The organism is Sphaerisporangium melleum, assembly GCF_014646695.1.
Lineage (GTDB): Bacteria > Actinomycetota > Actinomycetes > Streptosporangiales > Streptosporangiaceae > Sphaerisporangium > Sphaerisporangium melleum.
The window spans coordinates 124,208-175,547 of sequence record NZ_BMNT01000008.1 but is presented as its reverse complement, the minus strand read 5'-3'; the positions used below and the strand labels follow the sequence as shown (position 1 = coordinate 175,547).

Genomic DNA, 51,340 nt, shown 5'->3' with positions numbered 1-51,340 from the left:
GGGGAGTTGTCCAAGCGGGTCATCACCCAGGCCAAGCAGACCCCTGAGCGGGCGTGGCTGGGTGAGGTCTCAGCGGTGGTCCTCCAGCAGGCTCTGGCCGATCTGAACACCGCCTACCGCGGCTTCTTCGCCTCGATCACCGGTGAGCGGAAGGGGCCGGGGGTGGCCGCGCCGCGGTTCCGCTCAAAGAAGGACAACCGGCAGGCCGTCCGGTTCACCAGGAACGCCCGGTTTTCGATCACGGCGGGCGGGAGGCTGCGCCTGCCGAAGATCGGGGACGTGCCGGTGCGCTGGTCCCGGGACCTGCCCGCCGAACCGTCCTCGGTCACGGTGGTCAAGGATGCGGCGGACCGGTACTTCGCCTCCTTCGTCGTCGAGACCGGTCAGGTGTCCTTGCCTGAGACGGCCGCCGAGGTGGGCATCGATCTGGGGTTGACGCACGTGGTGGTCACCTCCGACGGCCGGAAGATCGGCAACCCCCGGTTGGTGCGCCGGGCGGCCAAGAAGCTCCGCAAAGCCCAAAAGGCCCTGTCCCGCAAGGCGAAGGGGTCGGCGAACCGGAACATGGCCGTTGTGAAGGTCGCGCGGGCGCATGCCCGGGTGGCCGACGCGCGCCGCGACTTCGCCCACAAGCTCTCCACGCGGCTCATTCGCGACAACCAAGCGGTGTACGTGGAGAACCTGTCGGTGAGGGGGCTGGCGCGCACGAGAGTTGCGAAGAGTGTCCATGACGCGGGCTGGTCGCAGTTCGTCGGGATGCTGGAGTACAAGGCCGCCCGGTACCGGCGGACCTTCGTCAAGATCGATCGGTGGTTCCCGTCGTCGAAGCTGTGCTCGGCGTGCGGGGCCGTCGCCGGGTCGATGCCGTTGAACGTCCGGTCGTGGACCTGCCTGTGCGGGGCGGCCCATGACCGGGACGTCAACGCGGCGATCAACATCCTGGCCGCCGGGCGGGCGGACAGGCTGAACGCCTGTGGAGACCAGGTAAGACCACCGCTCGCGGTGGCACAGGTCGACGAAGCAGGAAGCCACAGAGGTGCCGCATGACGCGGCACGGGCTGAATCCCCGGCCTTCACTTCAGGCCGGGGAGCGCGTCAATACCTGGAGATCCACGACAGGGACGGCAGGCCGATCATCGTCGGCAACCGGACCCGGGGATGGCACGACGGGCAGTACGACGAGCACCGCTACCACGGTCACGGGCTGTTCCACCGCGGGATGATGTCCCACGCGATCGCCCACGCCGATCCGGCGTTCTTCACACCGGTCCGCCGCGGCGGATAGCCGATCCGGGAGCCGGACTCTCACAAACCGGCTCCCGGGCCGCGGCTCAGTGGCCGGGGGCCTCGCCCGGCAGGCCGGGGCGGGCGACGGGGCGGGTCAGCTCGTGGCAGGCGATGGCCGCGGCGGCGACCACGTTGAGGGAGTCGACGCCGAGGGCCATCGCCGCCGGGCTCATCGGGATGCGCACGGCCTGGTCGGCCTCACGCAGCCAGCGAGAGGACAGCCCGTCGCCCTCGGAGCCGAGCAACAGGGCCACCCGGTCGCCCTCACCCAGCGCGGCGGCGTCGAGGGGCACGGCCGAGGCGTCCGGGGTGAGCGCCAGCGTCCGGAACCCCGCCTCGCCCAGCTCGGCCAGGCCGGCGTGCCAGTTGGTCATCCGCGCGTACGGCACGGCGAACACCGCGCCCATGGAGACCTTGACCGAGCGACGGTACAGCGGGTCGGCGCAGCGCGGGGACAGCACGACGGCCTCGACGCCGAGTGCGGCCGCGCAGCGGAAGATCGCGCCGACGTTCCCGTGGTCGACCAGATCCTCCAGGACGAGCACCCGCCGGGGCGGCAGCGCCCCACCGGGCGGGACGGGGAAGCGGGGGTCGCCGGCGACGGCGTACTCACCGGCGAGCAGCCCCTTCACGGCCGGAAGCGGAAGGCGCGCCATGGCCGCCAGGGCGCCGCGGTGGACGGTAAAGCCCGCGATGCCGCTCATGACCTCCTCGGAGACCAGGTAGACCCGCGCGTCGCCCAGCACGTCGGCCAGGGCCGGCAGCCAGCGGGACGTGGTGAGCACCGAGCGCACCGGGTATCCGGCCGCGACGGCGCGCCGCACGACCTTCTCCCCCTCGGCGATGAACAGGCCGCGCCCGGCCTCCAGGCTCTTGCGCAGCTCGACGTCGCGCAGGCGCACGTAGTCGGCCAGCCGGGGGTCGGCGGGGTCCTCGACCGTGATGAGCTCAGGCACGGGACAAGCGTATGACCCGGGCGAGCTGCCACAGCAGGGCGTACACGGTGAGCACCGCGCCCAGCCCGATCAGCAGGCCGACACCGATCCTGGTGACCACGCCGGCCCAGCCGTAGACGGGGTTGGGCGGATCGACCAGGGGCCAGACCGCCGCCGAGCAGCACGCGGCGGCCACCGTACCCGCGAGCACTCCCCACCGGACCCGCTCCGGCAGCCGCGTCCCGCGCGCAGGAGCCGCCACGGGTGCCCGCGGCACGGAAGCGGGGGGCGCGGTGGGGGCGGTACGGGAGGCGGAAGCCGGGACGGTACCGGCGGCGGAGGCGGAGGCCGAAGGGGGAGCGGTACCGGCGCCGGGCGTAGCGGCCGGAGCGGGGACGGGGGCCGGGGTGCGGAGGGCGCGCAGCAGCCACCAGGCGGTCAGGGCCAGGCCGAACGCCGACGATCCGTACTGCGCCAGCCGGTAGCCGTTCAGCCAGCCGAGCACCGGAGCGGTCATCCAGCCCCAGCCCCAGAAGGCGGCGCCCCAGTCGTGGGTGAAGGAGTCCCACAGGACGTGGGTGGCGGCCCCGGCCGCGGCGCCGAGCGCGATGGCCCAGAACCTGCGCCAGTCGGGTCCGGGCAGGGCGGCGACCCGTGCGGCGAGCGTGCCGGGCAGCAGCGCGGTCAGCGGGTCGCGCAGGACGAACTGCAGCACCGCGAGCAGGACGAAGACCGCCGCGACGTCGTCGGTGACCACCCCGGCCGGGGAGTGCCAGCGGCTGTAGTCCTGCAGGTAGGGCAGGAACATCGGCAGGTCGGGCACCATCGCGCCCACCCCGAGCGCCCACGGGTCGAAGACCTTGCGCGCCCGCGGCGAGCCGATCAGCGGGATCACCGCGGCGACGTGACTGGGGGTGAAGGGCAACAGGTCTCCTCGGGGATGGCGCGAACGCGGTGCGCGGCCACCCCGGACGGCGGCCCGGAGCCCGGCGTGAGCGCTGTACTGCGTGCCGCTGACAGGGGGCTGCTACGCGATCGAGGGCATGCTGCCAGATCAGGCCCACACCTGCGAACCGCCATGGCCGCCGTGCGGTTCGGGCCTCCGCGGCCTGCGGCCTGGCGCGGAAAGGCGCACCGGATCCCGCCGCAGGGTGGCGCCGGCACCCGCCGCGCACCATTCCGCCGACGCGGCGCCGACAGGTAGGGACCCAACAGAAGAGATTCGGCGAAGGTCGAGCGGTCAGACCACCAGCGCGGAGCACCCCACCGGCCAGGGGTGGCCCGACCTGGCGGCAGCCGTGGCGCTCGCAGGGGCCGCCTCCTGTGTGGGGGACGTGGTGGGGAGGTGGCGCCATTGGACGATCACCACGGCCAGTCGCAGCCCCTGGGCGCGCAGCGCGGCCGCGACGAGGGGCGCGGTGCCGGGGGCGGCGAGCACGCGGCAGGCGCCCGCCTGGACGGCGACCTCGCGCACGCAGTCGGACTCGCGTAGCACGCGCCGTACCTCGTCCGGGCAGCCCGGGCGGCCGGCCTTGATCAGCAGCAGGTCGGGCCGGGTCCTACCCGCGCGCCGCACGGACCCGGCGGCCTGGTGCTCTCTGGCGTCCGGCACCCGCCCGGCGTTCGCTTCCGCCGTCCGAGCCGGGCCGACGCCCGGCACTGCCGTCCCGCCCGGTCCGATGTCCACCTCAATGCTGCGGGCCGGCCCGGCGCTCACCCCTGCCGTCACGGCCGGCCCGACGTCCGGCTCTGGCGTTCCGGCCGGGCCGATGGCCGCTTCGCGTGTCTCGATCAGCGCCGGCATGAGCGCCACCCCCCTGCTCCGGGACGCCGCGACCCCCGTACGGCCCCCGCTGTCAAGCGCAAAATATCCCGATATGCCGAACACGATACATCGCGTCTGTCAGACGTCAAGATGTATCGCGAACTCCGTCCGACGACGGGCGGATTGTCGCGCACCAGAGGCCATCACCGCAGCAAAAGATCGGTTTTGCCGGTATAACGCTTGACGCTATGGTTCCGTAAGCATTACCCGACATCTCCCTATATGGTCGCTGCCAAGCACGCCACGTTCCCCGGAAGATCTACAGGTAAGAGGACATCGTGGGCGGACGCCACCGCACAGACGAGCCCGAGGGCGGCTACAGCCCTTATCACGAGCCGTCCGGCCGGCGTCGCGCCGGCAGGGGCAAGGTGCTGGTGCCCCTGGCGGGCGCCGTCGCACTGGCCGTGCTGCTCGGTGTCGCCGCGTACGTGATCATGAACCGCGACAAGGCGTGCGCGGAGGGCACCACCGCGATCAAGGTGGTCGCCGCCCCCGATATCGAGCCCGCGATCCGCGAGATCGCCGCCAACCACACCAAGACGTCCGGCGCCCCGGGCGGCTCGTGCGTCGCGGTCACGGTGGCCGAGGGCGACCCGGCGGAGGTCACCAACGCGCTGGCCGGCACCGGCGCCACCACCGGCAGATTCGACGGCGACGTGTGGATCCCCGACTCCAGCCTGTGGATCGCCAAGCTGCGCTCCAGCCCGAAGGGCGAGGGGATCTCCCCGAAGGTCGGCTCGATCGCCCGCTCGCCCGTCGTGCTGGCCGCCCCCAAGCCGGTGGTGGACAAGCTGCGCAGCGCCTTCGGCGAGCCGAGCTGGAGCGGCCTGATGTCGGCCGCGAACGCCGCCACCCCCGACGGGCTCGGCCGCAAGATCCGTGTACTGCCGCTGGACCCCACGCTCAACGCCGCCGGCCTCAGCGCGCTGCTGGCCGGCGCCGGAGTGCTGCGGCAGGCGGGCGCGGGCGAGGACCAGCTCGTGGGCGTGCTCAGGCAGCTGTCGGAGAACGCCGTGAACAGCCCGGGCAACATGTTCGCCAGCATGGCCAAGCAGTCGTCCCGCGCCCCGATCGGCATCGCCTCCGAGCGGGAGATCTGGGCCTTCAACGCCAAGAACAAGCCCGGCGAGGTCGTCGCGCTCTACCCGGCCGAGGGAACGATCAGCCTCGACTACCCGGTGGTCGTGACCGCCGAGGAGCAGGCCAAGCAGAAGGCCGCCCAGGACTTCGTGGCCGCGCTGTCGACCGCCGAGGCCAAGAAGACCATCCGCGACCAGGGCTTCCGTACGCCGGACGGCAAGGCCGGCGGTGTGATCACCCAGGCCAACGGGCTGAACCCGGCCGCGCCCCGGGTCATCAAGATCCCGGACGCCGCGTCGGTGACCCGGCTGTCGCAGGCGTGGTCGCGCCTGAAGCTCGGCGGGCGGCTGCTCGCGCTGCTCGACATCTCCGGCACGATGGCGCTGCCGGCCGTCGGCGCGCCGGTCGACCGCATGCGGCTGATCGGGCAGACCGCCATCGAGGGCCTGAAGCTCTTCCCGGACAAGACCGAGATCGGCACCTGGATCTTCTCCACCAACCTGAACGGCAAGGGCGTGGACTACCGCGAGACCGTGCCGATCGGCCCGCTGGGCGGCAAGCTGAACGGCAGCACCCGGCGCGAGGTGATCGGGCGGTCGCTGGCGCAGATCAAGGCCAAGCCCACCGGCGACACCGGGCTCAACGACACCCTGTCCGCGGCCTACGACAAGATGAAGGCCGAGTACGAGGCCGACAAGATCAATACGATCCTGGTGTTCACCGACGGTGTCGGCAACGACGACCCCGAGGGCGGCATCAGCAACGCGACGATCCTGCGCAAGCTGCGCGATGAGTTCGACGAGACCCAGCCGATCAGCGTCATCATCGTCGCCCTGGGCGCCGACGACGCGGCCGGGCGGCGCCAGATGCAGGCGATCGCCAAGGCCACCCAGGGACAGGCGTTCTTCCCGAACAACGCCCTGGAGATCCGCAAGGTCTTCCTCGAAGGCATCTCCCGCCGCCTGTGCGCGCCGAACTGCAATGGCAGCGCACAGCAGTAGCGGCGGACGCGCGAGACGCGCCAGGTCCCGGTCCCGCGGCGGTCCGGGGCCGGGCGCGTCTCGCTCATCCGGGCCCTCCGGCTTATCGCGCCCGGCACTTGGCCCCGAGGACCCCGGCGGGCCGGGCCGTCACCCACCCCTCGCGCTTCCGGCCCGGCATCGGGCACCCGTCCCGGACGGGGTCGCGAGCGGCCCGCCCGCCTCCTCCGTCATCGCCTGCCCTCCGCTCGGCTCCGGCGCCGTGGAGGGTGCCGTTCCAGGCGCCGCCGCCCCATGTCCGTCCGAGCCGGGCGTCGTCGCGCCGCGCTCCTGCGGGATCCGTCACGCCGCGTCACCGTCGCAGGCTCCTGCCGCGACCCGCCGCCGCCTCTCTTCACTCTCCCGTCACACCGGTTCCACCAGCATCAGTCATCCCTGTTTTCGCAGGTCATACCGGATGATTATTCGTCATTTCCGGGTGAACCACTATCAACGAACATGCGTCCTACGCGTGTGGGGCCTGGCGCGGGCAGGGGAAAATCTCGCGATCGTGCGTGACCGGAAGCCAGGTACCCGTCCCGCGGGGAGGAAGATTCGTGCCCGGATGGCCGACCGTCGGCCGTGCCGACGACCAACGACTGGTAGAGGCTCTGCGCCGGGCGGACAGCCGCGCGGCGGACGGCCTCTACGACGCCTATGCCGACCGGCTGAGCGACTACGCCCACTCGCTGCTGCGCGACACCGACGCCGCGGCCGACTCCGTGCACGACGCGATCGTCACCGCGCACGGCCGCATCGACGTGTTGCGGGAGCCCGCCCGGCTGCGCGCCTGGCTGTACGCGCTCACCCGCTACCAGTGCGCCACCCGCCGCGGTCGGACCCCGCCGCACGGCACCGCCCCCGAGCCGTACCTGGAGGGCGACGAGGAGGACCCGGAGCTCGCCGCCATCGTGCGCGAGTCCCTGGACGAGATGGGCGCCAAGGACCGCGACACCCTGCTGCTGGGCGTGCGCCACGGGCTCACCGCCGCCGAGATCGCCGTGGTGCTGGGTTTGAGCTCCCGCCAGGCCGGCACCCGGCAGGAGCGGGCCCGCGACCACCTGGAGAACGCCGCCGCCGCGGTGATCCTCGCCAGGAGCGGGCGGGCGCACTGCCCGGACCTGTCGGCGCTGCTGGACTCCATCGAGGGTCCGCTGCCGCAGCCGCTGCGGCGGCGCATCACCCGCCACGTCGCCGGCTGCAAGGAGTGCACGGAGGGGCGCCGCCGCCGGGTGTCGGCCGAGCGGCTGCTGGACACGCTCCCGGTGGGTTTCCCTCCGCTGTCGCTGCGGCGGCGGGTCGCCGAGTCGTGCGCCCGCCCAGCGCGTGACGAGGCCCGGTCGGCGATCTTGGCGGTCGCCGACGGGTTCGGCAAGAACGGCTTCCCACCGGCCGCCGCGGAACGCCGGACCCGCCCCCGCCGCGCCGCCACCGAGCCGGCCGACACCCCGTTCCACGGCATCGACCTGACCGGGGCGGCCGCGCCGCCGGACCGGACGGACGCCGGGCGGGCGCGGCGCGGGCGGGCCCGCGGGCGCGGCGCCGCCGTGGCACGCCGTGCCTCCCGGCGGTCCGCGCCGATCTTCGCCGCCGTCGCCTGCGTGCTGATCGCCACGGGCGCGATGGTCGTGGCGACCGGTCAGGACTCCGCCGGCCCGGGCGGGCAGGCCGAGTTACGCTTCCCGGCGCGCACTCCCGGGGATCTGCGGATCACCTACGGTCCCGAGCCGTCCGACGACACCTCCACCGGCGGCGCCCCGCCCTCCCCCGCCCGCACCGCGACGCCCCGGCCGGCGCCCACGCCGTCGGACCCGCCTTCCGCCGACGCCCCCGCCGCTACCTCACCGCGCACGTCCCCGCCCACCCCGACCCGCCGGCCGCCGGCCCCGGTGGCGCGGCTCGTGGTCTCCTGTCCCAAGCCGTGGGGCACGGACCAGGCCGGTGTGATCCTCATCTCGGCGCGGGGCGGGAGTGTCTCCTGGACCGCCGCCGTGACCGGCGGGCTCTCGCTCTCCCCCGCACAGGGCACGCTCCAGCCCGGGGCCAAGCAGCGGCTCTCGGTCGCCGTTTCCGCGCCTGAGCAGGCAGGACACGGCTCGGTTGCGCTGCGTTCGGCGGCCGGTGGCACCACGTGCGCGATCTCCTGGGAGGCTCAGGACCCGCCCCCCACCTCCGATCCACCCCCCGATGAGGAGCCCACGCCGGAGCCGTCCCCCTCGGAAACGCCGAGCGGTCAGGCCTCCACCGACGCGGTCGATTCCGTCACCGAGTCCACACTTGGGGCGAACGGATAGTACCTTGTGAATACCCCCCAGTCCCCGCTGTCTCATGGGCCTCGGGGGCAACAGCCATTGCCATGTCCAAAACCGGGCACGGTTAACGGTTCTTGCCCTCGGCGCTGTAAACCTTTGACGGGGTTGGGGCGTCGGCATTGACGTTCACGTCACGTGGTTGGTCCTATGAGTACAGCGATCAACCATGCCTTGACCAGCGGAGCCAGGAGAGAATGCACAGGAACCGGACGGTGCTCATGTGGGCGCTCGCGCTCGCGTGTGCCGCGGGGGCGGTCATCGCCCTCGCCGACATCCGTACCCCGGCTCGCGTCGTCCTCGTCCCGCTCTTCCTCGTCGTGGTGCCCGGCGCGTCGGTCGTCGGACTGTTGCGTGATCGTGACCCTCTTGCCGCTCTAACGGTGGGCGCCGCGGCAAGTCTCGTTATAAACGTCTTGTTAGCCGAGGCCATGCTCATGTTCGACGCCTGGTCTCCCCGCGCTGGTGTGGCGACCATCGCGGTGCTCGGTGGATTCATGTGGGTGCTTCGGTCTCTGTACCGGGGGAACGGCAGCGTACGCACCGAACAGGGGGCCGGGTCAAGGTGAGAGTCACGGTCGTCCGGCCGGGGGAACTGGGAGAGCCCGAGCTCGCCCGCTGGCGCGAGTTGCAGCGCGCCACCCCGTCACTCGACAATCCCTTCCTTTCCGTGGAGTTCGCGCTGGCCATCGGCCGGCTGCGCTCCTACGTCCGGGTCGCCGTCATCGAGGACGGCGGCAAGGTGGTGGGCTTCCTGCCGTTCGAGCGGCACGCCTTCGGCATCGGCAAGCCGCTCGGCACCTGGCTGACCACCTGTCACGGGCTGATCTCCGTCCCGGATCTCGCCATCCCGGCGCGGGAGATCCTGCGCGCCTGCCGCCTGTCGGTGTTCGACTTCGACCACATGGTCGCGGGGCAGCCGACCTGGGAGCCGCACGAGTCGGCGGTGCGGCCGGTGCCGATGATGAACCTCACCGGCGGCTTCGACGCCTACATCGAGCACGTCCGGGCCGGCTCGCCGAAGAACTACAAGACGGTCCGCTACAAGGAGCGCAAGCTCGCCCGCGAGCACGGCGAGATCCGCCTGTCGTGGTGCGCCACCGATCCCGAGGTGATGCGCACGCTGACCGGGTGGAAGTCCGACCAGTACCGCCGGACCGGCCGGGTCGACCGGTTCGCCCAGCCGTGGATCGTCGAGTTGATCGACGAGATGCACGCCTGCGACACCCCGTCGTTCGGCGGGGTGCTCACCATGCTCTATGCCGGGGACACCCCGGTGGCCGGGCATTTCGGCCTGCGCACCCATAACACTCTGGTCGGCTGGTTCCCCGCCTACGACCCCGAGTTCGCCCGGTACTCCCCCGGGATAATGCACCACTTGCACATGGCCGAGCAGGCCGCCTCACACGGCCTGGGCCAGGTCGACATGGGCAAGGGGGGCCGGGAGTACAAGGCCTGGCTGAAGAACGACGTCACCCACGTCGCCGAGGGCCGGGTCTCCCGTCCGTCGGCGGCCGCGGCCGTCCACTGGATCGGCCGGGCACCGGTGAACAAGGCCCGCGACATCGTCGTGGACCGCCCGTCGCTCTACCGGGTCTACGACAAGGTGCTGAAGGGCTTCGGCCGCGTACGCACATCGCTTCAGCCGGAGCCCGTCGAGAAGGAACCCTCGGGGGCGCGCTGAAGGCTCCCCCGTCCGTCAACGCACACCCTCTACTGCTCTGACCGGGACGGAGAAACCCCTCTCCGTCCAGTCGCGCCGGTCCCTGTTGGCAGTCGCCGCCGATGTCAGACCGCCCGGAAGGACATCCCTCACAAATGAGTCCCGAGATCACCAAGCACAACGGGAAGCCTCAGCTTCACACGCTGCGGCCACTGCCGTCCGTGGATCGTTTCACCCCTCTCACCCCGCACCTCGCCATCTCGCCGACCGTCAGCGTGGTCGTTCCGGCCATGAACGAAGCGGAGAACCTCCCCCACGTCTTCGCCACGCTGCCGCACTGGATCCACGAGGTCATCCTGGTGGACGGCAACTCCACCGACGACACCGTGGCGGTCGCCCGCCGGCTGCGGCCGAACCTGCGCGTCGTGCAGCAGCGCGGCAAGGGCAAGGGAGACGCCCTGCGCACCGGGTTCGCCGAGGCCACCGGCGACATCATCGTCATGATCGACGCCGACGGCTCGACCGACGGCCGCGAGATCATCCACTTCGTCGGCGCGCTGGTCACCGGCGCCGACTTCGTCAAGGGCTCGCGCTACGCCAGCGGTGGCGGCAGCGACGACCTCACCTTCAGCCGCCGCCTGGGCAACAGCGTCCTGCGCACGCTGGTGAACTGGATCTACGGCACCAAGTACACCGACCTGTGCTACGGCTACAACGCCTTCTGGGCCCGCCACCTTGACGTCCTCGACCTCGACTGCGAGGGGTTCGAGGTCGAGACCCTGCTGAACATCCGCGCGGCCAGGGCCGGCCTGCGCGTCCACGAGGTGCCGAGCCACGAGCGCTGCCGCATCCACGGCGACAGCAACCTGCGCGTCGTACGGGACGGCACGCGCGTGCTCAAGACCATCATCCGCGAGTGGCGCCGGCCCCCGATCGAGGTGCCGCCCGCCGCGACCGCCCAGCAGCACGCCGCGGACCAGGGCGCCGCGTAGACCGGCATGGACATCTCCGTCGTCATCTGCGTCTACACCGAGGAGCGGTGGGACGACATCAGGGCCGCCGTGCAGTCGGTGCGCGGCCAGACACGCATGCCCCACGAGCTGCTCCTCGTCGTCGACTACAACCCTGAGCTGCACCTGCGACTCAAGCGGGAGTACGCCGACGCGATCGTCGTGGAGAACACCCACGCGCGTGGCCTGTCCGGTGGCAAGAACACCGGCGTGGCCACCGCGACCGGTGACGTCGTGGCCTTCCTTGACGACGACGCGGTCGCCGACCCCGGGTGGCTCGCGGCCTTCGAGGACGCGCTGTCCGCGGAGCCGCCCGGCTCCGCGGGCACGGTCGTCGGGGTCGGGGGCCTCACCCGGCCGCTGTGGGACGCCGGAAGCCGGCCCCGGTGGTTCCCCGAGGAGTTCGACTGGACCGTCGGCTGCACCTACCGCGGGCTGCCTGCCGAGCGTAAGCGCATCCGCAACGTGATGGGAGGCAACGCCGCCTTCGTCCGCGAGGCCGTGAGCGGCGTCGGCGGCTTCCACTCCGGCATCGGCCGTAGCGTGCAGGGCCGCAAGAGCCTGCCGCTGGGCTGCGAGGAGACCGAGTTCTGCATCAGGCTCTCCCAGCGCCGGCCCGGTTCGATCATGATGTTCGAGCCGAAGGCGATCATCGGCCACCGCGTGCCCCCCGCGCGGGCCACCTTCCGCTACTTCCGGACCCGCTGCTACGCCGAGGGGCTGTCCAAGGCGCTGGTCGCGCAGAGCGTCGGCGCCGGCGACGGCCTGTCGAGCGAGCGGGCCCACGTCATGAAGACGCTGCCGCTCGGCGTCCTGCGCGGCGTGGCCGACACCCTGCGCGGCGACCCGGCCGGCCTGGCCAGGGCCGGGGCGATCATCGCCGGCCTGGCCTGGACGACCTGGGGGTACGCCGTCGGCGCCGCCCGGCTGCGGCTGCGCGGGAAGCGGGCCGGACGCTCTATCGACCACGAACGGTGACACCATGCGCGTGCCGATCCTGATGTACCACTCGGTGACCGACCGCCCCAACAGCGCCACCCGGCCGCTGGCGGTCCGCCCCTCGGTGTTCGAGTCCCAGATGACCTATCTGAAGGACCGCGGTTTCACCGCGCTCACCCTGGGCGACCTGGTCGCCACGCTGTACGGCACCGGGGGCGCCCCGGTGCCCGACCGGCCGGTGGTCATCACCTTCGACGACGGGTACGCCGACTTCCACGGCGAGGCGCTGCCCGTCCTCGAACGGCTCGACTTCCCCGCGACGGTGTTCCTGACCAGCGGGTGGGTGAGCGACGCCGGTCGCGACGCCGCCGGCCGGCCGCTGGACAAGATGCTGAGCTGGAGCCAGGCCCGCGAGGCCGTCTCGTGCGGCGTCGAGATCGCCGGGCACAGCCACAGCCACCCGCAGCTCGACCAGTTACCCGACGCGGCGCTGCGCCAGGAGCTCCGCCGCAACAAGGCCCTGCTGGAGGACAAGGTCGGCCGGCCGGTCGCCACGATGGCCTACCCGTACGGCTACTCCAGTGCCCGGGTGCGCAAGGAGGTCCGCAAGGCCGGCTACTGGGCGGCCTGCGCCGTGGCCAACGCCCTGGCCGGGGACGACGACGACGTGATGGCGCTCCCTCGGCTGACGGTGAGCCGCTCCACGACGATGAACCGCTTCCGGCGGGCCGTCGAGGGCCGCGGCGTGCCGATCATCTATCTGAAGGAACACGCGCTGACCAAGGGGTACGCGATGGTTCGCCGCACCCGCTACGGCCTGCGTCAAGTGGTAGGGCGTGAGTGACGTAACCGCGGGGAAGACGCCGCGCGTCGACGAGGGGGGTGACGCGACCGTGAAGACGACCGTGACCGGTGACCGGCCGGAGGCGGCGGACGCCGGGGAGACCGCAGGGAGGTTGACCGTCCTGCGGCGGCGTCTCCTTCGTGACCTGCGCAATCCGCTGTTCCTGAACGGCTACGCGCTGATGGCCAACACCGGGATCACCGCGGTGCTCGGCATGGGTTACTGGCTGCTGGCCGCCCGGCTGTACGCGCCGGAGGACTTCGGCCGCAGCCAGGCGCTGATCACCGCGATGCGGCTGTTCGCCGGGCTCATCGCGCTCGGGCTGACCGGCGCGCTCGCCCGGTTCATCCCGGTGGCCGGCCGGCGCACCGGCGGGCTCATCGCGCGCGGATACTTCATCGCCACGCTGACCGCCCTGGTGGCGGCGCTCGGCTTCCTGCTGACGCTCCCGTTCTGGGGCGAGAACTACGCCACGCTGGCGGGCGTCGGCCCCGGCCTGTTCTTCCTGGCGTCGGTGGCCATCTGGACGGTGTTCACCCTGCAGGACGTCGCGCTCGCCGGCATGCGCCAGGCCGTCTGGGTGCCGGTGAACAGCTTCGCCTTCGGCCTGGTCAAGATGGGCCTGCTCGTCGCCGTGGCGGGCACGCTCCCCAGGGACGGCATCTACGTCTCCTGGGTCGTGCCGACCGCGCTGGCGCTCATCCCCATCAACCTGCTCATCTTCGGCGTGCTGGTGCCCCGGCACGCCGCCCGGACGCCCGCCGGATCCCGGCCGCCCCGGCTGCGCGAGATCGGCCGGTTCCTCGCCGGCGACTACCCCGGGGCCTTGTCCATCCTGGCGATCGTCTATTTCCTGCCGGTGTACGTCGCCTCGCGGGTCAGCGGAGAGCTGTTCGGTTACTTCGCGATCCCGCAGACCTTAGGGGCGATGATCGAACTGCTGGCCATCAACATGGCCACCTCGCTCACGGTGGAGGGGTCCGGCGACCGGTCCCGGCTGGCGGCCAACTGCCTGCAGGCGCTGCGCCGGTCGTACCTGATCATCATTCCGGCGGTGGCGGTCACCGTCGCCGCCGCCCCGCTCATCCTGTCGGTGTTCGGCCCCGGCTTCGCCGAGCACGGCGCACCGCTGCTGCGGCTGATGGCGATCGCCGTGCTCCCGCGCGTGCTCATCGAGATCTACCTGAGCTCGCTCCGGGCCCGCAGCGAGGCGCGTCTGCTCGCGGCGGTGCAGATCGGCCTGGCGGTGCTGGTGCTGTCCTCCTCGATCATCCTGCTGCCGGTCGCGGGCATCACCGCGGTGGGATACGGGCTGCTGTTCAGCGAGGTCCTGGTCGCCCTGCTGATCCTGCCGGGACTGCGCAAAGTGCTCCGCGGCTCCGCCGTCCCGGGTACGCCCGGCACGGGTGAGGAGCCTGAGGCAGCATCATGGTCTTCGTGAGGCAACGGACGGGCGACGAGGTGACCGACGAGACGGCGACGAAGATCGCCACCGAGGCGGACGACCACGCCCGCAACCGGCCCCCCGCCCCCGGGGACGAGACCCCGTCCACCGCGGAGCAGGAGCCCACCGGCGAGCACGAGCCGGCCGGCGACGTGGACGGGACGAGTCCCGACGCGGGAGAAGCGACTCCCGGCCCGGACGAGACCGGCCCGGACCAGGATGACGCGACTCCCGGCGAGGCGAGCCCTGACACGGCCCAGGGGACCGGCGCCGCCGCGGAAGCGACACCCGCCCCGGAGGAAGCGGCCGCCGGCCCGGACGAGAGCCCTGCGGACACCGGCGATGCGTCTCCCGACGACCCGGAAGCGACCAGTAACGTGACCGACACGACGCTCGCCCCGGAGACCGCGACCGCCGACGCGGACGAGACCCCCGCAGGCGCGGGCGAACCGGAAGCGATCACTGGCACGGACGAAACGACCAGTGACGTGACGGACACGACGCTCGCCCCCGAAAAGACGACCACAGACGCGGACGAGACCCCCGCGGACACCGGCGATGCGTCTCCCGACGTGGACGAAGCGACCGGTGACGTGGTGAGCACGACGCTCGCGCCTGAAGAGGCGACCACCGACGGGAACGACCCTGCGGAGGCGAGTCCCGGCGAGGTCGCGGACGAGGGCGCGGAGGGCGGGTCGGGCGCCGGGGAGGACGCCACGGCGGCCGACGGAGACACTGCGGCCGACGGCGACGCTGCGGGAGACGGAGACGGGGAAGGCAACGGGGAAGGCGACGGCGCCGGTCACGCGGACGCCGTTGTCGTGGACGTCTCCGGCGGCGGCACGGCCGATGACGACATCGACCCGGACGTCACCTCCGAACTGCCGCGCCCGGTCGCTCTTCCTCTCGCTCGCCCCACCGGCGACCTGACGGCCGGCAAGGCCGGGGCCGGTTCCGGCGGCTCGCCGTCGGGCGGCGCGGAGACGGACGAGCCCGCCGATCAGGACGTCACGCAGGTGTTCTCGCTCCCCCTGCCGTCGACCGCACAGGCCGGCCCTGTGGCCCCGGCCGCACGGCCCCGCAGCGCTCCCGGCCGCCCGGCCAAGGACCGCCCCGCCAAGGGTGGGCCCGCCTCCGCCCGTTCGCTGCAGGAGCTGCTCGCCGCCGAGAGCGCGGCGCAGGAAGCGCCTGCGGACGAACACGCGGTCACAGACGCGCCTCCGGGCGGACTCGCGGTCACAGACGTGCCCGCGGGCGAGCGCTCGGTGACGGACGCCCCTGCGGATGGGCACGCGGTGACAGAGGCGCCGGCGCCTCCGGCGAAGGGCGCGGCCGCCGATGCGGCGGGCGGGCGGGCGGCGGAGCCGTCCCTGCCGGCTCGCCTGGCGGCGAGCGCGGCGTCCTGGCTGCCGCCGCTGCTCACCCTCGAGGGCCTGGCCATGTACGTGCTGGCGCTCAAGGTGCCGCACGGGGCCATGCGCGGCGTCGACCTGGACCAGCTCAACGGCCTCGGCCTGATCTCGGTCCTGCCGATCACGGCCTTCGCGTCGATCGCGATGATCATCGTGTCGTTCTTCGTGACGCTGACCCAGAACACCGACCGCAAGGGCGTGCTGCTGTTCCAGCTCGCCGCGGTGACCTTCACGCTGCACGGGGCGGCGGCGCTGGTCGAGACCGAGCCGCGCTTCCCCACGGCGTGGGTGCACGCCGGCTTCGCCGAGTACATCGGCCGGGCCGGGGAGGCCCTACCGGGCCTGGACGCGCGTTTCGCCTGGCCGGGGTTCTTCGCGTTGTTCGGGTTCGCGCTGCGCGCGGCCGGGGTGGACGACCCGTCGATGGTGCTCCAGTGGACGCCGCTGGTGTCCAACCTGCTGTACCTTCTGCCGTTCGTCCTGATCCTGCGCCAGATCGTGGCCACCACCCGGGCCCGGTGGTTCGCCGCGCTGCTCTTCATCGTCGTGCAGTGGATCGGGCAGGACTATTTCTCGCCCCAGGGGTTCACCTTCGCGCTGTACCTGGTGTTCGTGGCGATCCTGATGCGCTGGTTCGGCCGGGCCGAGCCGCGGACGGCGCCGCTGCCCGCCAAGGGGTTCGTGCGCCGGCTGCTGGCCCGGCTCGACCGGCTCACCCCTGGGGAGCTGCCCGCGCGGCCGACGACGGTGACCGACCGGGTGGTGCTGCTGACGCTGCTGTTCGGCCTGTTCGTCGCGACCACGGCGACCCATCAGATCACTCCGTTCATGATGATGGGCGCGCTGACCGGCCTCATCCTGCTGCGCCGCAGCACGCTGTCGCTGGCGCTGCCGGTGCTGCTCGGGCTGCTCGTGCTGGCCTGGATCAACTACCAGGCGACGCCGTTCTGGAGCGGCCGCATCGACGAGCTGTTCGGCGGCATCGGCAAGATCTTCGCCAACCTGCAGGAGAACACCGGTGACCGGCTGGAGGGCACCGACCCGCAGCACGCGATCGTGCTCCAGGTGCGGCTCGCGATCTGCGGGGTGATCCTGCTGTGCGCGGCCGTCGGCCTGCTGCGCCGGCTGCGCCGCGGCGTCGGCGACCGGGCGGCGGTGATCCTGCTCGGCGTTCCGACGCTGGCGCTCGGCCTGCAGAGCTACGGCGGCGAGATCGGCCTGCGGGTCTACATGTTCGCACTGCCCGCGGCCTGCATCCTCGGCGCGTACGCGTTCTTCCCCAACCTGCCGGCGGTGACCACCGACGAGCGCGAGGGCGAGACGGTGCCGATCAGGCGGCGCACCCAGCGGTTCGCGCCGGGGACGACGCGCCGGGTCTCGGTGGTGCTCGCAGCGGTGACCGCGCTGGTGCTGTCCGGTGCCTTCCTGGTCGCACGGTACGGCAACGAGAAGTTCGAGCGGGTCACCACGGGCGAGGCCGCGGCCCTGCACTATGTCTACGAGCACGACCGGCCGAGCGCCCGCGTGCTGTACCTGGTGCCGGTGATCGGCGAGGAGGTCACGCCCACCATCCCGTGGCGCGAGCGCGACATCGACCGGGTGGAGTACGACCAGGCGCTGGTCACCAAGGACCCGGCCGACCTGCAGGGGGTGCTCACCGCGCTGCGCGGCAAGGCGCCCAACACCTTCCTGATCGCCACGCGCGGCCAGGCGGCGTACCTGGAGCTCAACCACGGCTTCCCCGCCCGCTGGGGGGAGAGCTTCCGTGCGGCGCTGGACGCCTCGACACGGCTGAAGCAGGTGTACGCCAACCGGGACGCCGCCCTCTACACGCTGCGCACCTACCCGAAGGGGGCGGAGATCCCGCCGCCGCAGCCGGTGACGATGGTGGGCGACCGGTCCACGCCGTGGACGCCGGTCGGCCTGGTGGCGCTGGCGCTGTCGGCGTGCACGCTGTTCGCGGCGGAGCTGGCCAGGTTGCGCTCTCCTGGGCGCATCACCCGGGGACGCCGCCGGTTGGTGCTGGCCGGCCTGCTGACGACGGCGATCGCCCTGGCCGTCATCGTCGAGCGCTTCCTCACCCTGACCTCGTAATCAGCGGGGGCGTCACCGGTGACGCCCCCGCTCCGTCAGACGGCGTTCCGCTCCCCCTCGATCTCACCCAGCCGCGCCACCACGCTCTCGGCGAGGCCACGGAACTCGCGCACGCGGTCCTCGGATTCCCGCCCGCGGCTCTCCGGTCGAACACCCGCCGCTGGGGCAGTGGGGTGTCACTGGCCGCGGTCGCTCCACTGGACGGCGTAGGGGGGGAGTTCGAACTTCTTGCCGTCGACGGTGACGGTGATGGCGGCGTCGGCGGTGTTGACCATGATCATCTGACGCTCGACGGCGAGCACCTGGACGCGGGGGTCGGAGACGGGCGGGGCGAGCAGTTCGGCGCCGGCCGGGAACCAGCGGGTGAAGCCGCTGAGCAGGCCCGCCATGGGCATCTCACCGCCGTCGGCCGGGGTCCACAGGCAGCCGGGGCAGTCGTCGCCGCCCTTGCGCTGGGGATTCCAGTAGAGGGCGGTGGCCACGCCGCTCCTGGCGAACTCCATCATGGCCGCGGCCTGCACGGCCGTACGGTGCTGCTCGTCCCACTCGATGTTGTCCGGGGCGATGTACCACTCGGCCCACCAGACCGGCAGGTCGCCGCTGCGCTGGCGCAGCCACGAGGTGACGGCGGAGAACTTCTTGAGCGCGGTGAACTCGTCGGGGACCAGCCCGCGGTCGTTGGTGGCCGAGGAGCCGTCCACGACGATGAAGTCGGCGCCCTTCTTGTGCTTGAGCCAGTAGTCCAGACCGGCGAGGTTCCTGCTGTCGACGGCGCCCCAGGGGCCGCGCAGCGTCGAGGCGTTGGCGCTGCTGACGTGGCTGTCGATCGGGATGTACGGACCGCCCACCTGGATCTTGGGGTTGACGGCCTTGATGGCGTCGTAGACCCGGTTGTACAGGTCGGTGTAGGCCTCGACGTCCCAGTCGTTGTGCGCGTCGTCCCAGAAGCCCTTGAACTCGTTCCACACCATGTAGTGGGTGACGGTGGGATAGCGCCGGGCGACGGTGGCGGCGAGCTTGGCATAGTCGTCGAAGTGCTCGCGCAGCGGGGCGACCTCGATGGTGCTCCAGTTCGTGCGCCCCTGGGGGCCGCCCTTCATCCAGTCGGGCGCGCAGCACAGCGTGAGCACCGGCTGCGCCTTGGTGGCGGCCATCAGCTTCACGCGGCGGTCGAGGTCCCGGAAGTCGTACTTGCCGGGCGCCGGCTCGGGGTTGCCCGCGCCCCACCCCATGATGTGCTGGTTCTGCAGCATGGGGACGCGGGCGAACAGATCGCTCACGCGGCGGCGGACGTCGTCGCTCTCGTTGTCGGCGCTGTACTGCGTGTGGGTGACGCCCCAGCGCGGCCAGCTCTCGACGACGGGCGGCTGCTCCAGGCTGGGCGGAGGCTCGGGGGTGGCGAGGATGGTGGCGGCGACGCCTCCGGGGCGCTCGCCGCCGCGCTTGGCCGCCACGGTCAGCAGGCCGACCACCAGGGCGAGGGCGAGGACGCCGGCCCCGACGGCGATGGGGCCGCGCGGTATGTACCGAGGTCGGGCGTGCCGGCCACTGTTCTCCACCACTTGCTCACCGTATCCGCTCACGCTTGCAGGACCCTTGAATCGTCCCACCCATGGAGCCCCTCACGTGCCCTGCCTCCTGCCCTCCGCCGTCCGGATGCCGTTGCTCCCGGTATATCACCAGACTCTCCCATAACCCTGGTAACGCCCCAAGTAATACGATCAACGACCTACCAATAATCAAGCCCCATAAGGTGTCAACTACTTCATGAAAGGGGTATGAAACCGACGACCGAGGATTTGAGGGGGCACAGTGGCCCAGGCATGGCTGCCCGTCGCCAGTCGAATTCCCGCTCTCGAGGACTCCGGGCCGATGGCCGGAGGAGCTCCCCGGGTGGTCTGGTTCATTTGGCCCACCGACCCACACCGCGTATCGGCCAAGTCGGTGGCCCAGCGACTCGTTCAGATCTCCCGTCCGGCACACCTGGTGTGGAACCCGGTCAGCGGGCAGATCATCCAATCCCTCCCGCCGACCAGGGCGGCGTCCGGCCTGCCGGGCGAGCTGAACCGGCAGGGCAGGGTGTGCGTCCAGATCCGGGTGCTGGGCTCGGTCGAGGAGCCCTTCACCGAGAGCAAGATGGACGGACTGGACGACATCCTGGCGTGGCTCGACTCCTGGCACGTCCCGCGCAGGTGGCCGGCCGGCGCCCCGCTGCCGTACCCGCTGTCCATGGCGGCACAAGGCAGCATGCGGGTGTGGGCCAAGGGCGGCCACTTCGGCGCCTCCCAGGTGCCGGGCGTCCCGGACGGCGACCCGGGGGCGATCGACGTCCACCGCATCGTCGGCGAGCCCGCCGACGGGCTGGACGTGCCCGTCCCGGGCCGATCACCGGACGCCGGGGAAGCGGCCGGGCAACGGCGCTAACAGCATTCCCCTATCACACCGTGATACGATCTTTATCGTCCTATTACAGGGTAGGCACCAAGCTGGGTAAAGGCATGGCCGCCCTTCCATGCCACAGGGACCACCCAGTAGGAGCCCATGCGCGTATCCGTCGTCCACCCGAGGGAGCTCGGCCCTTCCGAGACGGCCCGATGGCGGGTGCTGCAGGCGAGTGATCCCGCCTTCGACAGCCCGTTCCTGTCACCTGAGTTCACGATCGAGACCGGGCGGGTGCGCGAGCAGGCGCGGGTGGCGGTGCTGAGCGACGGTGGCGACATCGTGGGGTTCTTCCCCTTCGAGCGCCACCAGTTCGGCATCGGCATGCCCGTCGCCGCGGGACTCACCGACGCCCAGGGCATGGTGCACGCCAAGGACGTCGAGTTCGACACCCAGGAGCTGATGAAGGCCTGCGGGCTGGCGGTGTTCGAGTTCGACCACCTGGTGGCCGGCCAGCCGCTCGTCCCGGTCCGGCACACTCGCCACCCCTCACCGGTGATCGACCTGTCCGACGGCTACCCGGCCTACGTCGAGACGCTCAAGCAGGTGTCCGGCAAGACCTACAAGTCCACCGCGTACAAGTCGCGCAAGCTGCAGCGCGACCACGGCACGCTACGCCACGACTACGGCGTCTCCGACGAGTCGGTGCTGCACACGCTGCTGACCTGGAAGACCGACCAGTACCGCCGCACCGGCCGCAGCGACCGGTTCGCCCGCCCGTGGATCGTGCGCCTGGTGCGCAACCTGCTTCAGGTGGACACCGAGCACTTCGCGGGCCAGCTCGACATGATCTACGTCGATGGCCGTCCGGTCGCCGGGCACTTCGGGTTGCGCACCAAGACCACGCTCGCCGGCTGGTTCCCCGCCTACGACCCTGCCTACGCCAAGTACTCCCCTGGGCTGATCCACCACCTGGCGATGGCCGAGCGCGCCGCCGAGGCGGGCATCCGCCTCATCGACATGGGCCGGGGCGAGAAGGAGTACAAGGAGAAGCTCAAGACCGGGGAGCTGTGGGTCACCGAGGGCCGCGTCGCGCGGCCGACTCCGGGGGCCGGAGTGCACTGGCTGGTCCGCGTGCCCGTCCGCAAGGCACGTGGAACGGTCCTCAACAACTCCATGCTGCGCGAGACCGCCGACCTGGCCCTGCGGACCTACGGCCGCATCCGCACCACCATCGCCTCCTGAGGGCCGCACCGAACCGGCCGGCCGCCCGGCCGAGATGCGCTAGCTTTCTCCTTTGGCCGCCCGCGCGAGACCGGCGGGCGGCGGAGAAGGGGAGCTTGTGAGTCCCGAGAGACAGCTCGCGGCCCGCACGGGACGCGAGACCGTGTACCTGCCGTCCAACCGGCTCGGCCTCTACCTTGCCCTGCGCCACTGGTGCACGCCCGGTCAGCGCCTGCTCATGTCCCCCATCTCGGCGGACGAGATCCTGTTCCTGGTGCTGGCCGCCGGTCTCATCCCGGTCATCGCGCCCCTGTCGGTCCTCGACGGCAACATCGAGCTGGGCCGTGTCCTGCTCGGCACGGTGGACGCCGTGCTCACCACCAACCTGTACGGGCTGCCGGACGCCGTGCTGGGCATGGCGGGCGCGCTGCTGATCGAGGACGTCGCGCACGCCGCCGAGACCTCGGTGGACGGCAGGCCGCTCGGCACGTTCGGCGCGGCGGGGGTGTTCAGCCTGTCCAAGCACGCGGGCGCCGGGTCGGGCGGGGTGCTCGCGGTGGACGATCCGGCCGACCGGCGGGCGCTGGAACGCGAACGCGACCTGCTGCTCCGGCCGGGTGCGCTGCGCCGTGACCTGCTGTCGGTCGCGACCTCCACGGGCCGTCACCTGGCGCTGCGGCTGGACATGGCCCGGCCCGCGATGCGGCTGTCGCACCTGCTCGGCCTGGAGGAGCCGCGCGAGGGCCACCGCATCGCGCTGCGCCCGCGGGACCTGGCGCCGGCGCTGGCCTCGGGCGGCGGGCTGGCGGCGCTGGACCCGTGGGTCCGCGCCGACCTGCACGACTACCGCAGCCGCCGCGGCGCCGTCGCCCGGTGGTACCAGGGCCACCGCCTGGCCCGGCTGCCGAAGGAACGCGGAGCGCGGCTCGCGGGCGTCGCCCGGCTGGCCGAGCTGCCCACGGTCGCCCCTGGTGTGCTGCGGCAGACCGGCCAGCCGCTGTTCCGGGTGCCGCTGCTGGTGGCCGGCCGGGACGAGGCGATCGCCGCGCTCGCCCGCCGGGGCGTGCCCACCGGCTACCTGTACGACCCGCCGTACGACGACTACGCGCCCGGTTTCGTGGAACCGTCGCCGGAGCCGGAGGCGGCCCGCTGGTGGGCCCGGCACGTGCTGCCGGTGGACCCGCTGTACGCCGAGCGGGCGCTGCCGGTCGTCGAGTCCCTGCAGCCGGCCCCGCCGCCCCCCGGCTCCCACCTGCTCCGCCCCGCCGCCTGACCCGGGCTCGTCTCCGCGTTCGCCGGGCCGCGGCCGTGGTCAGCCGCCGGCCAGCAGTCCGGCCACGATCGCACAGCCCTTCCGCAGCTCTGCCTGCGACACCGAGCCGTACCCGATCACCAGCCCGGGATGGCGCACCGGGCCGTGGTGGTGCCGGTCGGCGGTGTCCAGCAGCACTCCCCGCTCGGCCGCGGCGGCGACCAGCGGGCCGACCCGCTCGGCGGGCAGCGGCAGGAAGACGTGCAGCCCGGCGGAGTCCCCGGTGACCAGGCCGCCGAGGATGTCCACCACGGCGGCGCGGCGGCGGGCGTAGGACAGACGCGCACGGCGCAGGTGGCGGTCCAGGTCGCCGCGTTCGAGCAGCACCGAGACGGCCTCCTGCACCGGGCCGGAGGTGCGGTCGGTGAGCGCGTGGCGCACCTGGGCGATCCGCGCGAGCAGCGCGGGCGTGGCGACCAGCCAGCCGATGCCGATGTCGGGGGCGAGCGACTTCGACAGCGTGCCGAGCAGGACGACCCGCTCGGGGTCGAGGCCGTACAGGGCGGGCAGCGGCGCCACGTCGTAGCGGAACTCGGCGTCGTAGTCGTCCTCGACCACCATGGCTCCGCTGCGCCGCGCCCAGGCGAGCAGGCGCTCCCGGCGCGGGATGGGGAGCCGGCCGCCGAGCGGGTACTGGTGCGCGGGCGTGGTGTAGAGCAGGCGCAGGTCGCCGGGCAGCCCGGCGGGCAGGACGCCCTGCTCGTCGACCGGGCAGGGGACGACCCGCCCGCCCCGGGCCTCGATGATCGTGCGCGCCTTGCCGTACCCCGGCTCCTCGACCCCGGCGCGCTCTCCCGGGCGCAGCAGGGTGGTGACGAGCAGGTCGAGGCCGTGACCGGTGCCCCGGGTGACCAGCACGTTCTCCGGGCCCACCGCGACGCCCCGCACCCGGCGCAGGTGATCGGCCAGCAGCTCGCGCAGGCGCGGGTGCCCGTAGGGGTCGATGACGTCGGCCGGGGGCCGGTCGCCCGCCCTGCGCCACGCGCGGCGCCAGGCCGCCCGGTCGTAGTCGCGCACCCAGGGTCGTCCGGGCCGCAGGTCGATGAACCCTTCGCCGCCCGGCGCGGCGGTGTACACGACGTCCGGGCCCCGGCCGGCCGCCGGCATGGCGATGGGGCGCGGCCCGGCACCGGGCGCGTCGAGCTCCGGCCCGGCCGCCGCACCGTCACGTCCGGCCGGGATGTCCCCGGCGGCGCCGCGCCCGGCGGCCGGCGCACCTCGCGTGCCGGACGACTCCCCCGGCTCGGTCAGGCCGGCGACGTAGGTGCCGGAGCCGTGCCGGCCCTCCAGCCATCCTTCGGCGTAGAGCTGCTGGAAGGCCTCGGTGACCACGGTTCGGCTCACGCCGAGCAGCGCGGCGAGGGCGCGGCTGGACGGCAGGCGCTCCCCCGAGCGCAGCGTGCCGCCGCGCATGCTCGCCCGCAACTGGTCGCCCAGTTGCACCGCGAGCGGGGTGGACGCCGCCCGGTCGAGGACGAGGGGCAGCTCGACATGGCCTGGCAAGTGGTCTCCCGAAACCGCTCGAATGTGGACCTGCCCGGCCGGTCCACTTCTCCGTACGTTAGTGGCATGCTCTCCACGACTCCTCGCACCACCGTCAAGCGCGGCAAGGACCGTGCCCGCACCGACCGCGCCGAGCTGTACGCCATTCTGGACGCCGGGGTGATCTGCCATCTCGGCGTCGTGGTGAACGGGTCGCCCCGCGTGCTGCCCACCGCCTACGGCCGCATCGGCGACACCCTGTACCTGCACGGCTCGACCGGCGCCGCGTCGCTGCACGCCGGCGGGGACATCTGCGTGACCGTCACCCATCTGGACGGCCTCGTGCTCGCCCGCTCGGTGTTCCACCACTCGGCGAACTACCGCTGCGCGATGATCTACGGCGCGCCCCGGATCGTCACCGACGCGCAGGAGCGGCTCGACGGGCTGCGCGCCATCGTCGAGAACCTCGTGCCCGGTCAGTGGGAGGCGGCGCGTAGCCCGTCCCGCAAGGAGCTGGCCGCGACGGAGGTGGTGGCGCTGTCGCTGGCCGAGGCGTCGGTGAAGGTCCGCCAGGGGCCGCCGTCGGACGAGGAGGAGGACTACGCGCTGCCGGTGTGGGCGGGCGTGCTGCCGGTCCGGATGGTCTGGGGCGCTCCGGAGCCGGATCCCGTGCTGCCCTCGGGGACACTGGTGCCCGCGCATATTTCCGGACGAGGGCCCAATGGCTGACAGTGATCACCACAGAAAGGCAAATATGGCCTTAAACATCTCCTGGCTTCGGCACCACCATTAGGCTTCGTTCTCGCGTCATGGGTGGGGGCCCGGCCACATAAGGAGACCGTATGGACGGCCACAGCGAGACCTGGCGAGTCCCCGGATACACCGAGTTACGCGAGCTCGGCACGGGCGGGTCCGGGCGTGTCGTCATGGCACGGCACGACATGGACGGGTTCCACGTCGCCATCAAATATCTCGCCGACTCGTTGTGCGGCGACCCGGGCTTCGTGGTCCGCTTCCGGCACGAGGCCCGGCTGCTGGAGCTGCTGGACAACCCGCACGCCGCGCGGTTCTACGAGTACATCGAGCACCCCGGCGGCGCCGCCATCGTCATGGAGCTGGTGAACGGCGTCTCGCTGCGCGCGATGTTGCGCTCGGAGGGCCCGACCGGCCCGGAGGCCGCGCTCGTGCTGCTCAAGGGCGCGCTGCTCGGCCTGGCCGCCGCGCACAACGGCGGCATCGTGCACCGCGACTTCAAGCCCGAGAACGTCGTCATCGAGGCGAGCGGGCACAGCAAGCTCATCGACTTCGGCATCGCGGTGCGCTCGGGCGAGGGGGTCAGCGGAGCGGGCACTCCCCCGTACATGGCGCCCGAGCAGTGGGCCGGCGCGCCCGCCGGGCCGAGCACCGACGTCTACGCCGCGACCATCGTGTTCTTCGAGTGCCTCACCGGCACCCGGCCGTTCCAGTCGCGGAACATGGCGGCACTGGCACGGCAGCACCAGTCGATGCCGCCGCCGGTCGAGCAGGTCCCCGCGCCGCTGCGGGGGCTGGTCGAGCGCGGCATGGCCAAGCGCGCCGCCGACCGGCCGCCGACGGCGGAGGCGTTCCTCGCCGAGCTCGAGGAGGTCGCCCTCCAGGCGTACGGAGTCGACTGGGAGGAGCGCGGGCGCCGCAGGCTGGCCGCGCTCGCCGGCCTGCTCGCGCTGCTGTTCCCGCTCGGCGAGGAGGGCTCGCAGGCCAGCACGTCGCTGGCCGAAACCGAGCTGGGCGGCCCCCGCCGGGCGCTGAGCAAGGTCGGCGTCAAGATCGCCGTGGGCGCGGTGGGCCTCGCGGTGGTCGCCGCGGCCGGCGCGATCCTGGTGAACTCCCTGGGCGACAGCACGCTGCAGGCCCAGACCACGACCGTCACGCCGACGGCGACCGCGTCCGGCTCCCCCGAGCCGGCCATCGCCGAAGAGCCGGTCGAGGAGCCGACGGAGGAGCCGTCCGAGGAGCCGGCGCAAGAGCCGACCGAGGATCCCGCGCCGACCGCGGCTCCGACCGGCACCGTCGCCGCCGTGCCGTCCACCCCGCCCCAGCCCCCGGCCACCAAGCCGTCGCCCAAGCCTTCCCCGAGCAAGAAGCCGGTGAAGTCTCCCAAGCCCACCGCCACCAAACCGAAGCCGTCACCGAGTCCGTCCGAGAAGGAGAGCGACCCGGACGCCAAGACGGACGACACTCTGCCCACGGGCAGGCCGAAGCCGACCCCCACTCCGCCTCCTCCGCCGCCCCCGCCGCCGTCCCCGGAGCCGACCAGGACCAGGCCGACGCCGAGCGCCCCTCCCAGCTCGACACCGCCGCCGCGCGGTGAGGGCGACACCCCCGCGCCGGACAAGACCCCTTCTGAGGGTCCGGCCGGGGCGCTGGCCGCCGGACTGGTGACGGCAGGGGCGCTTCCCGCCACACTTGTGCTCGGACAGCGCATCGCGGGACGGCACCGGAGGCGGCGGTAGATGCCAGATGGGGACAGCATCGCGGGATATCGGCCGACCGGCCGTTCCCGCGCCGGCGAGACCGGCACGTGGACCGACGCGCTGACACCGGACGGCACGCTCGGCGGCCTGCTGTGGATCGATCCCGCGGCCCTCGCGGCCCCCGGGGCTGGTGAGCGGCTCGTCGCCGAGGTGAGCGCCGACCGGCGTCTGATCCGCGGCGGGGTCACCGGGCTCATGCCGATCACCGACCTGGTGGCCGCGCGGGGACGCGTCTGGCTGCTCACCGCGCGCCCCGGGACGCCGTCTCTGGCGGAGCTGATGAACGGCCCCGCCCCTGACTCGGGCAGCGCGGCCATCGTGCTGGTGGAGACCGCGCAGACCCTTCTCGCCGTCCACGCGGCGGGCCTGGCCCACGGCGCCCTGCACCCGGGCACCGTGGTGATCACCGACGAGGGCGCGGCGCTGCTCGCCGAGCGCGGGCCGGCCGCGGCGCTGCTCGGGCAGGCGTCCGTGGAGCGTGACCTGGCGGCCTGGGCCTCCCTGGCCCGGGGGCTCGGCGCGGTGTGGGCGGCGGACGACCCGCGGGCGGCACGGCTGTTCGACCACGCGGCGGCCACCGCGGTCACCCACGGTCTCGGCGCCGCGCGGGACGTCCTGGTGGACGGCCGGGACGTGCTGCCGACCGGTTTCGCCACCCGCGAGCGGCTCGTCCAGACCGTCCAGCAGTGGTCGGCGAGCGCGGTGCCCACCGGGCGGCCGGTGCCCTCGCCGGGCATGGCAGAAGGCGAGATCGTCACGCTGCTGTACGCCCCGGACGCGCCCGCGGACCGGCGGCAGGCCGACGGCCTGCCGCCGTACCCGCCGGACACCGCGCCATCTCCACCGGGCGTGCCCACGGCCGCGGCGGGCGGCGGAGAAGTGCGCTTCGGCCCGGGGGTGCCGGCCGACACGGCGGCCGCGCAGATCTGGCGGTCCGGGCGCGAGCAGCTCACCGTGCCGGCGAACGAGCGGCCACCGCGGCCGCGGCGGCGCCGTCGCCGTCGCGGTGGCCTGCTGGGGTCGGTGGTGGTGTTCGCGGTCATCATCGCGGCCGCGGCCTACCTGTGGTCGCAGCGCGGCGATCCGCTGGCGGTGAGCGCGGTCGAGGTCAGGAAGCCGAAGGCCGCCGGGTGCGACAGCACCGTGGTCGTGACCGGCGTGGTCACCACGAACGGCTCGGCGGGCCAGGTGTCGTACGAGTGGCTGCCGACCGGCAGGAAGCCGGTGCGGCAGACCGACACCCTGCGGTCCGGCGAGTCGCGCCACGAGGTCACCCTGGAGTGGGACGTGAGCGGTCAGGGGACGCGGAAGCTGACCGCCCGGCTGCGGGTGCTGTCCCCGGTCGGGGGCTCGGGCGATCCGCTGGAGGACAAGGCCACGTTCACCTACAAATGCTGACCCACGCGAGCGGTCACCGAATGCGCGTAATAACGGCGATGTCACTATTCTGACGGGCATGACGCAGACCCCCGCCGGCTGGTACCCGGACCCGTACGGTTCTCCCCAACTGCGTTGGTGGGACGGCACTCAATGGACCGACGCGACCCATCCTCTGGAGGCCACCTCGGCCCAGGGGCCGGTGTCCACCGGCCAGTGGAGCCGGCCCGAGGGGGCAGGGCAGCCGGGGGGCGCGCCCGGGCAGGGCGGGGAGGCCCCGCAGGACGCGCCGCCGTCCGGCACCGGCCCGCAACCGGCCCCCGCCCCGCAGCAGCAGGCGACCGGGCAGCACCCGCAGCCGGGCGCCGCGCCGCAGGACCGGCCGGGCACCGGCCCGCAGCACGTCCCCGGGCCGCCGCAGGGTAGTGGTCCGCAGCAGGGCACTGGGCCGTACCCACAGCCGGGCGCGCAGGCCCCCGGCCCGCAGCAGGGCACCGGCCCCTACCCGCAGCCGGGATTCGCCCCGCCGGGCGGGCCGCAGCAGCCCGGGCAGCCTGCGGGGCCCGCCGGGCCGGGCGGCCCCTACGGGCAGCAGGGCGGCGGGCCCGGCGGGCCCACGAACGTCTACGGGCAGCCCACCGGGCCGTACGGACAGCCGGTGAGCGCCTACGGCCAGCCCACCGGACCGTACGGCGGCCCGGGGGCGCCGGGCGGCGGGCCGCAGATGCCGGGCGGGCCCGGGCCGTGGGGCGGGCCCGGCTCGACGACGCAGCTCCCGGTGCCGGACTTCGGCCCGCAGGGGCCGCCGCCGAAGAAGAAGAGCCCGCTGCCGTGGGTGCTGGGCGGCGGCGCGGTGGCGATCCTCCTCGTCGTGGCGCTCGTCATCGCCCTCACCTTCGTCAACCGGAGCGGCGGCAGGCCGACGGCGGCCGACAGCCCGGTGCCGAGTGCGAGCGCCGAGTCGTCGGCTCCCGAGGTCACCCCGCGGCTGGAGGAGACCCCGGCGCCCGATCCGAGCGCCACGGACTTCCCCGCCGAGCTTCCCCAGCCGGAAGGGGACCAGATCACCGACCCGCGCACCGGCCTGTCGTACGAGTTCCCGGGCAGCCCCTGGTCGGTCCCCAAGTGGGAGGACCTGAACGGCAACGGCCGGCCCGACCCCCGTGTCGCCGTGTGGAGCAGCGCGGCGCAGGCGATGTCGCAGGAGAATTTCGACGGCCAGGGCGGCAACTGGGTGGGCACGGTGGCCTCGTGCGCGCTGCCGCAGATCTTCGAGTACTCCGGGCCGAAGGACCTGCGCAAGGCGACGGCCGAGTTCCTCATCCAGTACGAGAAGGTCTTCTACAGCCCGCCGCACAACCGCAAGATCCTCAAGAACGAGGCCATCGAGGTGAGCGGCAAGAAGGCCTGGCTGCTCAGGCTCGAGCTGGACTTCGGTGACATCGCGAAGAAGCAGGGCTGGAAGTTCAAGAAGGAGCAGGCCGCGCTGGTCCTCGTCGACCGCGGCGGGGAGCGACCTTCCCTCCTTTACGTCTCCGTTCCCGACAATCTGGACACTTCGGTGATCAATCGCGTACTGGACTCTCTCAAGGCCTCATGACCGGGCACTACGCTGAGCTTTATGAGTGACCTGCTGGTCTGGATCGACTGTGAGATGACCGGGCTCGATCTCGGCCGTGACGCGCTCGTCGAGGTCGCGTGCGTCGTGACCGACGGCGAGCTGAACCAGCTCGACGAGGGCATCGACGTGGTGATCAAGCCGCCCAGGGAGGCGCTGGAGCAGATGTCGGAGGTCGTGCGCCAGATGCACACCTCCTCCGGCCTGCTCACCGCCCTGGCCGACGGCGTGACGCTCGCCGAGGCCGAGTCCATGGTGCTGGAGTACATCCGGCGGCACGTGCAGGAGCCGAAGAAGGCTCCGCTGTGCGGCAACTCCATCTCCACCGACCGTTCCTTCCTCGCCCGGGACATGCCGGCCGTGGACGCCTACCTGCACTACCGCATGGTCGACGTCTCCTCGGTGAAGGAGCTGGTCCGCCGCTGGTACCCCCGGGTCTACTTCGCCTCGCCGGCCAAGCAGGGCGGCCACCGGGCGCTGGCCGACATCACCGAGAGCGTGCAGGAGATGCGCTACTACCGCGCCGCGGTCTTCGTGCCCCCGCCGGGGCCGGACACCGCCACCGCGCGTGAGGTGGCGGAGGCCATAACCGGATCTTGACGCTGCACGGCACCAGAAGCTCCCAAAGCCCGCTACACTTTTCCTGTGCCGCGGTGAGAAACCGCGGGGCGTGGTGGGTGTAGCTCAGTTGGCAGAGCGCCAGGTTGTGGTCCTGGATGTCGTGGGTTCAAGTCCCATCACTCACCCTCAGGGGAGACCCGAGTTCGAAAGGCCCGGCCGGAGCATCGGCCGGGCCTTTCGCATGCCCGCCCCTCCGCACCGGGACGGCGGCACCCGCCACCATCCGTCCGGTTTCGGGGAAAGTGCGGTTTCCCGGACTGGCTGGCCCCAAAGGCGGCTTTCGCGGGCTATGCTCGCAAAAACCGGTATACCGCCAGCGCGGGGGGCTCGGCGATCAGGCAATGATTCGCGCCACGGAGGCCGGATGAGTGTCGATGACGCCACGTTCGACGATCGCGCGCACGCCGGGCTGAGCAAGCGCGAGGCCGAGGTGATGGAGCTGATCGCCACGGGTCACTCCAACGGTGAGATCGCCCAGCGGCTGTTCCTCAGTGAGAAGACCGTCAAGAACCACGTGAACCGCATCTACTCCAAGCTGGGAGCGGACTGCCGGATGACGGCCATCGGCCTGTGGAAGGGGGAGTCCTCCGCCCGGGCACAGCCATGAGCGCGCCGTGGGCGTGACCGTGGTCAGGCGGGCACGCCCACGGCCTTGGCGACGGCCTCCAGCGCGCGGGCCAGCGCCGCCAGCCCGTGGTCGATCTCCTCGGCGGTGATCGACAGGGCCGGACGCAGCCGGATGGACCGCTCACCGCACGGCAGGACGAGCACGCCCTCGTCCTCGCGAAGGGCCCGCACCATGTGGTCGCGGCCGTCGAGCACGTCGAAGGCGCACATCAGACCGCGTCCGCGCGGGTTGCGCACCAGTCCGGGGAACCGGATCTCCAGTTCGCGCAGGCCGCCGAGCAGCCGCTCGCCGAGCACCGCCGCGCGCGCGATGAGCCCGTCCCGCTCGATGATCTCCAGCATGCGGCGGGAGCGCACCATGTCCACCAGCCCGCCGCCCCAGGTGGAGTTGATCCGCCCGCTGGTCTGGAACACGTTGCCGGGGACCTCGTCCACCCTGCGCCCCGCCATGATCCCGCCCACCTGGACCTTCTTGGCGAAGGCCACGATGTCGGGCGCCAGCCCGAGCTGCTGGTAGGCCCACGCGGTGCCGGTCAGCCCCGCCCCGGTCTGCACCTCGTCCATGACGAACAGCGCGTCGTTGTCCTGGCACAGCCGCTGGACGGCCCGCAGGAAGCGCGGGCGCATGTGGTTGTCCCCGCCCTCGCCCTGGATGGGCTCGGCGACGAAGCAGGCGATGTCGTGCGGGTGGCGCTCGAAGGCCGCCCGCGCCTGGGCCAGCGCCCGCTCCTCGGCCGTCTCGACGTCCCCGAAGTGGATCGCGGGCACCTCGATGCGCGGCCAGTCGAAGACCGGGAAGCGGTCGGTCTTGACCGGCTCGGTGTTGGTCAGCGACAGGGTGTACCCGCTGCGGCCGTGGAAGGCGTGGGTCAGGTGCAGCACCTTGGTGCCGAGCTCCCTGGGCCGGCCGTGCGCCTCGTTGTGCCGGCTCTTCCAGTCGAACGCGCACTTCAGCGCGTTCTCCACGGCGAGCGCGCCGCCTTCGACGAAGAACAGATGCGGGAGATCGGGGTCGCCGAGCACCCGGGCGAAGGTGTCGGCGAAATCGGCGAGGTGCGCGGTGTACATGTCGGAGTTCGCGGGCTTGTTCGCGGCCACCCGGCCGAGCAGGGCCAGGAATTCCGGGTCGTCGCCGAACGGGTTCACCCCGAGCGGGGCGGAGGCGAAGAAGCTGTAGAAGTCGAGGTAGCGGCGGCCGGTGCCGGCGTCCACGATCCACGATCCCTGGCTGCGGTCGAGGTCGAGCTCGAAGCGGAACCCGTCGACGAGCAGGTGGCGGGCGAGCCGGTCGAGAGCGCTCATCTACCCTCCCGTGAGTGCTGGATGATGGCATGCGAGAGCATTCCCGGTGAGAGCTGGAATTATGTGGAAACCTTCCGGCAGATGACCGTTACTCCTGCAAGATCTTCTGCAGCGCTCGCTCAGACGGCGTGCGCGGCCGTGCCCGCGGCACCCCTGCGCCCGGCCTCCCGCATGCGGTGGGCCAGCAGCAGCAGCGACGCGCCGTAGAGGATGGCGAACAGTCCGATCAGCCAGGTGAGCGCGAGGGCGCCGGAGGCCGGCCAGGCGAACAGCAGGACACCAAAGATCACCGCGAGCACGCCGCTGGCCAGGTGCGACCACTCGGTGTCGCCGGCCCGGCGGCGCGCGAACGCCGCGACGATCTCGGCGACCCCGACGACCACGGCGTAGGCCGCGATGAGCACGAGCAGGGCCAGCGCCGTGATGCCCGGCCAGATCCAGGCGATCAGACCCGCCGCGATACCGAGGACGCCGGAAACGGCCAGCCAGGTCCGCGAGTCCCGGGGGTGGACGCCGCGGAAGGCGCCGTAGACCGCCATCGCGCCGCTGACGATCGCGTACGCGCCGAACAGGACGACCAGCGTCAGCAGCGTGATCAATGGCCAGACCACGGCCAGGATGCCGAACAGGATCGCGCAGGCCCCGCGTACCGCGGGAACCCACCAGTGACGGCCGGTCTCGGTCCAGGGCCGGCCCATCGCGTCGCTGACCTCGCGCATATCGTTCTCCCCCCTTGTCCCCGCTCGGGGTTCTATCCGGAAAGTCACTGCCAACAGCCCAAATAACCGTCAAATGCTGTCTACTCGCCCGCAAGCGCGGCGATATGGTCAGAAGACCGCAGCGAACGCCTCGCTGAGGACCAGGAGGAGATGCCCGGTGTCACTCCGCGAAGCCGCCCACGACATGCGCGAAGAGCTCGTCCGCCTGCGCCATGCCCTGCACCGCGAGCCGGAGCTCGGCCTGGACCTGCCGAGGACGCAGGAGAAGGTGCTCGGCGCGCTCGCCGGCCTGCCGCTGGAGGTGACCACCGGCGACCGGCTGACCTCGGTGACCGCCGTACTGCGCGGCGCGCGTCCCGGCCCGACCGTGCTGCTGCGCGGTGACATGGATGCTCTGCCGGTCTCCGAGCGCAGCGGGGCCAGGGTGGTCTCAGAGCTGCCGGGCCGCATGCACGCCTGCGGCCACGACCTGCACACCACCATGCTGGCCGGCGCCGCGCACCTGCTCGCGGCCCGTCGCGACCGGCTCGCCGGAGACGTCGTCTTCATGTTCCAGCCCGGCGAGGAGGGCGCGGGCGGCGCGAAGATCATGATCGATGAAGGGCTGCTGGAGGTGTCGGGCCGGCGCCCGGTCGCCGCCTACGCCCTGCACGTGATCAGCTCGGTGCTCCCCCAGGGCGTCTTCGTCACCCGCAGCGGCCCGATCATGGCGGCGGCCGACCGGGTGGTGGTCACCGTCCGCGGCAGGGGTGGTCACGGGTCGATGCCGCACCGGGCCGGCGACCCCATCCCCGCGGCCTGCGAGATGGTCACCGCGCTGCAGACCATGGTGACCCGGGGCTTCGACGTGTTCGACCCGGTGGTGGTGACCGTGGGCAGCTTCCACGCCGGCACCGCCGACAACATCATTCCCGAGGAGGCCAGGTTCGAGGCGACGGTGCGGTCGTTCTCAGCGGCGGCGCACGCCCGCGTACAGGAGCGCATCCACACGCTGCTCAAGGGCATCGCCGCCGCGCACGGCCTGGAGGTCGAGGTGGTGTACGACGTCAGCTACCCGGTGACCGTGAACAGCTCCGCCGAGGTGGACTTCACCGCCGACACCGTACGCGAGGTGTTCGACGAGCACCGCTTCATCCGGGCGCCACAGCCGTTCACCGGCTCGGAGGACTTCTCGTTCGTCTGCGACCAGGTGCCCTCGGCGTTCATCGCCCTGGGCGCCTGCCCGGACGGCACCGACCCGGCACGGGCGGCCTACAACCACGCGCCGGAGGCCGTCTTCGACGACGCGGTGCTCCCCGAGGGCACCGCCCTCTACGCCGAACTCGCCGAACGCCGCCTCGCCCAGGAGACACCCGCGTAACCGAGCCTCCGACCGCCCGCACGGCGGGCGGAACACGCGACACGGCGGGCGGAGCAGACGCGACACCAGCGGGCACACCTGCAAGGCCCACGGCCTGCGACGAGCCGGCCGTCCTTGTTCGATCGGGCGCCCACCTGTCAGGAGAAGACGTCCGCCGCCTGCTCCGCGGTGCCGGCGCGGCTGATCCACCGGTCGAGTTCCAGCCGGTCGGTACACGCCATGACGCGCTTGTACTCGTCCTCGGACAGCGAGATACCTCGGCTCTCCAGGACCAGCAGAAGCGCCTCCGCCTTTCCCTCCGCCTTGCCCTCCGCCTTGCCCTCCGCCTTTCCCTTCGCCTCCCCTTCGGCCACGTATCGCAGCGCGAAGTCGCTTTTGTACTTATATGTTCCGGCTACCATTAGTTCCTCCATATACTTCCGTGCGGCCTCCGGGAGTGCCGACATGACGAAATCAGCGTACAACTGTGCGCGATCGCCGTCGATGGAAGGCAGACCTTCGACGAACCCGTCAACGATGGCCTGCGCCTCGATGTCACCGCCGTGGGCGACGGCGGACAATACCGCCAATTCCGGCACCCGGACGACCTCTGCCGGATCGGTCACGACGGGTACGACGGCAGGTCCCGCGACCATCGGGGCGAGGCACCATCCAGGATGTCCCATCTCGATCGGCTGGCCGCACCAGGCGGCCGTGGCGGCGTCCGGGCAGACGACCAGCAGGACCGCAGGGCACTTCATCCGTGCGCGGATCGAGGCCAGGTAGACCGGCCAACTCCAGCGTTTGCCCTGGTCGCGGCTTCGCTGCACCTCGACGACGGCCGCCAGCACCGGGACCTCGTCGGTAAAGACGACCACCGCGTCCGCACGGTACTCCGTCGGGGGGACCTCGGTGAGATCGCCGGAGGCGAGCCTGGCCTCGCGGTAGGAAGGCACCGGTAGCCCCAGTGCGCCATCAAGCAGATCCGCGGCCAATTGGGGACGGTTTTTGAAAAGCATGATGAGAGCTTCGTGTTCCAGTTCAGGCACGGCAGGAGATTATCGGCCGAGTAAATCCACGGCAAATCAACTCACAAATTTCCGGCTATCCGATTTGTCGCCTGAATATGCAGATCGACTGGTATACCGACGGCAGATAGTACGGCATTCAATGTCACGCAAAGGGATGGCCGGTGTGGGTCATAGGGCGGCGAGGAAGCGTGCGGCGACGGTGGCGGCGTCCACGGCCGGCTCGCCGGTGCCGGTGGCATCCCGCTCAAGGAGTACGGCGAAGGCCAGATCGCCGCGATAGCCGGTGAACCATGAGCCGGGCCCGCTCGCGTCCCGGCCCTGCGCGCCCTGGCCTGCCCCACCTTGCCCTTGCGTGCCTTCGCCGTCCGGGCCTGCCGCGGTGGTGCCGGTCGCGCCGGTCGTGCCGGCCACGCCCGGGGGGAGGCCCGAGGCGGCGGCGGCGCCGTCGGTCGCCACGGCCGCCATCATCGACCGCAACTGCGCGACGACCGGCGCGGGCAGGGGCTCGGGCTTCGGCCTGCCGGTCTCCAGGCGCCGCACGGCCCGCTCCGACATCAGCCGGGGCGGGCGCCAGGTGCCGTCGCGGACGGCCGCGGCGACCAGCGCCATGCACAGCGGCGTGGCCCGCACGGAGTTTCGCCCGATGGCGTCGCCGCCCAGCGCGTCGCCGTCGCCCGCCTTGCGCATCGTGCCGCACTGCCCGCCGATCCCCGACTTCAGCGCGCCGCCGAACCCCAGCCGGGCCGCCTGCCTGCGCAGCGCCGCGTCACCGAGCCGCTCGACGGCGAGGCGGGCGAAGGTGGTGTCGCACGACAGCGCGAAGGCCTCGCGCAGGCTCACCTTCCCGTGGTCCTCCCCGCCCTCGTTGGTGAACACCTGCCCGCCCGGGCCGGTGTAGCGGGCCGGGCACGGCACCGGCGAGGTGCCGCTCAGCCCGTCGCCGAGCAGCGCCGCCGCTGTGACGATGGTGAACGTCGACCCGGGCGGGGAGGGCCGGTAGAACGCCCCCTGACCGGCCAGGCGGTCGGCCACGGCCAGCACCTCGCCGGTGGACGGCCGGACCGCGACGACGGCCGCCGGCCCCTCAACGCCGTCCAGGGCTCGCGCCGCCGCGGCCTGGGTCCACCAGTCGAGCGTGGTGCGGTAGGTCCGCTCGACCGGCGGGCGGAAGACGACGAGGTTCCTGCTGCGGCCGGTCGCCGAGCTCGCCTCGATCGCCCAGCCGCGTACCGGGTCGTTCTCGAGGGCGTCGATCCTGCGGGCGAGGTCTCGGAGGTAGGTCTCGGCGCCGCTGCGGTCCGGTAGCGGGCGGCCCTGCCGGGTGCGCAGCTCGGTGCCCGGCACCGTGATCCGCCGCAGCCGCAGCCGTTCGCCCTCCGGGACCCCCGGGGTGAGGGTCTGCTGCGTCCAGACGACCTTCCACTCGCCGTCCCGGACGGTGAGGTGCAGCACCGAGGAGAACCGCCACTCCCCCAGCTCGCCGATCTGCCTGACCCCCTCGAACGGCAGGTCGGCCGTGTGTTCCCCGCGCCGCACCAGCGTGCCCGGGGTCAGCTTGATCGACAGTACCTTCAGGTCATCGCTGAGGCGCCGGTGGCGTTCGGCGAAGTCCGCGGGCGGGGCGGCGACGAGTTCGCGCATTTCGGGCAGGTTCTCCCCGGCCCACGCCGCGAGGTAGGCCCGCCCGGTCTGCTCGGGGGTGCCGACGACCCGCCGCGCGTCCTGGAGCACGGCGAAGAGGGTGGCGGCGATGATGACGACGGTGACCCCGAAGAGAGCGAGCAGTCCTCGGCGGCGCATACGGTTCTCCCAAGGGTGCCGGGCATGGCACATCCGGATATATCAGAAGCACAGGAGACCATGTGGGCAAGCGCAAGGCCGAGGCGACCCCCGTCCCGGGCCGCTACCCGGTGGACATGGGCGAGGCCGAGCTGCTGCGCGACCTCGACCGGCCGAGCGGCTGGCTGCTCAGCATGGCCGGGGTCCCCCAGTCGTACGTGGACCTCGCGGACCCGACCTACCTGGACTTCGAGTACGTCCGGCTGATGGCCGATGTGATCGACGCGCTGGCAGAGGGGCCGCTGGACGCGGTGCACGTCGGCGCGGGCGCCTGCACGCTGCCCCGGTACATCGCGGCGACCCGCCCCGGCTCGCGGCACATCGTGGTCGAGCCGGACGCCGCCCTGGTGGAGCTCGTCCGCGAGCAGCTCGACCTGCGGTCGGTGCCCCGGCTGAAGGTGCGGGTGGCCGACGGCCGCACCGCCGTGTCCGGTCTGCGGGACGCGTCGGCGGATCTGTTCGTCCTGGACGCCTTCAGCGGCGCCACGATGCCGGTGGAGCTGGCCACCGGCGAGTACATGGGGGACATCGCCCGCGTGCTGAAGGACGACGGCACGCTGCTGGTGAACATCGCCGACGGCAAGGGCCTGGCGTTCGCACGCCGGGTGGTCGCCACCGTGCGCGGCACGTTCCCGCACGTGGCGCTGCTCGCCGAGCCGGGCATCCTGCGCGGCCGCCGCTTCGGCAACCTCATTGTGGCCGCCTCCTCGGCCCCGCTGCCGCTGCGCGAGCTGACCCGCAAGGCGGCGGGCGGCCTCACCCAGGCCCGGTGCGTCTGCGAGGAGGACCTGGAGAAGTTCGTGGCCGGCGCCGCCCCCATCAGGGACGGCGACCGGGTGATCACCCCGGTGCCGCCGCCCGAACTGTTCGAGTGATCGTCCGGCCCGTCCCGGCCCCGCGGTGGCGGGCGGAGTCCTGATGGTCAGGCGGTGGCGCCGTGGTCGGCGGCGATGGCGTCGACCCGGGCGGCGAGGGTGAAGTCCCGCTCGGTCAGGCCGCCGGCGTCGTGCGTGGTCAGGGCCAGGTGCAGCCGGCGCCAGCGGATGTCGATGTCCGGATGGTGGTCGAGGTTCTCGGCCTGCTCGGCCACGTCGTTCACGATGGCGATGGCCGTGCGGAAGTCCGGGGCGACGACCGTACGCCGGATCTCCTCCCCCTCGCGGGTCCAGTCGGGCACCTGGCTCAGCCGTGCGGAGATCGCCGCCTCGTCCAACCTTTCCATGGGAGGAGTCTCGCACGCCATGGAGAAGGCCGTCACGCGGCGCCCGGTGAGCACGGACGGACGCGGGTGAGCGCCTTGCCGCCGGAGCGGACCCGCCGCGGGCCAGGAGCCGGCCGGCGGCGCATGGTGCTCACCCGCGGCGTCACCGTCAGTGCTGTTCGGCCAGGGAGGCCCCATAGCCACGATCCACGATCAGCTCGGCCATCTCCTTGTACGCGTCGCGGTCCTCGGGAGCGAAGGTCGCAAGGCCGTCGACATACCGGTTGTACATGCAGAACGCCGCGGCGATCAGCACGGTGTCGTGGATCTCCAGGTCGGTGGCGCCCGCCTCCCGGGCCGCCGCGACGTGCTCGTCGGTGACGTCGGTGCCGATGCGCTGGACGGCCCCGGCGATGCGCAGCAGTGCCTTCATCTTGGCGGAGACCGGCGCGGTGTCCAGGTCGGCGCAGGTGTCGAGCACGATGTCCAGCCCGCCCTCGAGCTGGGCGGCGGCGAACGCGGCGTGCGAGTTGTGGCAGAACCGGCACCGGTTCAGGTCGGAGACGTAGGCGGCGATCAGTTCGCGCTCGCCACGGCTGAGGGTGTTCTCCCCGCGCAGCAGGATCTCGGCGAGCTCGTTGAGCACCTTGGCCGTATCCGGCCGGTACTTCATCAGCCCGACGATGCCCGGTGCGTCGTTGCCCAGTTCGATGTGCGGCACATGTCCTCCTGGTTGGGTCGCTGAGGTGTCAAGACGCGGCGATCCGCCCGCGCGGATCGCGAGGGCGGAAGGCCGTGGTGCGGCCGGCGGCCGGATCGGGCCGGCCGCCGCTTGGTTCGCCGAGCCGGTCAGAGGCCGACGATCCGGCAGGTCGCCGTCGCGGTCTTGGCCGGGTCGCTCTCGGAGGTGGCGGTCAGCTTGAGCCGGGCCAGGTGGGCGCCGCCCGCGGCCCGCTGGGCGTAGACGGGCACCAGCGTGCTGTCGCCGAACTTCACCGCGGCCAGCCGGTTCGGCACCCACGTCGTCCAGCCCTTGCCCTCGACCTGCGCCGACAGGCGGTAGACGTCCGAGGTGAGGTAGGCGCCGACGTCCTCGGGGTGCTGCCCCTGGGCCGCCGCGGCCTTGCCGGTGTTGGCCAGCGGGAAGCGGCAGGCCGCCCACTCGGTGCCCTTGGTGACCGCCGCGCTCGGCAGCACCCGCACTCCGCGCCGTTGCGGGCCCGCGCCGTCCAGGGAGCGGATCGCCACGGTGTAGGAGAGGATGCCCTTCTTGTCGCGGCGCACGTCGAGCACGTAGAAGTGCAGGCGGTTGGCCTGGTCGACGTACTCGTACTCGCTGCCGGAGTCGGTGCCCGCGTGGAACAGGGCGTCGGAGAGCTGACGGTAGTCGCCGATGGTGATCGGGACGCGGGTGCCGTCCGGCAGTACGTAGTCGGTCATGCCGATGTCCTGCGGGTTGGCGTCGATGACCCACTCGAACGGCGCCTGGTCCTGGTTCTTGGTCTTGGCGAGCAGCACGCCCGCGTCGGGGGTGAAGGAGTCGGCGCCCATCCGGTCCACGACCTCGATCGTGTAGTTGTGGTAGCCGCCGCCGTCGCAGAGCGGGTCGGTGGTGGTGTCGCACTTGGGGGCGAGGTCGCCGGTGCCGAGGGCGATGTTGACGCCCGACAGCCCGCTGTCGCCCGGCTGGACCTCCCGGGCGGTCACCGTGGCGACGACCAGGCCCGACTGGGCCAGCGCCTCACGCGACAGGCGCAGGACGTTCTTCTCGTCCACCATCTCCAGCTTGATCTTGTTGCGCAGCATGTGCTGGGCGCCCATCGAGCCGCCGCCGGTCGGCGGGATCGTCCAGCGGCTGTGCGGGCCGCCGGGGCCGTTGAAGCTGCCGCGGCTGAGCATCTCCCAGATGCCGGTGTACGCGCGGCGCGGCGGCACGCCGAACGGGTTGTTGTAGTTGTCGCCGATGCCGAGGATGTGGCTGAACTCGTGGGCGTAGACGCCCTGGCCGGAGCTCTCGGCCTGGGTGGAGGACCCGCCGCCGGCGTTCGGCCAGATGGTGGACGCCGAGGCCCACGAGGTCCACTCGACGTAGCGCGTCCTGGCCCAGTTGGGCAGGGCCGGGTCCGGCGGGCCGAAGGCGTCGGTGACGTCCTCCTTCGCGGGGAACTTCATCGACCCGAACTCCTGCCAGGTGGACGACTCGTCCTGCCCGGCGCTGAGGTAGAAGACGAAGTCGAACCCCTTGAGCGTGTCCTCGCCGGCGTCGGCGGCCCAGGCGGCGCGGCCGTCGGTGCGGATGTTGCGGTTGCAGTTGTCCCCCGCCGGGCAGGCGGTGCCGCCCTGGAACTCCATGGCGTACTCGTGCGACTTGCCGGGCATCTCGTACGGCCCGAAGGCGGTCAGGTCGACTCCGTACCGGCCGCCGGAGTCCTCCATCCAGTACTCGTTGATGGTGTGGCCGCGGTTGAGCTGGTTCGGGGTGTTCAGGAAGTCCTGGTAGAACCGGGCGACCTTGTCGCGCGGGATGTCGTGCGCCTCGGTGCTGGGGTTGCCGAAGACCGTCGAGTGCGCGGGGCGGGTCACCACGAACGGCTGATCGGGGTAGTCGAGCAGGACCAGCGCGCCCTTGAACGTGCGCTTGGAGGCGGTCTTCGCCGGGTCGGCCCAGGTGGTCCCCGGGACGGGCTTGTAGTCGTCCTCCCAGGTCATGTGGTCGGGGTTCTTCCAGTTCTGCGGGTCGATCGGCGCGGGGCCGCCGGGCTTGCCGCGCAGGAGCGCCGTGGGCGCGCTCTCCTGCCAGGGCTGCCGCTGTGGCCAGTGGTCGGCCTGCCACGGATGGGCCGGCTCGGGCGATGGCGCCGCCGCGGCCGGTGCCGCCGCCAGCCCCAGGGGGGCCAGCACGACGGCGAGGAACAGTACGGTCAGTCGTCTCTGCCTGCGGTGGGTCGACGACTCGGTCACGGCTCACCCCTCCGTCTGGGCCGGCGGGGCGGCCCAGGACGCAACGGACGTCTTTCTGCGAAAGATCATCCATTACTTGACGGAGCTTTTACAGAGGGTGGATCCGACAAATTACTTGAACCGCGGCAGACCACATCATTTGACGGCGCCGGCGGTGAGGCCGGACTGGATCTGCCGCTGGAAGATGATGTACACGATCAGCATGGGCAGGATGGCCATGCTCAGCGCCGCGAACAGCCCGGGCCAGTCGGCCTCGTACCCGGCGTTGGTGTTGATGTTGGCGATGCCCTGGGTGATCAGCCACTTGTCCTCGACGTTGCCCGACAGCAGCACGATCGGCAGCAGGTACTGGTTCCACTGGCCGAGGATGTTGAAGATCGTGATGCTGATCAGGCCGGGTTTGGCCATCGGCATCATGATCTGGAAGAACGTACGGGTGTGCGAGCAGCCGTCCATCATCGCCGCCTCGCCCACCGAGGTGGGCAGCGTCTTGAAGAACGCGGTCAGGAAGAACACCGTGAACGGCAGCGAGTAGGCGACGTAGACCAGGATCACGCCGGTGTAGGTGTCGGTCAGCCCGAAGCCCTTCACCACGAAGAACAGCGGCACCAGCGCCAGGAACACCGGGAAGGCCAGCCCGGACACGAACAGGAAGTAGATCGCCCGGTTGCCCCAGAAGCGGTAGCGGGCCAGCACGTACGCGGCCATCGAGCCGAACAGCATCGTGAAGAACGTGCTCACGCCGACGACGAAGACCGTGTTCAGCATGTACCGGCCGAGGTGCGCCTTGCTCCAGGCCCGCCCCCAGGAGGACCAGTCATAGCCGCTCGGCAACGCCAGCGGGGCGTCGCCGACGATCTCGGCGTTGGTCTTGAAGGACGCGAGGAACGTCCACAGGATCGGGCCGATGACCAGGATCGCCCACACCACCAGCGCGACGTGGGACAGCGCGCCGAAGACGCCCACGCCGCTCCGCTGCCGGGGCCCGGCCGTCACCCGTGGCGTCTTGGCCACCCGCACCGGTTCGGTTCGCGTCGCCATGTCAGAACTCGATCCTCTCGCGCCGCGTCACGCGCAGGCTGAGCGCCGCGAACGTGATGGTCAGGAAGAACAGCGCCACGCCCATCGCCGAGGCGTAGCCGAACTTGGAGAAGGTGAACGCGGTCCGCCAGATCTCCAGGGGCAGCACCGTCGTCGCGTTGTCCGGACCGCCCCGGTCCACCGACAGCACCTGCACCAGTGCGAAGCAGTCGAACGCGGCGATGCCGAGGTACACCCAGCCGACCTGGATGGTGTCCCAGATCAGCGGCAGGGTGATGCTGAAGAACAGCCGGAACCGGCCCGCGCCGTCCAGGGCCGCCGCCTCGAACACATCGCGCGGGATGGCCGACATGCCGGCCGAGAACAGCACGACGTAGAACCCGACCGACTGCCAGACGACCACGGCCATGATCGCCCACAGGGCGAGGCCGGTGTCGGTCAGCCAGCCGACCGGGCCCAGGCCCACGGCCGCGAGCAGCCCGTTCAGCACACCGGTGCCGTCGGGGCGGTAGATCGCCTGGAACAGCACGCCGACCACCGCCACGGCCAGCACCTGGGGGAAGAAGTACACCACGCGGTAGAACCGCGCCCCCCACACGCCGGTCAGCCGCCCGCCGCCGGTACCGCCGCCGAGGTTGAGCAGGAACGAGAAGAACAGCGCGATCGCGATGGTGATCAGCGGCATGGCGAGCAGCAGGAGGCCGTGGTGGCGCACCGCCGCCCAGAAGACCTCGTCGTCCAGCAGCCGGCCGAAGTTCTCGAAGCCGATGTACCGCGGATTGGCCGAGATGCCCTTCCAGTTGGTCAGCGAGATGTAGAACGCCTGGATGTACGGGCTGATCACGAAGACCACGTAGAGGGCCAGCGGGATCGCGAGGAAGGAGACGATGAACCCGTACGTCCGCATCTTCGCCGAGAGCAGCCCCCCGGCCGGCCCGACGTCGCCACGCCGCATGATCGACTACACCGTCCGGTTCTGCTTGGTGATGGAGGAGTCGGCCTTGACCGAGTCGGCCTTCTTCTGCATGTTCGCGCAGAACTCCTCGGCGGAGATGCGGCCGAACATCAGGGAGTTGGTCTGCTTGCGCAGCTCGGTCTCCAGCTCCTTGTACCAGTTCTCGAAGCTGCTGTAGGTGACGTTGTTGCTGCCCGCGGCCTTGACGGCGTCGTTCACGCTCTTCAGGCCAGGGCTGAGGGAGAGCCCGTCGGCGGCGCCCACGACGACGGTGAGGCTGCCGGACTTCTCGGTGAAGCCCTTCGCGCCCTCCTTGGAGAGCATGATGCGGGCGTACTCCAGCGCGCCCGCGGTGTTCTTGCCCTTCGACGGGATGATGTACGGCTCGCCGGCGGCGGAACGGACCGCCTCGAACGGCATCTTGTCCGCCGAGGTGAGGCTCGGGGTCGGCGTCAGGGCGTACTCGAAGGTGTCCGGGGTGTTGGACTTCTGCTCGTTCTCCAGCCAGGAGCCGGACGGGTACAGCGCGACCTTGTCCTGGTTCTGCCTGGTCTGCACCTCGGTGTGGATGAGCCCTTCGTAGCTCTTGTCCATGAACTTGCCGATCTCGGCCCAGGCGGCGGCCGACTGCTTGACCGAGTCGCGGTTCCAGACGCCGTCCACCAGGTTGTCGATGTCCATCAGGACCTGGTTGCCCTCGACCTTGGCGGCGGTGATGAGGATCATCCAGTACTGGTAGTAGGCGGCGTTCTTGCCCGCGTAGGCGTACGGCGTGATGCCGGCCTTCTTGATCGTCTCGCAGAGCGTCTTGAACTCGTCGAAGGTCTTCGGCGGAGTCCAGCCCTTCTCCTGGAAGAGCTTGGCGTTGTACCAGAGGCCGTAGGTGCTGGCCACGTAGTTCAGGATGTACGGCTTGCCGGCGACCTGGCCCGACTCGACGGTGCCGGGGATGAGGGTGTCCTTGACCGTCTTGCTCGGGTCGTCCGGGGAGGGGGCGTCGAACAGCGGGGTCAGGTCGAGGAGCTGTCCCTCGGACTGCAGGGCGCCCATGTCCATCAGGTCGGTGCCGGAGTTGGCGATGAAGTCGGGCACGTCGCCGCTGGCGAAGCGGGGCTGCAGGGTCTGGGCGATCTGCTGCGTGGCGACGTGCTTGACCGACGCCTTGGGGAACTCCTTCTTGTACATCGGCTCGTGGACGTCGGTGGCGTAGGAGTCGCCGAGACCGCCCTTGAAGATGACCACTTCGAGGGCGGCGTCCGCCTTGACCCCGAAGGGGTTGGCCGCCGACGTCGCGGCGCCGCTCGCGGTCGCGCTGGGGGCGGGCTCGCCCGCTCCGCTGGTCGCGCAGGCGCTGAGCACGCTCGCCGCCGGACCTGCGAAGAGTGCGGTGAGGCCGATCCGGCGGAGCATCTGCCGCCGGGTGATCTCTCGGGGCGTGCCGGCGGAGTTGGACATGCAACCCTCCAGGAATGGGCTATCAAATAGGAAAGTTTCCTAAACGTTTGGAGGAACGTACGTCCATCCCCCTGCACCGTCAAGTGGTATGGGCCAACCCGTGATCGAGCTGTGGCCGACCAGCATTCGACCCGCGACAGAGGGCCCGGGGGAGGCCTTGACGAAATCCCCACGTAACCGGGTAACCACACAGGTCATGGGCCGATGATGGCACAGACACCCCGCGAGCCGACACCCCTCGAACCTGGTCTAGACCAGACGGCCCGGATCGGCGAAACGACCTCGCACAGGTCCGGTCGCCTTCCGCGCGGCGGCCGTCTCCATCACGATCCGATAACGCCCCTCGCGGCGCGGTCGGCGTCCACCAGCCGGACCACCCTGCGATGCCACCGCGCGAACGGCTAGCGTCGGTACGAACAACCCGAAAGCGACATACGCTCTTGGCGACGAACCGTCCGACCCCGCCCCCCTCAACCAGCCGAAGTCGCCGCATGACCCAAAGGCGGCCCGACGTTGAAGGAGCCCGAGCTTGCCGCTCCAGATGACTGGCGCTCCCAGTGATCCCGACCTGATCCGCCTGCCCTGGGACGTGCCGCTGGCCGAGTGGCCCGAGCACTACCTGGTGACGCTGCCGCGCGGCATCTCCCGGCACATCGTCCGGTTCGCCCGGCTCTCCGGCCGGGTGTACGCGATCAAGGAGATCAGCGAGCGGTACGCCAAGCGGGAGTACCAGCTCCTGTGGGACCTGAGCCGCCTCGACACCCCCTCCGTCGAGCCGGTGGCCGTCGTCACCGGCAGGAAGTCGGCCGACGGCGAGCCGCTGGACTCCGCGCTCATCACCCGCCACCTGCAGTTCTCCCTGCCGTACCGCGCCGTGCTGTCGGGCACTCTGCGCCCCGACACGCTCATCCGCCTGCTCGACGCGCTGGCCGTCCTCATCGTGCGGCTGCACCTGAACGGGTTCTTCTGGGGCGACTGCTCACTGAGCAACACCCTGTTCCGCCGGGACGCCGGCGCCTTCGCCGCCTACCTGGTGGACGCCGAGACCGGCGAACTGCACCCCGTGCTCACCCAGGGCCAGCGCTCGCACGACATCGACGTCGCGCACGTCAACATCTACGGCGAGATGCTCGACCTGGAGGCCGGCGGCCTGCTGCACCCCTCGATCGACCCGCTGGCGTTCGCCGAGCAGCTCGTCGAGCGCTACCAGCGGCTGTGGAAGGAGCTCACCGAGGAGGAGATCGTCGAGGACGTGGAGTGGCACCGCGTCGACCAGCGGATCAGGCGGCTCAACTCCCTCGGCTTCGACGTCGCCGAGATGATGGTCCGGCGCAAGGCGGGCACCGCGCGGCTCATCGTCCGGCCGAAGGTCGTGGACGCCGGGCACCACCAGCGCCGCCTGCTCCGGCTGACCGGGCTCGACGTCGAGGAGAACCAGGCCCGGCGGCTGCTCAACGACCTCGACGCCTTCCGGGTCGCCAAGGGACTGCGGCACGAGGACGAGGCGATCGTGGCCCACCGCTGGCTCGCCGAGGTGTTCCAGCCGACCGTCGGCGCCATCCCCGCGGAGCTGCGCGGCAAGCTGGAGCCCGCCCAGCTCTTCCACGAGGTGCTCGACCACCGCTGGTACATGTCCGAGGCCGCCGGCCACGACGTCGGCCTGGAGACCGCCGTTGAGTCCTACATCCAGAACGTCCTGGTCTTCAAACCCGACGAAAAAGCCGTAATAGGCGAAACCCCCGACACCCCCACGTCCGACATCCCCTGACAGAACCACCGGCGAAAAGGTGGGTGGGGACACCGCACGATTACTGTGCGACCTCCCCTGGCGCACGAACACCGACATCGGGTACAGCTCCTGCTCACCGGGCAGATCCTTCACGATGCGCAGCCCACGCGCTTTCGCGAAGGATCCAAGCCGTTCGATTTCAGGCGCGATCAGCCGCCCCGAGACGTCCCTCCTTGATTCCGCTGAGGAAGGCGCTCCACTCGTGCGCCGAGAATGCCAACAGAGCACTGTCAGGCCGCTTGGAGTCCCGTACGAAGCGGAGAGATTCGGTACTCACCTCCAGATCGGACGCCTCAGAACCACCTACGCTGGCGACCTCGACACAGTTGCCGCCCTGACCGCTGCTCCGCGAGCTTTTCCGCCACTGCAACCGCGAAATGTCCACGTCGACTCCCTGAGTTACGTCCTTCACGCCAGATCAACTTGAGGTTGCTTCGAGGGTTTGGAGGTGGGTGGCGGCTTCGGGGAGGCGGTCTTCGGCGAAGACGCGGATGCCGTAGGCCTCCAGCAGGGCGGCGGTCACGCCGGCGCCCCGAGTGACCCGGCCGCGGAAGGTGCCGTCGTGGATGCGCAGGCTGCCGCATGAAGGGCTGCCCTCCTTGAGGACGGCCACCCTGATGCCCATCGATCGGGCCAGGGCCAGGGCGGTCTGCGCGCCGGCCAGGAAGTGCCGGGTGACGTCGGTGCCGTCCGGGGTGAGGATGCGGGCCGCGCCGGACAGCACGGCGGCGCCCCCGGCCCCGCCCTCGATCTCGGCGGGTGGCCTCGGCACCGGCAGGCCGCCTTCGACCTCGGGGCAGAACGGGACCAGCCGGCCCTCGGACCGCCACCGCTCGAACAGCGTGTCGTCCAGAGTCTTGGCGCGGCCGTCGAAACGCACTCGCCGGCCCATCAGGCACGCGCTGACCAGGATCCTCTCCACCACGCCACCGTAGCCCGCGCTCGTCTCCCCCGAGCGGTCCGTGCTCCGCGGCATCGCGAACGGCCCTGCGGTGGAGAGGGGACCGAATGGGGTTCGGCGTTGGGGGTGCCACTTGGCGGACGAATCCTTCCACCTGATGACACATCCTTCTATCTGCGACTTGTCTCTGACAATTACTCACATTCAGTGCTCGCGGTCATCTACCTAGAGTGTCGCGCCAGGTACGGAAGGCAACGACCGGCGAGGGCGGCATCATGCTGGACATCGAGGACTGTCTCACCGACATCCTGGCGATCCCCGGGGCGCTGGACGCGCTCGTCATCGAGGACACCGGCGGCACGGCGGTGGCCATGGGCCGCGCATCGGCGCAGCTGGACCCGCAGGCGGCGGCCGGCGCGCTGAGCCGGACGCTGCACGCGACCATCGACGGGCTGGCCGTCGCGTCACCGGCCGGGACGGTGCGGGTCGAGGACGTCATCGTCACCTCCGACCAGGGCCACCACCTGCTCCGGCCGCTGGAGACGCCGCTCACCGGCCCGGTGCTGCTCTACCTGCGCCTGGACCTCGAACGCGCCAACCTCGCGCTCGCCCGCCACCGTCTGCGCGCCGCCGCGTCCCGGCTGACCGCGAGGTGAGTCTTGCCTTCCGTCCAGCGTCTGGAGGACGCCCTCACCGGCCTGGCCGGCGAACGCGTCACCGGGTCGCTCAAGGTCGGCCGCGCGGGGACGGTGTACCTCAGCGGCGGGCGGGTGACCTACGTGGAGAGCCCGAGCACCCCCGGCCCGCGGGATGCCGGCACCCCTCCAGGGGAACCGCCGCCGACCGAGGGCGAGCTGCAACTGGGCGTGCTCGGCGCGACGATGGACGCCGCGTTCTTCGTGCTGGCGGCCACCGGCGCACGGCACCGGTTCACCGAGGGGGAACGGCACCGGTACGGCGACCACTGGTACTTCGACGTGCCGGCGCTGTTCCAGGAATGCAGGCGCAGGAGGGCCCGGCTGGACCAGGTGTGGCCGCATCCCGAGGCGGACTCCCGGCCGGTGCTCCTGGCCCCGCGGACCACGGCCCAGCGTGTCGTGCTCACCCCCGTGCAGTGGGAGGTGCTGCTCGGCGCGGACGGCACGGCGACCCCGCTCGACCTCGCCCGGCGGCTCGGCCGGCCGGCGTACGCGGTCCTGCTCGCCGTCCGGCGGTTCGGCGCCGCGGGGCTGCTCCGGGAGCCGCCCTCCGGCACGCCCGTGACCGGCGTGGGAGAGCTGCCGAAGCGGGCCGGCCGCGCCCGGCCGTACGCCGACCGGTCCTCGGCCCCCGCCCGGCCGCCGGAATCCGGCTCGTCGGCGGAGGCCATGAACGGGCAGGTACGGGCAGCAGAGCCCGGACCGCGATCAGGGCAGGGAGCGGCGGCGCAGCCGGGACCGGAGGCCCGGCCGGGAACCGCGCCGGCACCGCAAGCCGGGACAGAACCGGAGGCGGAGCGGGGAACGGGGACCACGCCAGGGCCAGGAGAGGCAACGGAGGCCCTGCCGGGGCTGGGGCTGGGCGTGCCGGCGGTCAGTGGCGATTCCACCGATGTCAGCGTGCTGATCAGGCTGCGCGACGCGCTGGAGCGGCTGCTGTGACCCGCGCCGCGTACTCGGGCGCGACGGCGCAATGAGGCTGCGGCCGCTCAGGCGTACGGGCATGAGGCTACGCGCCGGAAAGAGGCTACCCATGGACCTACCGGATCTCCGCCGCGAAGTGGACGAGGAGCTGCGCCTGCTCCTGAAGCGCGTGGCGGAGCTGACCGGCGTGACGGTGTGCACGGTGGACGGGGTGCTCGTGACCTCGGACGTCCGCGCCGCCGCCGAGCAGGTGGCGGCGCTGAGCTCCGCGCTGCACGCGATGAGCCACCGCATGACCGCACTGGTCCAGGCCGGCGCCCTGGAGGAGACGTTGATCTCCGGCACCGGCGGCCACGTGGCGTGCTACGCCGCGGGGCCCACGCTCGTTCTCACCATCCTGGCCGCGCAGGGGGCGAATCTCGGCCTGTTGCGGATGGAGGGACGCAAGACGGCGGCACGACTGGCCGCCCTCGTCGAACGCGCGCCGGCCACGGGCTGAACCGCCCCGGCACGGCCCGCTCTCACCCCGAGAGAGGAACAGATCATGACAAGCATGGACGTCTCGCTCAAGGAGATGATGTCCGTCGACGGCGCGGTGGGCGCCGCGGTGGTCGACTACGGAAGCGGAATGGCGCTCGGCACCCTCGGCGGTTCCAAGGACCTCGACCTGCAGGTCGCCGCCGCGGGGAACACCGAGGTCATCAAGGCCAAGCTGCGCACGATGGAGGCCCTGCAGCTCAAGGACGGCATCGAGGACATCCTCATCACGCTCGGCGGGCAGTACCACATCATCCGGCCGCTGTCGGGCCGCGGCGGCCAGGGCCTGTTCCTGTACCTCGCGCTGGAGCGCGGCCGCGCGAACCTCGCGCTCGCCCGTCACTCGCTCCGCGCCATCGAGGAGAAGCTGGACATCTGACGCACATCCTGGCACCGGCGACGAGAGGAGCCTGAGCGATCGGGTGTGACCTGATCGCTCAGGCGGCCGGGAGGTCAGGGGCGGTGGGCGCGTTCGGTGAGTTCGGTGACGGCGGCCACGATGTCCGGCCACAGCGGGCGCGGCAGGTCGTGTCCCATCCCGGGGAAGGTCAGCAGCTTGGCGCCGGGGATGGCGTCCGCCGTGGCCACGCCGCCGGCGAGCTGGATCAGCGGGTCCGCCTCGCCGTGGATGACCAGCGCGGGCACCGTCAGCTCCGCGAGCCCGGCGGTGCGGTCGCCGGAGCCCTGGATCGCCGCGAGCTGGCGGGCGAACCCCGTCGGGTCGTTGGACCGGTCGTACCCCTCGCCGACCAGCAGCGCGAAGCGCTCCTCGTCCAGCGGGTAGCCGGGCGACCCGATGACCTTCCGCGAGGCGATCGCCTGGCGGATGACCGAGTCGCGGTCGGGGGCCGACTTCTCCAGCAGGACCGCGAGGGCCTCGGGGGTCGGCGGGCCGATGTGCAGAGCGGGCGTGGACATGATGGAGGTGAGGCTGAGCGTCCTGGCCGGGTGCCGGATGGCGAAGGCCTGGGCGATCATGCCGCCCATGGACGCGCCGAGCACGTGGGCGGTGTCCCAGCCGAGCACGTCCATCAGACCGGCCATGTCGTCGGCCATGTCGTCCAGCAGGTACGGCGGCGCCGCGACGACGTCGTCCGGCGTGTCGCCGAACCGCGGCACGCCGGCCTCGTGCAGGTGCGTCGACAGACCGGCGTCCCGGTTGTCGAAGCGCACGACGTGGTGCCCGCGCTCCGCGAACATCTCGCAGAGCTCCTCCTCCCAGCTGATCATCTGGGCGCCGAGGCCCATGACGAGTAGGAGCGGGCGGCCGGTGGGAGATCCGAAGGCGTCATAGACGATCTCGACGCCGTTGGTCATGGCGCGGTTCATGCGGACCAGAATCCCACTCTGTTTCGCCCGGCGACAAGCCGCCCGGCCGGTGGCGGCCACCGAGACCGCCTCGGCCGGTCGCGGTGGCGAGCACCGGCGCATCGGGCTTCTCCCTGGTCAGAAGGCCCGATCGGCCCCAGAGAGGTGTCTCACCGGTCCCCGGCCGCCTCCGCCCACCTGAGCTCGGCACCGGATGGTGTGCACAACTTCACCGGGTGGCAAGGCCGGCGTCGCGTCCACGTGGCCGGCCGCCGTGCCCTTCATGGACGACGGACCGCTCGAAAAGTCCCGGTCGTTCCACGTCC

Annotated in this window: 45 protein-coding genes and 1 tRNA gene; 28 read left to right on the top strand and 18 right to left on the bottom strand. The window is 71.8% G+C overall.

Annotation, left to right across the window (positions count from 1 at the left end):
* Together IEY93_RS09330 and IEY93_RS09325 are read left to right on the top strand one after the other, a co-directional pair.
* A partial coding sequence (locus tag IEY93_RS09330; protein WP_189162572.1) for an RNA-guided endonuclease InsQ/TnpB family protein occupies positions 1-1,047 on the top strand: 1,047 nt, incomplete at its 5' end.
* Complete coding sequence (locus IEY93_RS09325; protein WP_189162571.1) at positions 1,037-1,285, top strand: hypothetical protein; 249 nt, start codon at positions 1,037-1,039, stop codon at positions 1,283-1,285. The genes IEY93_RS09330 and IEY93_RS09325, both read left to right, overlap by 11 nt.
* 46 nt (positions 1,286-1,331) lie before the next feature.
* Here the strand turns inward: IEY93_RS09325 and IEY93_RS09320 are convergent, their stop codons facing one another.
* The 3 genes from IEY93_RS09320 to IEY93_RS09310 all read right to left on the bottom strand — a co-directional run bounded on the left by IEY93_RS09320 (position 1,332) and on the right by IEY93_RS09310 (position 4,035).
* Entirely contained in the window at positions 1,332-2,243 is a 912-nt protein-coding gene (locus IEY93_RS09320; protein WP_189162570.1) for a TrmH family RNA methyltransferase, read from the bottom strand.
* Positions 2,236-3,147, bottom strand: coding sequence for a DUF4184 family protein (locus IEY93_RS09315; protein ID WP_189162569.1), 912 nt, complete (start codon positions 3,145-3,147; stop codon positions 2,236-2,238). The genes IEY93_RS09320 and IEY93_RS09315 overlap by 8 nt, the downstream gene beginning before the upstream one ends.
* A gap of 315 nt (positions 3,148-3,462) precedes the next feature.
* Complete coding sequence (locus IEY93_RS09310; protein WP_189162568.1) at positions 3,463-4,035, bottom strand: hypothetical protein; 573 nt, start codon at positions 4,033-4,035, stop codon at positions 3,463-3,465.
* Positions 4,036-4,325: 290 nt separating this feature from the next.
* On the opposite strand from IEY93_RS09310, the gene IEY93_RS09305 reads away from it, so the two are divergent.
* From IEY93_RS09305 to IEY93_RS09265, 9 genes are all read left to right on the top strand, one after another.
* Positions 4,326-6,128 (top strand): substrate-binding and VWA domain-containing protein, encoded by a 1,803-nt coding sequence (locus IEY93_RS09305; RefSeq protein ID WP_189162567.1) that lies wholly within the window; start codon positions 4,326-4,328, stop codon positions 6,126-6,128.
* Positions 6,129-6,703: 575 nt separating this feature from the next.
* Positions 6,704-8,440, top strand: coding sequence for a sigma factor (locus tag IEY93_RS09300; protein ID WP_189162566.1), 1,737 nt, complete (start codon positions 6,704-6,706; stop codon positions 8,438-8,440).
* Between the two features lie 212 nt (positions 8,441-8,652).
* Entirely contained in the window at positions 8,653-9,024 is a 372-nt protein-coding gene (locus IEY93_RS09295) for a hypothetical protein (RefSeq protein WP_189162565.1), read from the top strand.
* On the top strand, positions 9,021-10,139 hold the full coding sequence (locus IEY93_RS09290) for a GNAT family N-acetyltransferase (RefSeq protein ID WP_189162564.1): 1,119 nt from the start codon (positions 9,021-9,023) through the stop codon (positions 10,137-10,139). Before IEY93_RS09295 ends, IEY93_RS09290 begins: the two co-directional genes overlap by 4 nt.
* Positions 10,140-10,273: 134 nt before the next feature.
* Complete coding sequence (locus IEY93_RS09285) at positions 10,274-11,110, top strand: glycosyltransferase family 2 protein (RefSeq protein WP_189162563.1); 837 nt, start codon at positions 10,274-10,276, stop codon at positions 11,108-11,110.
* A gap of 6 nt (positions 11,111-11,116) precedes the next feature.
* On the top strand, positions 11,117-12,106 hold the full coding sequence (locus IEY93_RS09280; protein ID WP_189162562.1) for a glycosyltransferase family 2 protein: 990 nt from the start codon (positions 11,117-11,119) through the stop codon (positions 12,104-12,106).
* A 4-nt stretch (positions 12,107-12,110) separates the two neighbouring features.
* On the top strand, positions 12,111-12,911 hold the full coding sequence (locus IEY93_RS09275) for a polysaccharide deacetylase family protein (RefSeq protein ID WP_189162561.1): 801 nt from the start codon (positions 12,111-12,113) through the stop codon (positions 12,909-12,911).
* Complete coding sequence (locus IEY93_RS09270) at positions 12,904-14,352, top strand: lipopolysaccharide biosynthesis protein (RefSeq protein WP_189162560.1); 1,449 nt, start codon at positions 12,904-12,906, stop codon at positions 14,350-14,352. Before IEY93_RS09275 ends, IEY93_RS09270 begins: the two co-directional genes overlap by 8 nt.
* Positions 14,349-17,861, top strand: a complete 3,513-nt coding sequence (locus tag IEY93_RS09265) for an ICP22 family protein (RefSeq protein ID WP_189162559.1) — start codon at positions 14,349-14,351, stop codon at positions 17,859-17,861. Before IEY93_RS09270 ends, IEY93_RS09265 begins: the two co-directional genes overlap by 4 nt.
* Before the next feature lie 176 nt (positions 17,862-18,037).
* Here the strand turns inward: IEY93_RS09265 and IEY93_RS09260 are convergent, their stop codons facing one another.
* Positions 18,038-19,423, bottom strand: a complete 1,386-nt coding sequence (locus tag IEY93_RS09260) for a GH39 family glycosyl hydrolase (RefSeq protein ID WP_229691001.1) — start codon at positions 19,421-19,423, stop codon at positions 18,038-18,040.
* 331 nt (positions 19,424-19,754) lie between these two features.
* On the opposite strand from IEY93_RS09260, the gene IEY93_RS09255 reads away from it, so the two are divergent.
* The 3 genes from IEY93_RS09255 (at position 19,755) to IEY93_RS09245 (ending at position 22,737) form a co-directional block, all read left to right on the top strand.
* Positions 19,755-20,285 (top strand): hypothetical protein, encoded by a 531-nt coding sequence (locus IEY93_RS09255; protein ID WP_189162558.1) that lies wholly within the window; start codon positions 19,755-19,757, stop codon positions 20,283-20,285.
* A 117-nt stretch (positions 20,286-20,402) separates the two neighbouring features.
* Positions 20,403-21,485, top strand: a complete 1,083-nt coding sequence (locus IEY93_RS09250) for a GNAT family N-acetyltransferase (protein ID WP_189162557.1) — start codon at positions 20,403-20,405, stop codon at positions 21,483-21,485.
* A gap of 97 nt (positions 21,486-21,582) precedes the next feature.
* On the top strand, positions 21,583-22,737 hold the full coding sequence (locus tag IEY93_RS09245) for a DegT/DnrJ/EryC1/StrS family aminotransferase (RefSeq protein ID WP_189162556.1): 1,155 nt from the start codon (positions 21,583-21,585) through the stop codon (positions 22,735-22,737).
* Between the two features lie 39 nt (positions 22,738-22,776).
* On the opposite strand, the gene pdxR is transcribed toward IEY93_RS09245, so the two are convergent.
* Positions 22,777-24,279 carry a MocR-like pyridoxine biosynthesis transcription factor PdxR gene (gene pdxR / locus IEY93_RS09240; protein ID WP_229691000.1) on the bottom strand — a complete coding sequence of 501 codons (1,503 nt, stop codon included), beginning with the start codon at positions 24,277-24,279 and terminating at the stop codon, positions 22,777-22,779.
* A gap of 66 nt (positions 24,280-24,345) precedes the next feature.
* Between pdxR and IEY93_RS09235 the strand changes: the two genes are divergently transcribed.
* The 7 genes from IEY93_RS09235 (at position 24,346) to IEY93_RS09205 (ending at position 30,994) form a co-directional block, all read left to right on the top strand.
* Positions 24,346-24,987 carry a pyridoxamine 5'-phosphate oxidase family protein gene (locus IEY93_RS09235; RefSeq protein ID WP_189162554.1) on the top strand — a complete coding sequence of 214 codons (642 nt, stop codon included), beginning with the start codon at positions 24,346-24,348 and terminating at the stop codon, positions 24,985-24,987.
* A gap of 113 nt (positions 24,988-25,100) precedes the next feature.
* Positions 25,101-26,750, top strand: coding sequence for a serine/threonine-protein kinase (locus tag IEY93_RS09230; protein WP_189162553.1), 1,650 nt, complete (start codon positions 25,101-25,103; stop codon positions 26,748-26,750).
* Entirely contained in the window at positions 26,751-28,169 is a 1,419-nt protein-coding gene (locus tag IEY93_RS09225; protein ID WP_189162552.1) for a protein kinase family protein, read from the top strand.
* Positions 28,170-28,227: 58 nt separating this feature from the next.
* Positions 28,228-29,748 (top strand): DUF2510 domain-containing protein, encoded by a 1,521-nt coding sequence (locus IEY93_RS09220; protein WP_189162551.1) that lies wholly within the window; start codon positions 28,228-28,230, stop codon positions 29,746-29,748.
* 21 nt (positions 29,749-29,769) lie between these two features.
* On the top strand, positions 29,770-30,366 hold the full coding sequence (orn, locus tag IEY93_RS09215; RefSeq protein ID WP_189162550.1) for an oligoribonuclease: 597 nt from the start codon (positions 29,770-29,772) through the stop codon (positions 30,364-30,366).
* Between the two features lie 73 nt (positions 30,367-30,439).
* Positions 30,440-30,512: transfer RNA gene (locus IEY93_RS09210), tRNA-His, on the top strand.
* Between the two features lie 239 nt (positions 30,513-30,751).
* Entirely contained in the window at positions 30,752-30,994 is a 243-nt protein-coding gene (locus IEY93_RS09205; RefSeq protein ID WP_189162549.1) for a helix-turn-helix domain-containing protein, read from the top strand.
* 23 nt (positions 30,995-31,017) lie between these two features.
* Here IEY93_RS09205 and lat read toward each other — a convergent pair whose 3' ends face one another.
* Together lat and IEY93_RS09195 are read right to left on the bottom strand one after the other, a co-directional pair.
* Positions 31,018-32,316 carry an L-lysine 6-transaminase gene (lat, locus tag IEY93_RS09200; RefSeq protein WP_189162548.1) on the bottom strand — a complete coding sequence of 433 codons (1,299 nt, stop codon included), beginning with the start codon at positions 32,314-32,316 and terminating at the stop codon, positions 31,018-31,020.
* A gap of 119 nt (positions 32,317-32,435) precedes the next feature.
* Positions 32,436-33,035, bottom strand: a complete 600-nt coding sequence (locus tag IEY93_RS09195) for an HdeD family acid-resistance protein (RefSeq protein WP_229690999.1) — start codon at positions 33,033-33,035, stop codon at positions 32,436-32,438.
* A gap of 157 nt (positions 33,036-33,192) precedes the next feature.
* Between IEY93_RS09195 and IEY93_RS09190 the strand changes: the two genes are divergently transcribed.
* Positions 33,193-34,395: a M20 metallopeptidase family protein gene (locus IEY93_RS09190; protein ID WP_189162547.1), complete on the top strand. Its 1,203-nt coding sequence runs from the start codon at positions 33,193-33,195 to the stop codon at positions 34,393-34,395.
* A 137-nt stretch (positions 34,396-34,532) separates the two neighbouring features.
* On the opposite strand, the gene IEY93_RS09185 is transcribed toward IEY93_RS09190, so the two are convergent.
* Both IEY93_RS09185 and IEY93_RS09180 read right to left on the bottom strand, forming a co-directional pair.
* Positions 34,533-35,423, bottom strand: a complete 891-nt coding sequence (locus IEY93_RS09185) for a hypothetical protein (RefSeq protein ID WP_203968661.1) — start codon at positions 35,421-35,423, stop codon at positions 34,533-34,535.
* A gap of 150 nt (positions 35,424-35,573) precedes the next feature.
* Positions 35,574-37,205 (bottom strand): penicillin-binding transpeptidase domain-containing protein, encoded by a 1,632-nt coding sequence (locus IEY93_RS09180; RefSeq protein WP_189162546.1) that lies wholly within the window; start codon positions 37,203-37,205, stop codon positions 35,574-35,576.
* Between the two features lie 62 nt (positions 37,206-37,267).
* Between IEY93_RS09180 and IEY93_RS09175 the strand changes: the two genes are divergently transcribed.
* Complete coding sequence (locus tag IEY93_RS09175; protein ID WP_372444506.1) at positions 37,268-38,119, top strand: spermidine synthase; 852 nt, start codon at positions 37,268-37,270, stop codon at positions 38,117-38,119.
* Between the two features lie 47 nt (positions 38,120-38,166).
* Here IEY93_RS09175 and IEY93_RS09170 read toward each other — a convergent pair whose 3' ends face one another.
* The 6 genes from IEY93_RS09170 to ngcE form a co-directional block, all read right to left on the bottom strand.
* Entirely contained in the window at positions 38,167-38,466 is a 300-nt protein-coding gene (locus IEY93_RS09170) for a 4a-hydroxytetrahydrobiopterin dehydratase (protein WP_189162545.1), read from the bottom strand.
* Between the two features lie 148 nt (positions 38,467-38,614).
* Complete coding sequence (locus IEY93_RS09165; RefSeq protein WP_189162544.1) at positions 38,615-39,166, bottom strand: carboxymuconolactone decarboxylase family protein; 552 nt, start codon at positions 39,164-39,166, stop codon at positions 38,615-38,617.
* Positions 39,167-39,294: 128 nt separating this feature from the next.
* Entirely contained in the window at positions 39,295-41,406 is a 2,112-nt protein-coding gene (locus IEY93_RS09160) for a M6 family metalloprotease domain-containing protein (RefSeq protein ID WP_229690998.1), read from the bottom strand.
* A 135-nt stretch (positions 41,407-41,541) separates the two neighbouring features.
* Positions 41,542-42,447 carry a carbohydrate ABC transporter permease gene (locus IEY93_RS09155; RefSeq protein WP_189162543.1) on the bottom strand — a complete coding sequence of 302 codons (906 nt, stop codon included), beginning with the start codon at positions 42,445-42,447 and terminating at the stop codon, positions 41,542-41,544.
* Position 42,448: 1 nt separating this feature from the next.
* Positions 42,449-43,402 (bottom strand): carbohydrate ABC transporter permease, encoded by a 954-nt coding sequence (locus tag IEY93_RS09150; RefSeq protein ID WP_229690997.1) that lies wholly within the window; start codon positions 43,400-43,402, stop codon positions 42,449-42,451.
* Between the two features lie 6 nt (positions 43,403-43,408).
* Entirely contained in the window at positions 43,409-44,857 is a 1,449-nt protein-coding gene (gene ngcE / locus IEY93_RS09145; RefSeq protein WP_189162542.1) for an N-acetylglucosamine/diacetylchitobiose ABC transporter substrate-binding protein, read from the bottom strand.
* A 529-nt stretch (positions 44,858-45,386) separates the two neighbouring features.
* Between ngcE and IEY93_RS09140 the strand changes: the two genes are divergently transcribed.
* Positions 45,387-46,625, top strand: a complete 1,239-nt coding sequence (locus tag IEY93_RS09140; RefSeq protein WP_203968660.1) for a DUF4032 domain-containing protein — start codon at positions 45,387-45,389, stop codon at positions 46,623-46,625.
* Between the two features lie 160 nt (positions 46,626-46,785).
* Here IEY93_RS09140 and IEY93_RS09135 read toward each other — a convergent pair whose 3' ends face one another.
* Positions 46,786-47,031, bottom strand: a complete 246-nt coding sequence (locus IEY93_RS09135; protein WP_203968659.1) for a DUF397 domain-containing protein — start codon at positions 47,029-47,031, stop codon at positions 46,786-46,788.
* A 33-nt stretch (positions 47,032-47,064) separates the two neighbouring features.
* Complete coding sequence (locus tag IEY93_RS09130; RefSeq protein ID WP_189162540.1) at positions 47,065-47,568, bottom strand: 2-thiouracil desulfurase family protein; 504 nt, start codon at positions 47,566-47,568, stop codon at positions 47,065-47,067.
* A gap of 254 nt (positions 47,569-47,822) precedes the next feature.
* Between IEY93_RS09130 and IEY93_RS09125 the strand changes: the two genes are divergently transcribed.
* The 4 genes from IEY93_RS09125 (at position 47,823) to IEY93_RS09110 (ending at position 50,085) form a co-directional block, all read left to right on the top strand.
* Positions 47,823-48,203, top strand: coding sequence for a roadblock/LC7 domain-containing protein (locus IEY93_RS09125; RefSeq protein WP_189162539.1), 381 nt, complete (start codon positions 47,823-47,825; stop codon positions 48,201-48,203).
* A gap of 3 nt (positions 48,204-48,206) precedes the next feature.
* The gene (locus IEY93_RS09120) at positions 48,207-49,187 is read left to right on the top strand and encodes a hypothetical protein (protein ID WP_189162538.1); all 981 of its coding nucleotides are present in this window, start codon (positions 48,207-48,209) and stop codon (positions 49,185-49,187) included.
* A 91-nt stretch (positions 49,188-49,278) separates the two neighbouring features.
* Positions 49,279-49,668: a roadblock/LC7 domain-containing protein gene (locus tag IEY93_RS09115; protein ID WP_189162537.1), complete on the top strand. Its 390-nt coding sequence runs from the start codon at positions 49,279-49,281 to the stop codon at positions 49,666-49,668.
* 45 nt (positions 49,669-49,713) lie between these two features.
* Entirely contained in the window at positions 49,714-50,085 is a 372-nt protein-coding gene (locus IEY93_RS09110) for a hypothetical protein (protein WP_189162536.1), read from the top strand.
* A 74-nt stretch (positions 50,086-50,159) separates the two neighbouring features.
* On the opposite strand, the gene IEY93_RS09105 is transcribed toward IEY93_RS09110, so the two are convergent.
* Positions 50,160-51,035 (bottom strand): alpha/beta fold hydrolase, encoded by an 876-nt coding sequence (locus IEY93_RS09105; RefSeq protein ID WP_189162535.1) that lies wholly within the window; start codon positions 51,033-51,035, stop codon positions 50,160-50,162.
* Between the last annotated feature and the right edge of the window lie 305 nt (positions 51,036-51,340).

Excerpts from the sequence above, each read along its gene's own strand:
- IEY93_RS09295 (WP_189162565.1), top strand. The coding sequence starts at position 8,653 with ATGCACAGGAACCGGACGGTGCTCATGTGGGCGCTCGCGCTCGCGTGT.
- IEY93_RS09285 (WP_189162563.1), top strand. The coding sequence starts at position 10,274 with ATGAGTCCCGAGATCACCAAGCACAACGGGAAGCCTCAGCTTCACACG.
- IEY93_RS09280 (WP_189162562.1), top strand. The coding sequence starts at position 11,117 with ATGGACATCTCCGTCGTCATCTGCGTCTACACCGAGGAGCGGTGGGAC.
- IEY93_RS09275 (WP_189162561.1), top strand. The coding sequence starts at position 12,111 with ATGCGCGTGCCGATCCTGATGTACCACTCGGTGACCGACCGCCCCAAC.
- IEY93_RS09250 (WP_189162557.1), top strand. The coding sequence starts at position 20,403 with ATGCGCGTATCCGTCGTCCACCCGAGGGAGCTCGGCCCTTCCGAGACG.
- IEY93_RS09235 (WP_189162554.1), top strand. The coding sequence starts at position 24,346 with ATGCTCTCCACGACTCCTCGCACCACCGTCAAGCGCGGCAAGGACCGT.
- IEY93_RS09230 (WP_189162553.1), top strand. The coding sequence starts at position 25,101 with ATGGACGGCCACAGCGAGACCTGGCGAGTCCCCGGATACACCGAGTTA.
- IEY93_RS09225 (WP_189162552.1), top strand. The coding sequence starts at position 26,751 with ATGCCAGATGGGGACAGCATCGCGGGATATCGGCCGACCGGCCGTTCC.
- IEY93_RS09220 (WP_189162551.1), top strand. The coding sequence starts at position 28,228 with ATGACGCAGACCCCCGCCGGCTGGTACCCGGACCCGTACGGTTCTCCC.
- orn (WP_189162550.1), top strand. The coding sequence starts at position 29,770 with ATGAGTGACCTGCTGGTCTGGATCGACTGTGAGATGACCGGGCTCGAT.
- IEY93_RS09205 (WP_189162549.1), top strand. The coding sequence starts at position 30,752 with ATGAGTGTCGATGACGCCACGTTCGACGATCGCGCGCACGCCGGGCTG.
- lat (WP_189162548.1), bottom strand. The coding sequence starts at position 32,316 with ATGAGCGCTCTCGACCGGCTCGCCCGCCACCTGCTCGTCGACGGGTTC.
- IEY93_RS09195 (WP_229690999.1), bottom strand. The coding sequence starts at position 33,035 with ATGCGCGAGGTCAGCGACGCGATGGGCCGGCCCTGGACCGAGACCGGC.
- IEY93_RS09180 (WP_189162546.1), bottom strand. The coding sequence starts at position 37,205 with ATGCGCCGCCGAGGACTGCTCGCTCTCTTCGGGGTCACCGTCGTCATC.
- IEY93_RS09170 (WP_189162545.1), bottom strand. The coding sequence starts at position 38,466 with ATGGAAAGGTTGGACGAGGCGGCGATCTCCGCACGGCTGAGCCAGGTG.
- IEY93_RS09155 (WP_189162543.1), bottom strand. The coding sequence starts at position 42,447 with ATGGCGACGCGAACCGAACCGGTGCGGGTGGCCAAGACGCCACGGGTG.
- IEY93_RS09150 (WP_229690997.1), bottom strand. The coding sequence starts at position 43,402 with ATGCGGCGTGGCGACGTCGGGCCGGCCGGGGGGCTGCTCTCGGCGAAG.
- ngcE (WP_189162542.1), bottom strand. The coding sequence starts at position 44,857 with ATGTCCAACTCCGCCGGCACGCCCCGAGAGATCACCCGGCGGCAGATG.
- IEY93_RS09125 (WP_189162539.1), top strand. The coding sequence starts at position 47,823 with ATGCTGGACATCGAGGACTGTCTCACCGACATCCTGGCGATCCCCGGG.
- IEY93_RS09115 (WP_189162537.1), top strand. The coding sequence starts at position 49,279 with ATGGACCTACCGGATCTCCGCCGCGAAGTGGACGAGGAGCTGCGCCTG.
- IEY93_RS09110 (WP_189162536.1), top strand. The coding sequence starts at position 49,714 with ATGACAAGCATGGACGTCTCGCTCAAGGAGATGATGTCCGTCGACGGC.
- IEY93_RS09105 (WP_189162535.1), bottom strand. The coding sequence starts at position 51,035 with ATGAACCGCGCCATGACCAACGGCGTCGAGATCGTCTATGACGCCTTC.